The organism is Ramlibacter sp. AN1133, assembly GCF_037890035.1.
In the GTDB taxonomy this organism is placed as follows: Bacteria; Pseudomonadota; Gammaproteobacteria; order Burkholderiales; family Burkholderiaceae_C; genus Ramlibacter.
Genome location: NZ_JBBKTQ010000001.1, coordinates 281,912 through 337,713 on the forward strand (window position 1 = coordinate 281,912; position 55,802 = coordinate 337,713).

The following is a 55,802-nucleotide window of genomic DNA, read 5'->3' on the forward strand; positions in this document are numbered from 1 at the left end:
GCCTCGCGGCCCTCGACGTACTTGGGCCAGTGCGTCTTCACCCATTCCGGCAGCAGGAAGTTGGCGGAGATGGGCGTCCAGCCGCGCTTGGCCATCTCGGTCACGCCGGCCGAGTACGGCGCCACCGCGGTGCCGACGATGGGCGGATGCGGCTTCTGGTACGGCCGCAGGATCGCGCCCTGGCCGATCTCCAGGATCGAGGTCTGCTTCGTCGAGACCTTGAAGAACTCGCCCTGCAGGTCGTACGGCGGCTCGCTCTCCCAGATCTTCAGCACCATGTTGATGCTTTCGACGAACATCGCGTTGCGGTTCTTCTGGTAGTTGCCGAACACCTCCGCGTCCGACATCAGGCCGCCCGGGCTGATGCCCATGATGAAGCGGCCCTTTAGGATGTGGTCCAGCATCGCGACCTGCGCCGCCACGGCCGCCGGATGCGTGTTGGGCATGTTGATGGTGCCGCTGCCCAGCACGATGTCCTTCGTGTCGTGGGCCAGCGAGGCGAGGAACATCAGGCAGGAGGTGACGTTCTCGGCCAGGTCCGTCACGTGCTCGCCCACGAAGGCTTCGCGGTAGCCCAGGCGGTCGGCCAGCAGGATCGCCTCGCGGTCCTCCGCCAGCGTCTCGGTGGCGACGCGGCCCGGCGGGTGCAGGGGCATCATGAAGGTGCCGAGTTTCATCTGCGGGATCTCCTGTGGTTCTTCAGTGTTGTACGGGTTCGATCGCGCCGCTGGCGGCGGAACGGAAGATCGCCTCCAGCGCGCTCACGTTGGCGATCATCTGCTCGCGCGGCACCGGATACGGCGCCACGCCGGTGGCGGCGTCGGCGAAGGCTTCGAGGTTGCGCAGCACCGCAGGTGCCGGTGGCACGTCCACGGCCACCGGCCGCTCGCCGCGCAGGCAGGTGGTGAGCGTCCAGCCTTCGGGCGCTTCCGGGTGCGTCCTGTCGCGGACCTCGGCCCAGCCTTGGGAACCGTAGACCGCGAAGCGGCCCGCGAACGGCGTGGCAAGGATCGCGGTGAGCAGCGCGTGGCCGCCGCGGCGGAAGGTCACCAGCGCCGCCAGCGTGTCGCCGTTGGTGAGCTGGCTGCCGAGTTGCCGCACGCTGGCATGCACCGTCTCCGCCTCGCCGAACACGCCCACGGCGAGGTCCAGCAGGTGGATGCCGGTGGCCGTCATCGGCCCGGCGGGTGCCTCCTGCGGGGACAGCCGCCAGTTGTCGGCGGCCAGCGAGAGGAACTTGTCCTGGCTGAAGTTGGCTTCGACCTGCAGCGGCGTGCCCAGCACGCCAGCGCGCAGCAGGCGCATCACCTCCTGGATCGGCGGCTCGAAGCGCTTCTCGTGTCCTACGGCGAGCGCCACGCCGGCTTCCTCCACGGCGGCAATCGCGCGCAGCACGTCGGCGCGCGTCATCGACAGGGGCTTCTCGCAGAACACGTGCTTGCCCGCGCGCGCGGCAGCGACGATCTGCCCGGTGTGCTGGCTGTGCGGCGTGCAGAGCACCACGCCTTCGACCCGGGGATCGCGCAGCACGGCCTCGAACGCGTTGGAGAATGCCAGGCCGCGCCGGGCCGCGAACGCCTCGCCCTGCGGCGCCACGTCCGCGACGCGCACGACCCGCAGCTTGTCGCTGCCGGCCAGCAGGTCCACCACGATGCGGCCCCACCAGCCCAGGCCGATGACGGCGATGTTCAGCATGGAGGCCGATGCTGCGGGGCCGGCGCCGCCCCGGCAATCAGGGGGAACCTCAGGGTACCGGTGCGGCAAGGATGCTACGCGGCCAGGGCCGCGGCCTTGTCGCGCCAGTAGTCCGGCCCCGGGATGGTGCCGCCGCCGGCCAGCGCGTTCTGCGCCATGTGCTCCGGCGAGCCGCTGCCGGGGATGGCGCAGGTCACCGCCGGGTGGCTCAGCGCGAACTTCAGCAGCAGCTGCGACCAGCTGGTGCAGCCGATCTCCTGCGCCCAAGGTGGGAGTTCCTTCGCGCGCAGCCGCCGCAGCAGGCCGCCGCCGCCCAGCGGGCGGTTCACGAGGACGGCCACGCCGCGTTCGGCCGCGAGCGGCAGCAGGCGCTGCTCCGCCTCGCGCTCCTGGGCGGAGTAGTTGATCTGCAGGAAGTCCAGGGGCTCGCTGCGCAGCACCTGTTCGACGTCCGCATAGGCCGACGGCGTGTAATGCGTGATCCCGATGTAGCGCACCCGCCCCGCCTCCTTCCACTGGCGCAGCGTCGCCAGGTGGCTTGCGCAGTCGAGCAGGTTGTGCACCTGCATCAAGTCGATGCGGTCCGTGCGCAGCAGGCGCAGCGAGTTCTCCATCTGGCGGATGCCGGCGGCGCGCCCCGCGGTCCAGACCTTGGTGGCGAGGAAGGGCCGCCCCTGCATGCTCCCCTCGGCGAGCAGCTGCCCGACCGCGGCCTCCGCCTTGCCGTACATCGGCGAGCTGTCGACGACGCTGCCGCCCGCCTCGAACAGCGCCGACAGCACGCGGGGCAGCTGCGCGAATTCGGCGCTCCCGGGCGAACGGTCGAAGCCCATGTAGGTGCCGCAGCCGATCACGGGCAGCACCTCGCCGGTCGAGGGAATGACGCGCGATTGCATGCGCGCGACGATAGCGCAGGACGCGGCGAAGCGGTGGCGTAGGCGCGGTCCCACCCCCGCCTGCAGACTTGCGACAGCTCGCTTAGGATGCTCGGGTGAGCGACGAAGAGGACTTCTCGCCCGACCGCAGCGCGAGCAGCGCGACCGCGGGCGAGGCGCACCTTCTGTCCGAGGGCAGCCTGCCCTCATCCGCCACCGGCACCGAGCACGCGCATCCCGATGCGCGTGCGCCTGCCACGGAGGACCTCACACGCTCGTCGTTCGCGGCCCTGTTCAGCGCGGTCATGCTGCCGATGTTCATGGGCGCGGTGGACCAGACGCTGCTGGTGACCGCCACGCCGCGCATCGCCTCCGAACTCGGCGGCCTGGCGGAAACCTCCTGGATCGCCGCCGGCTACCTGCTGGCCTGCACCATCATGGCGCCGCTGTACGGGCGCCTGGGCGATCGCTTCGGCCGGCGCAACGTGATGCTGCTGGCGCTGGCGGTCTTCGCGCTCGGCTCGCTGGCCTGCGCGCTGGCGCCCACCATGCGCCTGCTGATCGCCTCGCGCGTGCTGCAGGGCCTGGGCGGCGGCGGGCTGATGGTGCTGTCGCAGGCGCTGATCGGCGAGCTGGTGCCGCCTTGGGACCGGCCGCGCTACCAGGGCTACTTCGCCGTCGTCTTCACCGTCTCCAGCGTCGGCGGGCCGCTGATCGGCGGGCTGGTGGTGCACGGCGGCGACTGGCGCTGGCTGTTCCTGGCGAACCTGCCGCTGGCGGCGCTGGCGATGTGGCGCATGGCGCTGCTGCCCACGCCCCACCCGTCGCCCAGGCGGCACGCGCCCTACGATCCGCTGGGCTTCATGCTGTTCGCGCTTTGCGCCGCCAGCGCGCTCGTGTGGTTCGGGCAGGTGGGGCACAGCTTCCGCCTGCTCTCTCCCGCCAGCGCGCTCGTGGCGCTCACCGCCGTCGTCGCGGGTCTGGTGCTCGCGCGCCAGCAGCGCCGGCATCCCAACGCCTTCCTGCCCCTGGACATCCTGAAGCTGCCGGGCGTGGCCTGGGTCTGCCTGTCCGTGGCGGGCTTCGCCGCCACGATGTTCGGCCTGCTGTTCCTGCTGCCGATCTACCTGCAGGTCGCGCGGCACGCCAACGCGCTCGATGCCGGCCTGCAGCTGCTGCCCCTCACCGGCGGCATCGTCGTGGGCTCCACGCTCAACAGCCGGTTCAGCGCACGCACCGGCACCAGCGGCAAGCTGCCGCCCTGGGGGCTGGGCGCCGCCGCAGTGGCGATCCTGGCGCTCGCGCTGCTGCCGCCGTTCCCGGGGCTGATCACCGCCGCCGCAGCGATCTGCGGCCTGGGGTTCGGCACCGTCATGCCCAGCGCGCAACTGGCCACGCAGATCCTCGCCGGGCGCGAACGGCTCGGTGCCGCGGCCGCGCTGCTGTCGCTGACGCGCTCCACCGGTGCCACGCTCGGTACCGCCGCCTTCGGCGGCATGGCCTTCGTGCTGCTCGGGTCCTCCGGCGCCGGCGAAGGGGCCGCGCTGCAGGTGGCCCACCTGGACCCGGCGCGCGTCACGCACGTCTTCCACATCGTTTTCGGGGTGCTCGCCGTGGCGGCCGCGAGCGCGGCCTTCGCCGCCTGGCGCGCACCCTGCATGGACCTGCGCCGGCATGCGGCGCAGGCCCGCCGCTAGAGGAGCATCGACCTTGCAACGTGCCTATTCCCCGCCCGCCTGGCGCTACTCCACTCCCGCCATCGTGCTGCACTGGCTGCTGGCCGCCCTGATCGTCTTCATGGCGTCCCTGGGCTGGTGGATGATGACCGTCGAAGACACGCCCGGCGGCGAGCGCTTCTTCGTACTGCACAAGTCCGTCGGCCTCATCCTGCTGGCGCTCGTCGCGCTGCGGGTGCTGTGGCGCCTCGCGCACCGGCCCGAATCCCTGCCGGCGGCCGTGCCGCGCTGGCAGGTGCTGCTGTCCGGCGCGACGCAGGCGGGGCTGTACCTGCTGATGATCGCCGTGCCGCTCACGGGCCTGCTCGGGGCGATGTACAGCCGCGCCGGGCTCGTCTTCTTCGGCACGGACCTGCCCCGCTGGGTCGCGGCCAGCCGGCCGACCGCCAAGCAGTTCTTCGAGCTGCACGAGACGCTGGTGTGGGTGCTGGTCGTCCTCGTGGTGCTGCACGTCGCGGGCGGGCTGAAGCACCTGCTCGTCGACCGCGACCAGGTGTTCGCCCGCATGTGGCCGGCGCGCCGCTGAGGGCGCGCGCCGGCGCTACATCGCCGCCGTGTTCGGCCGCGCCGCCGGCGCGCTGACCAGTTCCTGCTCCTGCGTGCCGGCGCCGAACATGCTGTTCGCGTCCCGCCGCAGCTGCGTCTTCACGAAGGGGCCGACGCGCGGGCTGATCCAGTAGATGTCGTCCGTGCCCGGGGTCTTGCAGTGGATGCGGAACGCGTCGAACGTGCCTGCGCGCACCGTTACCTTCTCGAAGGCCTCCACCTTGCACGCGAAGTCGAATTCGACCACCTTGCTGCTCGCGTGCAGCGTCATGCGCTCGTGCTGCGACCAGGTCTTGCCGACCTTCAGCGGGAATTGCCAGCCGATCGGCGGGTCGTAGCTGAGGACCGGCTTGCCTCCCGTATCCACGACGCTCACCCAGCGCCCGCCGACCGGCTCCGTCATGATCACGGTGCCCATCGAGCTCTTCAGCCCGATGGCGGGCGCGCCCTTCCAGCGCGTGTCCTCGCGGGTCCACGTGACCTGCGCGTCCTGGCCGTAGCTGCCGGTGTTGCGCTGCACCACTTGCCACGTCGTGCCGGGCGGAGCCGGCGTCCAGTGGCTCATGACCGGGCCGCCGCCCGCGCCGCCCCCGCTGCCCACGCAGGCCGCAAGCGCCGCCGCAGCGGCGCCCAGCGCCGCCGCCCTGAGGGTGGATGTGGATGTGCCCATGCTGTCTCCTCATTGGGCCGAGGGCGGGGCGATGATCGAGCGCCAGCCCCTGCCCCCGGAGGGCTGGCCACGCCGCCGCAGGCGCTGATCGCCCGGACTTGAAGTAAGAGACCGCCGAGGCGCCGCGTCCTTGCGCAGGGTCAAGGTTGCGGCGCGAGTCGTTCGAAGGATGTAGGAGAGTGGCGGCTACGCCTTCGGCACGCGGCCGCGCATTTCCGGCGCGGCGAGGAAGTCGAAGTCCACGCCCTTGTCCGCCTGCGTCACGGTGGTGAGGAACAGCTTGCGGTAGCCGCGCTCGGCGCGCGGCTCGGTCACGGGCTGCTCCTTCGCGCGCCGCGCCAGTTCCTCGTCGGTCACCAGCAGGGCGATCTCGCGCTGCTCCACCGACAGGCGGATGCGGTCGCCGTTGCGCACATGCGCCAGCGGCCCGCCGATCGCGGACTCCGGCGTGACGTGCAGCACGATGGTGCCGAACGCGGTGCCGCTCATGCGGCCGTCGGAGATGCGCACCATGTCCTTGACGCCCTGGCGCGCCAGCTTGCGCGGCAGCGGGATGTAGCCGGCCTCGGGCATGCCGGGCGCGCCCTTGGGGCCGATGTTCTTGAGCACCAGGATGTCCTCGGGCTTGACGTCGAGGTCCTCGCTGTCGATGCGCTCGGCGAGATCCTCCAGCCCCTCGAACACGACGGCGCGGCCCTCGTGCTCCATCAGCTTGGGGTCGGCCGCCGACTGCTTGATGATCGCGCCGCCCGGCGCGAGGTTGCCGCGCAGCACCGCAATGCCGCCTTGCGGATAGATGGGATCGGTGCGCGGGCGGATCACGTCCTGCTTGAACGGGGGCGCGGCGCGTTCCAGCTCCTCGCCCAGCGTGCGGCCGGTGACCGTCAACGCATCGAGGTGCAGCAGGGGTTTCAGCTCACGCAGCAGCGCGGGCATGCCGCCGGCCGCGTCGAAGTGCTCCATGTAGTGCGCACCCGAGGGCTTGAGGTCCACCAGCACCGGCGTCTCGCGGCCCATGCGGTCCAGCGCCTGCAGGTCGACCTCGAAGCCCAGCCGCCCGGCGATGGCCGTCAGGTGCACGATCGCGTTGGTGGAGCCGCCGATGGCGAGCAGCACGCGCATCGCGTTCTCCAGCGACTTTTCCGTCAGCACCTTGTCGATGGTGAGGCGGTTCTTCGCGATCTGCACGGCGACGGTGCCGGTCTGCTCCGCCACGCGCATGCGCGCCGAAGTCACCGCCGGCGGCGAGGCGCCACCGGGCACCGTCATGCCCAATGCCTCGGCGATGCAGGCCATGGTGCTGGCCGTGCCCATCACCGAGCAGGTGCCGACACTGGGGACCAGCTGGTTGTTGACGTCCGCGATCTCCTGCGCATCGATTTCCTCGGCGCGGAACTTGCCCCAGTAGCGGCGGCAATCGGTGCAGGCGCCCACGGTCTCGCCGCGGTGCGAGCCGGTGAGCATCGAGCCGGTGATCAGCTGGATCGCGGGCAGGCCGGCCGAGGCCGCGCCCATCAACTGCGCCGGCACCGTCTTGTCGCAGCCGCCGATCAGCACCACGGCGTCCATCGGTTGTGCCCTGAGCATCTCCTCGGTGTCCATGGACATGAGGTTGCGCAGGTACATGCTGGTGGGCGCCGCGAAGCTCTCGCCGATCGAGATGGTCGGGAACTTCACGGGCAGGCCGCCGGCCAGCATGATCCCGCGCTGCACCGCCTCCAGCAGCTGCGGCATGTTGCCGTGGCAGGGGTTGTAGCCGCTGCCGGTGTCGGTGATGCCGATCACGGGGCGCTCCAGCGCGTTGTCCGTGAGGCCCGACCCCTTGATGAACGCCTTGCGCAGGAACAGGGAGAAGCCCGCGTCGCCGTAGTTGACGAGGCCCTTGCGCATGCCGGCGGGATCTTCTGGCTTGGTCATTTGCTCACTTCACTCGTTGCGTGCGGGCAGGATCACTCGTCCGCCCTGACACCGGTCTCGTCGATCACCTTGGCCCACTTGGCCACTTCGGCCCTCAGGCGTTCGGCGGCCTGCGCGGGGGTCTGCGGCGGCAGCACGTACACGCCCTGCTGCAGGAACTGCTCCTTGGCGGCCGGGTCCTGCATGATCTTGCCGATCTCGGTGTTCAGCTTCGCCAGCACCTCCGGCGGCGTGCCGGCCGGCGCCATCACGCCGAAGGTGGACACCACCTCGAAGTCCTTCCAGCCGGACTCGGTGACCGTCGGCACGTCCGGCAGCATGGAGATGCGCTGCGGGGTGGTGACGGCCAGGGCGCGCAGCTTGCCCGCCTTGATCTGCTGCAGGGCCGCCGGGACGGTCTCCGCCGCCATCAGCACCTGGCCGCCGACCAGGTCCGTCATGGCCGGGCCGCTGCCCTTGTAGGGCACGTGGATCATGTCGGCGCCGCTCTGCACGCGGAACATCTCCACCGCCATGCGCTGCGGCGCGCCGGCGCCGGAGGACGCGTAGGTCAGCTTCTTCGGATTGGCCTTGGCGAAGCTCAGGAGCTGCTGGAAGTTGCCCGCCGGCACCGAGGGGTGCACCACGAACACCAGCGGCACGAAGCCCACCACCTGCACCGGCACCAGGTCCTTCACCAGGTCGTAGGCGAGCTTGCCGCGCTCCAGCCGCGCCATCGTCGAGTGCGAGGTCATGGCGGCCATCAGCAGCGTGTAGCCGTCCGGCTTCGCCTTGGCGGCGATGTCGGCGCCGATGTTGCCGCCGGCGCCGCCGCGGTTGTCGATCAGGACGTTCTGGCCGAGCGCGGTGGACAGGCGCTGCGCCACGATGCGGCCGATCACGTCGGTGGCGCCGCCGGGCGGATAGGGCACCACCAGCTTCACGGGGTGCTCCGGCCAGGCCGCGAGGGCGGCGGCGGGCAGCAGGGCGGCGGTGGCAAGGCCAGCGCAGAGGGCGCGGCGCAGCATCGTGGGCATCTTCTTTGTCTCCTGGTCCGGCATGGAATCAGCCGAGTTTCGCAGTGTGGCAGCGGCGCGCTCGGGGTAAACCCACTGCCCTTATCTTCAGAACACAAAATATCTTGCGGTCCGGCTCACGACAATGCCGCACCATGACCGCCGCTCCCACCCGCCTGCAGGGCGTCTTCTCGCCCGTCCTCACCCCCTTCAACGCCGACTACACGCCGGACGCGGACCGCTTCATCCGGCACTGCCGCTGGCTGCTGGACCAGGAGGTGGGCCTGGCCGTCTTCGGCACCAACTCGGAGGCGAACTCGATGTCCGTCGCCGAGAAGCGGCGGCTGCTCGAAGCCCTGCTGGAAGCGGGCATCCCGGCTTCGCGCCTGATGCCCGGCACGGGCTGCTGCGCCCTGCCCGACTCGATCGAGCTGACGAAGATGGCGGTGGGTGCCGGCGTCGGCGGCGTGCTGATGCTGCCGCCCTTCTACTACAAGGGCGTGAGCGACGAGGGCCTGTACCGCGCCTTCGCCAGCGTGATCGACGCCGTGGCCGACGAGCGCCTGCGCGTGTACCTGTACCACATCCCCCCGGTGTCGAACGTGGCCATCACGCGCGGGCTGGTCGAGCGCCTGCTGAAGAACTACCCCAAGGCGATCGCCGGCATGAAGGACAGCTCGGGCGACTGGAACAACACGAAGTCCTTCATCGAGGAATTCGGGCCGCAGGGCTTCGACGTGTTCGCCGGCAGCGAGACCTTTCTGCTGGCCGACCTGCGCGCGGGCGGCCCGGGCTGCATCACCGCGACGGCCAACGTCAACCCGACGAAGATCGTCCAGCTCTACAAGACCTGGCGCAACGGCGACGCCGACGCGCAGCAGAAGGCGCTGGACGGCACGCGCGCGGCCTTCGCGCAGTTCCCGATGATCCCCGCCATGAAGGCGGCGATCGCGTGGAAGACCGGCCGCCGGGACTGGCTGCACGTGCGCCCGCCGCTGGTGGACCTCAATGCGCAGCAGCAGCAGACGCTGCAGGCCGCGCTCGACCAGGTGGGCTTCACGATGCCCAACGCGGGCGCGCTGGCGTAGGAGCCCGGGCCGCCCGGCCCCCGCAGGGGTCGCTTACGCGAAATTGTTCTGGATCAAGTGCGGGCCCCGGGCGGGGCCCGCGGCTTTTTCGAAATGACTTGCGTCAAGCAAAGCGAGGGGGTCTTCACTTCTACTTGCATCCCATGCACACGCGGCCCTTGACCCTGCCACCCGTCCAGCGGGAGATCCTGCGGGAGTTCGAGCGCCTGCACGAGGAATGGCGCATGGCCTGCGAGGCCGCGGATGCGATCGAGTGCACCCGGCTCAGCGTGGAGCGGCAGGAGGAAGTGCAGCGGCTGCTGGAGTACCGGCTGACGGCGGATCGACTGCACCAGCAGGCGATGCAGTTGTTGCGGGATACGCCGATTTGAGGGATCGCTGGGCTTCGCGCGCTGTCGCGGCTCAGCACCAGCCTACGAAAACCGCCGGGTCGTCCGGCGGTTTTGTCGTGTGCCTCAGCTCACCACCCCGATATTCCACGGCACGAACTCGTGGTTGCCGAGATCGAGCAATTCGCTCTTGCTCCGCTCCCCCGAAGCGATCCTCAGCATCAACTCGAAGATCTCCTGCGCCGTCTCCGGCATCGTCTTCGTCCCGTCCAGGATCTCGCCGCAGTTGTAGTCCATGTCCTCGGTCAGGCGCGAGTACATCGGCGTGTTGGTCGCCAGCTTGATCGAGGGCACCGGCTTGGCGCCGAACATCGAACCGCGGCCCGTCGTGAACATGATCATGTTGGCGCCGCCCGCGATCTGGCCGGTGGCCGAACACGGGTCGAAGCCGGGCGTGTCCATGAACACGAAGCCGTGCTGCCTGACGGGCTCCGCGTAGCGGTACACCTCCATCAGCCCCGTGGTGCCGCCCTTCATCGAGGAGCCGAGCGACTTCTCGAAGATGTTGGCCAGGCCGCCGACGTTGTTGCCGGGGCTCACGGCGCCGTTGATCTGCACGTCGCGGCCGGGGGAGTACTCCTCCTTCCACCAGCGGATGCGATCGATCAGCTTCTTGCCGACCGCTTCGCTCACCGCGCGGCGCGTCAGCGTGTGTTCCACGCCGTAGATCTCCGGCGTCTCCGACAGGATGGCAGTGCCGCCGTGGCGCACCAGGATGTCCATCGCGGCGCCCAGCGCGGGGTTGGCCGTGATCGAGGAGAAGCCGTCCGAGCCGCCGCACTGCAGGCCGATCTTCAGGTGGCTGGCCGACACCGGCACGCGCACCACGTCGTTGGCGCGCGGCAGCATCTTCTGCACCGCTTCCACCGCGGCTTCCACGGTCTTCCGGGTGCCGCCGGTCTCCTGCATGATGAAGGTCTGCAGGCGCGGATTGGCCTCCAGCCCCTCCTGCGCCAGCAGGCCGGAGAGCTGGTTGCGCTCGCAGCCCAGGCCGATGATCAGCACCGCCGCGAAGTTCGCGTGCTTCGCGTAGCCGCCGATGGTCCGCCGCAGCAGGTCCATCGGCTCGCCGCTCATCTCCATGCCGCAGCCCAGGCCGTGCGACAGGCCCACCACGCCGTCGATGTTGGGGAACGCCGCAAGGCGCTCCTCCGTGAACCAGTCGGCCACCTTGTGCACCACCGTCGCGGAGCAGTTCACCGTCGACAGGATGCCGATGTAGTTGCGCGTGCCGACCTCGCCGCCGGGGCGCACGTAGCCCATGAACGTGGCCTGCTGCGCCTGCGGCAGCACGGGCGTGGGCTCGTACTCCTTGCCGTACGCGTAGTCGCGGTCGAACTCCCGGAAGCTGACGTTGTGCGAGTGCACGTAGCTGCCGGCCGCGATGTCCTGCGCCGCGAAGCCGATGCACACGTTGTACTTCAGGATCTCCTCGCCCGCCTTGATCGCCCGGGCGGCGAGCTTGTGGCCCGCGGGCACCTGGCTGCGGCTGGTGAAGCCCTCGCTGGGCACGGGCGTGCCGATGCCCACGTCCACGCGCGCCACCACGACGTTGTCGTTGGGGTGCAGGCGGATGATGGGGCCGGCGACCTTCTTGGCGGAGAGTTCGATCATGGTTCGCTGGGGGTCAGTCGGCGCGGATGTTGGCCGCTCGGATCAGCTTGTCCATGCGCGGCACCTGCGCCTTCATCAGGTCGGTGAATTGCTGGCTCGTGCTGCCCACGATGGTGAAGCCCTGGCCGCTGACCTTGGCGCTCAGATCCCTGGACTTGAGCGCGGCGATCGCCTCGTCCTGCAGCTTCTTCACCACGGGCGCGGGCGTGCCGGCGGGCGCGAACAGGCCGTACCAGGTCAGCACCTCGAAGCCGGGCAGCTTGGCGGCCTCGGCGATGGTGGGCACGTCGGGGAAGGCGGGATGGCGCTGCAGGCTGGTCACGGCGATGGCGCGCAGCTTGCCGGCCTGGATGTAGGGCGTGATCGCGGGCACGTTGGAGAACAGCACCGGGACCTGGCCGCCGACGGCGTCGCTCAGGGCCGGCGCCTCGCCCTTGTACGGGATGTGCGTCATGTCGACGCCCACGCCGGCCTTGAACAGTTCGCCGGCCACGTGCTGCGGGCCGCCGGAACCGGCGGAGGCATAGGACAGCTTGCCCTGCCTGGCCAGCGCGATCAGCTCCTGCATGTTCTTCACCGGCACGCTGGGGTGCACGGCCAGGATCATGGGCATGGACACCAGCATGCTGATGGGCGTGAAGTCCTTCAGCGGATCGAACTGCAGCTTCGGATAGATCGCGGGGGCGACCAGCATCGTGGACTGCGAGCCCAGGAAGATGGTGTAGCCGTCGGCCGGCGACTTGGCGACGAAGGTGGCGGCGATGGTGCCGGTGGCGCCCGGCTTGTTGTCGACGATGAAGGACTGGCCGATCTGCACGCCCATCTGGGTGCCCACCTCGCGCGCGATGATGTCGGCGCCGCCGCCGGCGGCGAAACCGACGGCGATCTTGACCGGCTTGTCGGGGAAGCCGGCGGCGAGGGCGGGAAGGGTGGCGGCCGCCAGGACGGCGGCGGAGGCGGCGCACAGGGCGCGGCGCGTGAACTGCATGGTGTCTCCGTTGTTGCTCGGGACCCGCCCCACGGGGGCAGGCCAGCGCGGATCATGGCGCGATCCGGCGGGGCGAGGAATCCTGCGTTTCCACATTCAAACGATAATGAAGTTTTGTTCCGGATGGACACGCAGTTCCTGCAAAGCTTCCTGATGGTGGTCGACTGCGGCTCCATGGCCGAAGCCGCGCGCCGCCTGGACCTGACGCCCGCCGCGGTGGCCGCGCGCGTCAAGTCGCTCGAAGAGGCGATGGGGGCCGTGCTCGTGCGGCGCGCCGGCCGCACCGTCAAGCCCACCGAATCCGGGCTGCGGATCCTGAACCACGCGCGCGGCGTGCTGCGCGACGTGCGCAACCTGCACGCCCTCGCCAACGACGACGCCCCCTTCGGCGAATGGCGGCTGGGCGTCTCCTCCTCCGCGCTCACCGGCCTGCTGCCGCCGCTGCTGCGCGGGCTGTACGACAAGCACCCGAAGCTCGCCGTCTACATGGAACCGGGCAACTCGGGCACGCTGTACCAGCGCGTCACCGCGGGCATCCTCGATGCGGCCATCATCGTGGAGCCGCAGTTCACGCTGCCCAAGTCCTGCGGCTGGCAGGCGCTGGTGGAAGAGCCGCTGTGCGTGCTCGCGCCGGCGGCGATGGCCGGGCGCGACGCGCTCGACCTGCTGGCGAGCGAGCCCTTCATCCGCTACGACCGCAGCATGTGGGGCGGCCGCATGGCCGATGCGTGGCTGCGCGAACATCACATCCAGCCGCAGGAGCGCATCGAGATCGACCACCTCAATGCGATCGCATCCTTCGTGCACCAGGGCCTCGGCGTCGCGCTGGTGCCGGACTGGACGCCGCCCTGGCCGGAAGGCCTGGACGTGCTGCGCATCCCCTTGCCGGCACCGGCGCCCGTGCGGCGCATGGGGCTCGTGTGGGCCGAAGGGCCGAAGGCCGCGCTGGCGCGCGCACTGCTGGCCGAGCACGGCAAGACTTCGGGTAAGCCCTAGTCGGATATTTGCGCGGCCGTCGTCACGCCCGGGCCACTCGCGTCATCTAAGCCCCTGTCACCGCCGCTGTGGCGGTTGTAGGGAGCTCCCTGATGCACGCAAACCTGTTGTCCAGACTTCCCCGTCCCTCGCTGCTGGCGCTCGCCGGCACGGCCGCGCTCTCGCTCGCCAGTTGCGGTGGCGGCGGCGGCGATAACGGTTCGGCCCCCGACCCGACCCTGGTCGCGCAGGGGCAGGCGGTGTTCCGCTCGGAAACCTTCGGCGACGAGTCCTTCTTCACCGACGTCCTGCGGCTGAACGAGCCCGTCGAGCAGGCGGTCGATCCGACGACCGCGCTGGCCGTCGGGCTCAAGGTCGACGCCACTGCGCTGCCGGCCGCGGTGGTGCAAGGCATCCAGAACAAGACCATCTCCCTGACCGACCCGAAGACGACCGTGGCGCTGCTGAAGCTCAACGCCGTGATCGGCCTCAAGGGCGACGTGCAGACCATCAACGGCCAGGACCGCCTCGTGCGCCTGGGCGTCACCTGCGCCATCTGCCACTCCACGGTGGACGACAGCTTCGCCAAGGGCATCGGCAAGCGCCTCGACGGCTGGCCCAACCGCGACCTCAACGTCGGCGCGATCATCGCGCTATCGCCCTTGCTGCAGGCACCGGAGCTGGCGGCGGTGAAGGCCGCCTACCAGTCCTGGGGCCCGGGCATGTACGACGCGCGCTTCAACATCGTCGATGGCGGCACGCCGCTGCACGGCGACGGCATCAGCAAGCCGAGCGTGATCCCGCCGGCCTACGGCCTGCAAGGCCTGAACAAGACCACCTTCACCGGCGACGGCAACGACATCGCCTACTGGAACCGCTACGTGGCGGTCACCCAGTTCGGCGGCCACGGCAACTTCACCGAGCCGCGCCTGAACCTGAACATCACCAACGGCACCGACGACCTGGTGAGCGCCAAGCTGCCCGCGCTGCAGGCCTACCAGCTCTCGCTGCTGCCGCCGGCGCCGCCCGCCAATTCCTTCGACGGCCTCGCGGCGGTGCGCGGTTTCGCGCTGTTCAACGGCAAGGCGCGCTGCTCCACCTGCCACAGCGGTCCCAGCTTCACCGACGCCAACGAGCGGCTGCACCCGCAGTCCGACTCCATGGCCCTGGAAACGGCTCCCACGCATGCGGACCGCTCCGCGACCAAGCAGTACCGCACGACCCCGCTGCGCGGCGTGTGGCAGCACGCGCCGTACTTCCACGACGGCTCGGCGAAGACGCTGGCCGACGTGGTCACGCGCTACAACGACCGGATGACGCTGAGCCTGAGCGCATCGGAACAGGCCGACCTGGTCCAGTACCTGAAGTCGCTCTGAGCTAGAAGGCAGGGAAGGCGGACAGCCGGACGCAGAGGACGCGAAGGGTACGCAGAGGACGCAAAAGGACATCCAGCAGAAGAATGTCTTTTTCGCGTCCTCTGCGTCCCCTTTGCGTTCTCTGCGTCCGGTAGTTCCTTCACTGCGGCGCACACCAACGCCCTGCCCCCCACGCGACACCCTGCGGGAAAACACCATTCGATACGGCGGGTTTGCGTGAAAGCATGCAGGCCTCTTCCGCCCGGCCGAGGTCCCGCCCTTGCAGGTTCGCCAGGAAACGCACACAGTCCAGTCCCCGGCAGCCACGGCCGGTCCGCTGCTCGCGGTGCGCGACCTGTGCGTGCGCTTTCGCGGCATCACTGCGCTCGACCACGTTTCCTTCGACGTCGCGCGCGGGCAGGTCACGGGCCTGATCGGTCCCAACGGCGCCGGCAAGACCACCCTCTTCAACTGCCTGTCGCGCCTGTACGAATACCGCGAAGGCTCCATCACCTTCGACGGCCGGCCGCTGGAGACGATGGCGCGGCACCGCGTGGCGGCGCTGGGCATCGGCCGCACGTTCCAGAACCTGGCCCTGTTCGCCAGCATGACGGTGCTCGACAACATCAAGGTCGGCCTGCACGCGCGCACGAAGAAGGGTTTCCTCGCGCATGCGCTGCGACTGCCGGGCGTGGCGGCGGAGGAGGATGCATGCACCCGCCGGGCCACCGAGCTGGTGCGCTTCCTCGGCCTGGAGGCCGTGGCGCAGCAGCGCGTGGCGGAACTCCCCTTCGGCACGCGCAAGCGCGTGGAGCTCGGGCGCGCGCTGGCGAGCCAGCCCACCCTGCTGCTGCTGGACGAGCCGGCCGCCGGCCTGAACCACGAGGAGGTGGGCGCGCTCGGCAGCCTGATCCGTGCCATCCGCGACCAGTTCCAGCTCACCGTGCTGCTGGTGGAGCACCACATGGGCCTGGTGATGAGCGTGTCCGACCACGTGGTGGCGCTGAGCTTCGGCCGCAAGATAGCCGAGGGAACGCCCGCGCAGGTGCAGCGCAACGCCGACCTGATCCAGGCCTACCTGGGAGCGGAGGCCTGATGGCCGCCCCGCTGCTGCAGGTGCGCGGACTGCACGCGGGCTACGGCCCCACGCAGGTGCTGCACGGGCTGGACTTCGAGATCGAGGAGGGCAGCATCACCGCCCTGCTGGGCGCCAACGGCGCGGGCAAGACGACCACGCTGCGCGCCATCTGCGGCATGGTCCGCACCAGCGGGGAGGTGCGCTTCGCCGGCGAGCGCATCGACGGCCGCGCCACCGAGGACATCGTGCGCCTAGGCGTCGCCCACGTGCCCGACGGCCGCGGCACCTTCACCGACCTCAGCACCGAGGAGAACCTGCGCCTGGGCGCCTATGCCCGGCGCGAGCGCGGCGGCCTCGAGCAGGACTTCGAGCGCATGTACCAGCTGTTCCCCATCCTGGCCGAGCGGCGCCACCAGCAGGCCGGCACGCTCTCGGGCGGGCAGCAGCAGATGCTGGCGGTGGCGCGCGCGCTGATGCTGCGCCCGCGCCTGCTGCTGCTGGACGAGCCTTCGTTCGGCCTCGCGCCGCTGGTGGTCAAGGAGATCTTCGCGGTGATGAAGGAGATCAACGCAGCGCAGAAGGTGACGATCCTGCTGGTGGAGCAGAACGCCGCGATGGCGCTGCGCCTGGCGGACCACGCCCACCTGCTGGAGACCGGCCGCCTGGTGCGCTCCGGCAGCGGCACCGACCTGATGAACGACGACGCGGTGCGCCGCGCGTATCTGGGCTACTGAAGCATGGACGCCTTCCTGCACCAGGTCTTCGCGGGGCTCGCCACCGGCGGCATCTATGCCAGCCTGGCGCTGGCGCTCGTGATGATCCACAACGCCACGCGCCTCGTGAACTTCGCGCAGGGCGAGATGGCGATGTTCTCCACCTACCTGTGCTGGACGATGCTGCAGGCGGGCTGGCCGTACTGGGTCGCCTTCGTCGCGACCGTGGTGCTCGCCTTCGTGCTGGGCGTGGCGATCGAGCGCATCCTGATCCGCCCGGTGGAGCGCGCGCCGGTGCTGACGGTCGTCGTCGTGTTCATCGCGCTGCTGCTGATCCTCAACAGCCTCGCAGGCTGGATCTTCACGTACACCATCAAGTCCTTCCCCAGCCCGTTCCCGAGCACGGCGCCCTTCGGCCTGACCATCGTCTCGGCCCACGAGCTGGGCGCGATCGGGGTCACGCTGGTCGTGCTGCTGCTGGTGTACCTGTTCTTCCGCTTCACGCCGCTGGGCCTGGCGATGCGCGCGGCGGCGCAGAACCCCGAGTCGAGCCGGCTGGTGGGCATCCGCGTCGGCTGGATGCTGGCGCTCGGCTGGGGGCTGGCCGCGGCGATCGGCGCGACGGCCGGCATGATGGTGGCCCCCATCGTGTTCCTGGATCCGAACATGATGACGGGCGTGATCCTCTATGCCTTCGCCGCCGCGCTGATGGGGGGCATCGACAGCCCCGGCGGCGCGGTGGTGGGCGGCTTCATCGTCGGCGTGCTGGAGAACCTGGTGGGCGCCTACCTGATCGGGACCGAGCTGAAGCTCACGGTGGCGCTGGTGCTGATCGTGGGCGTGCTGGTGGTCAAGCCCGCGGGCCTGTTCGGCCGCGTGATCGTGCAGCGGGTCTGAACGCATGGACGCGGTCACCACTCCGGAACTCGCTCCCCTCGCGCCGGCGCAGGCGTCGGGGGGCGTGCGCGGCTGGTCCCTGCGCTGGACGGTCATGGCCGTCGTGCTGGTGCTGCTGGCCGCAGCCCTGCCCTTCGTGGTGAGCAACTACCGCGTGTTCCAGCTCACGATGGTGCTGATCTACGCGATCGCGCTGCTCGGGCTGAACATCCTCACAGGCTACAACGGCCAGATCTCGCTGGGGCACGGCGCCTTCTACGCGATCGGCGCCTACGTGACCGCCATCCTGATGGACCAGTACAACGTGCCCTACTGGCTGTGCATCCCCGCCGCGGGCGCGGTGTGCCTGCTGGCGGGCTTCCTGTTCGGGCTGCCGGCGCTGCGGCTCGAAGGCGTGTACCTCGCGCTGGCCACCTTCGCGCTGGGCGTGGCGCTGCCGCAGTTGCTGAAGTACAAGCACCTGGAGGCCTGGACGGGCGGCGTGCAGGGCATCTCGCTGATCAAGCCCGATCCGCCGTTCGCTTCCCTCCTGGGCCTGAAGCTCAATGCCGACCGCTGGCTGTACCTGTTCACCCTCGCGGTGACGGTGATCATGTTCGTGCTCGCGTGGAACCTGCTGCGCGGACGCGTCGGCCGGGCGCTGATCGCGATCCGCGACCACCCCATCGCGGCCTCGACGATGGGCATCGACAGCGCCCTGTACAAGTCGCTCGCCTTCGGCGTCAGCGCGATGTTCACCGGCGTCGCCGGTGCCCTGGGTGCCATCGCGGTGGCCTTCGTCGCGCCCGACAGCTTCACCATCTTCCTGTCGATCTCCTTCGTGGTCGGCATGGTGGTGGGCGGGCTGGCCTCGATCACCGGCGCGATCTGGGGTGCCCTGTTCATCCAGTTCGTCCCGAACGTCGCCGACCAGATCTCCAAGGCAGCGCCGTGGGCGATCTACGGCGCGCTGATGATCGCGTTCATGTACGTGATGCCCACCGGCATCGCGGGCGCAATGCGCCTGGCCTCGCAGCGCTTGCAGCGCCGCGCGGTGCGGGCCTCCACGGCGGCCTCGCAGCCGCGTTCTCCCTGAAAGGACCTGTCATGGGCATCCAAAGACGCACCGTTCTGGCCGGGGGCCTCGCGCTCGCGGCACTTCCCGCCGCCGGCCAGCAAAAGCAGTACGGTCCCGGCGCCAGCGACACCGAGATCAAGATCGGCAACACCATTCCGTACAGCGGCCCGGCCTCGGCCTACGGCACCATCGGCAAGGTGGAAGCGGCCTTCTACAAGGTGCTCAACGAACAGGGCGGCATCGGCGGGCGCAAGATCAACTTCATCAGCCTCGACGACGGCTACAGCCCGCCGAAGGCGGTGGAGATGATCCGCCGGCTGGTGGAGCAGGACGAGGTGCTGTTCACGGTGAGCACGCTGGGCACGCCCTCGAACTCGGCGATCCACAAGTACATGAACCAGAAGAAGGTGCCGCATCTCTTCCTGGCCACCGGTGCGTCGAAGTGGAACGACCCGAAGAACTTCCCGTGGACCCTGGGCTTCAACCCGAACTACGAGAGCGAGGGGCGCCTCTACGCGCAGGACATCCTGCGCACGAAGCCCAACGCGAAGGTCGCGATCCTCTACCAGAACGACGACTACGGCAAGGACTACCTCAAGGGCTTCATGGAAGGCCTGGGCGAGAAGGGCAAGGGGCTGGTCGTCAAGACCGTGACCTACGAGGTGACGGATCCCACGGTGGACTCGCAGATCGTGACGCTGCAGTCCTCGGGCGCCGACACCTTCTTCAACATCACGACGCCCAAGTTCGCCGCGCAGGCGATCCGCAAGGTGGCCGACATCGGCTGGAAGCCGGTGCACTACCTGAACCAGGTGTCGTCCAGCGTCGGCTCGGTGCTCAAGCCCGCCGGCCTCGACAAGTCCGTCGGGCTGGTTTCCATGCAGTACATCAAGGACCCGACCGACCCGAAGTGGGCCAGCGACAAGGCCATGCAGGAGTACTTCGCCTTCATGAAGAAGAACCTGCCGGAGCTGGACCCCATGGACGGCAACTGCACCTACGCCATGGCCGTCGCGCAGCTCACCGTGCAGCTGTTGAAGCAGTGCGGCAACAACCTCACGCGCGAGAACGTCATGAAGCAGGCCGCCAGCATCAAGGGCTTCCAGATCCCGATGGCGCTGCCGGGCGTGCTGGCCGACACGGCGCCGAACGACTTCGCGCTGTTCCAGACCATGCAGCTGGTGAAGTTCGACGGCAAGACCTGGCAGGGCTTCGGGGAGCCGGTGGCGGTGCGGTGAGAGAGGACTGAAAGCGGACTGAAAGCGGACAGCCGGACGCAGAGGACGCGAAGGGTACGCAGAGGACGCAAAAAAGACAAAGAAAACTTTAGAAGGTTTTCTTTTGCGTCCTCTGCGTACCCTTTGCGCCCTCTGCGTCCGGCTGTCCGTATCCCTGCCCTTAACGCGACATCGCCCGCCGCGCGGCATAGCTCGCGATGTCGACGATCGCCACCAGCACGATCATCGCGGCGAGCACCGAGCCGGTCTCCGCCATCTGGAACAGGCCCAGGTGGAAGGCCAGCATCTGCCCGAGGCCGCCGGCGCCGACCACGCCCAGGATGGCGGCGGCACGGATGTTGTTCTCCCAGCGGTACAGCGTATAGCTCAGGAGCTGCGGCAGCACCTGCGGCAGCGTCGCATAGAGCAGCACGCGCCCCTCCGGCACGCCGCGCACGCGCAGCGCGAAAGCCGGCCCGGGCGCGGCGTTCTCGATGCTCTCGGCGAACAGGCGCCCCAGCACGCCGGTGGTGTGGACGGCCAATGCCAGCGTGCCGGCGAAGGGGCCGAGGCCGGCGGCGATCAGCAGCAGCACCGCCCACATCAGCTCGGGCACGCTGCGCAGCACGTTGAGCAGCAGCCGCGCCGGGGCGCGCCAGCGCGCGCGATCGTCCGCATGCAGCTTGCTGGCGGGCAGCGCGAGCAGCAGGCCGGCGACGGCGGCGAGCAGCGTGCCGAGCATGGACATGGCCAGCGTCTCCGCCGCCGCCGGCAGCAGCTTCGCCAGGAAGGCCGATCGCACATTGGGCGACAGCAGTTCGGCCCCGAAGCGGCCCATGCGCGCCAGGGCATCGGCCGACAGGAAGCGCGCCCACTGCAGGTCCAGCGACCAGAAGCTCGCGACGACCAGCGCCAGCGCCGCGGCCACGAACCAGCAGGCGCGGCAGCGCGCGTCGAACAGCTTCGGCGGCAGCCGGTACACCTCGTTGGCGGCGGGCTGCGGCGGGATGCGGGCCATCGGCTTGCTCATGCCAGCACGCGGCGCAGCCAGGCGCTCAGGCGGTCCGCGCCGGCCACCAGCAGCACGAACACCACCAGCATGGTGGCGACCTCGCCGCCGTTGAACATCTTCATCGAGGAATCCATCTGCTGCCCGAGGCCGCCGGCGCCGACGAAGCCCAGCACCGCGGACGAGCGGATCGCGCATTCCCACCGGTACACCGTGTAGCTGGTCAGCTCCGCCGCGTTCTCCGGCAGCAGGCCGTAGAAGAAGGCCTGCAGGCGGCCGGCGCCGTTGCGCAGCAGCGAAGTGGTGGCATGCGCATCGCCGCTTTCCAGGATCTCGCCGTAGACCTTGCCCAGCATGCCGCCGTAGGTGAGGCCGATGGCCAGCACGCCCGCCGTGGGCCCGAGGCCGACCACGCGCACGAACACCAGCGCCCAGATCAGCTCCGGCACGCTGCGCAGCACCACCATCAGGCCGCGCAGGGCGAAGCGCACGCCGGCCGGCAGCGGCGCCATGCGGCCCGCCAGCCCCGAGACCGACAGCGCGCGCACGGACAGCAGCGTGAGCGGCAGGGCCAGCAGCAGCGCCAGCGTGAGGCCCGCCGTCGCGATCGCCACCGTGCGCCAGGTCTCGCGCGCGACCAGCAGCAGGAATTCGGCGTCGAGCCGCGGCGGCACGAAGCCGGCCAGGAAGTGCAGCGTGGGCCGGAGGCTGTCCGGATCCAGCAGCTGCCAGGGCTTGAACTCGGTCCACACCACGAGCGGCCACAGCAGCACCAGGCCGGCGAGCGCCCACGCCAGGCGGGCGATCCAGGCCGGATCGCGCTCCTGCGGCGGGCGCGCAAGGACGGCAGCCATCGCGTCAGCGGCAGTTCATGGGCACGGCGCGCGGCTGCGGCTCGTCCAGCGGCAGCGCGGGCGCGGGCCCGGGCTGCGCCTCCTGCGCGTAGAGGTCCTGCAGCAGGTCCGGCGTGATGCGCCAGGCCGGCAGGTCGAACACCAGCTGCCCCTCGCGCAGGCCCACGATGCGCGGGAAATGCTGCACGGCCATCGGCACGTCGTGCAGCGTGGCGACGACCGTGGCGCCGCTCTCGCGTCCCGCGGCGGTGAGGGTGGCGACGGCCTGCGCGGCGCGCGCGGGGTCGAGCGCGGACAGCGGCTCGTCGACCAGCAACAGGCGCGAGCGCGACAGCAAGGCGCGCGCGAGGCCGACGCGCTGGCGCTCGCCGCCCGAGAGGCGGTCGACGCGCGCGAACAGCTTGTCCGAGAGATCGAAGCGCGCCAGCGCGGCATCGGCCTGCGCGATGCCGGTCGGGTACACCAGGCTGCGCAGGCTCGACCACAGGCCTTGCTGCGGCAGGCGGCCGGCCAGCACCGAGGTCACCACGCGCTGCCGCGGCGGCAGCGGCGGCACCTGCGGCGCCAGGAACAGCGTGCCGCGCAACTGCTGCAGGCGGCGCGTGGGCAACTGCCACGGGTTCTGGCCATCGAGCAGCAGGGTGCCGGCGTCGGGCTTGAGCGCGCACGCCAGCAGCTGCAGCAGCGTGGTCTTGCCCGCGCCGGAAGGGCCGATCACGGCAAGCTGCTCCCCCGCCTCGACTTCGAGGCTCAGGCGCTTGAGCGCGGGGCAGGCCCCCGGGCTCGCGGCCGGGTGCCGCCCGGAGAGGGCGTGCAGGCTGAGCTTCATCTACTTCAGGAGGCCCGCGTTGCGCGCCGCGCCCTCGATGCCCTTGTAGTTGTCGGCCTTGGTGGGCAGGAAGCGCGTGGCGCGCTGCAGGCCGAGGATTTCCTTGCCCTCCGGCGTCCCGGGCGACAGTTCGAGGAAGGCGCGCGCCAGCTTCTCGCGCGTGGCGGCGGGCATGTCGGCGTGCACGCTCCAGTTGTAGTCGAAGTAGGTCGGCGTGGTGTAGAACACGCGCACCTTGGCGGGATCGACCTTCTTGTCGGCGACCAGCTTCTCCCACACGGAGATGTTGAGCGCACCGGCGTCCACCTTGCCCGAGGCGACCGCCGCCACGGTGGCGTCGTGGGCGCCGGAATACGCGACCCGCTTGAGGTCGCGGTCGGGGTCGATGCCCGCGGACAGCAGGAAGCTGCGGGGCATCAGGTGGCCGGAGGTGCTCGATTGCGAGCCGAAGCTGAAGTTGTGCCCCTTGAGGTCCGCCAGCGAGCGGATCGCCGGGTTGGTGGTGATGAAGACGGAGCGGAACTTCTCGTCCTCCTCGCGCTGCACCAGCGGCACGATCTTGCCGCCCGAGCGCTGGCTGGCCTGCACGAAGGTGAAGCCGCCGAACCACGCCAGGTCCACCTGCTTGTTCACCAGCGCCTCGACGGCGGCCGCGTAGTCGGTGACCGGTGTGAATTCAACCTTGGTGCCGAGCTTCTTTTCCAGGTACTTCGCCAGCGGCTCGGCCTTGCGCGCCAGCTCGGTCGGCGATTCGTCGGGGATCGCGGTGATGCGGAACACCTGCTGCGCCTGCGCCGCGAAGGCGGCGGCAAGCAGCAGCGCGGCGGCGACGAAGCGGCTGAAGGTCTTGTTCTTCATGGTGGGGTCCTGGTGGAGGAACCGGCGATTAGACCGCAGATCGCAAGGGCGAGTCCTGCGTGCGGGCACTGCGGAATCCCGCGAAGATGTCGCGCCGGTGCGGCTCGTAGAAGTTGCGGTAGCGCGCGTGGACCAAGGCGGCCGCCGTGGCGCTGGAGGCGCCCCGCAGCACCCGCCGGGTGCCGAACCACGGCTGCGAATAGTCCCGGTAGGGATGCGGGGTGAACCCCGGATAGGGCTCGAAGGGGCTGGCCGTCCACTCCCACGCCTGGCCCCAGCGAAAGCGCGGCTGGGTGAGCGCCGCGCACTCCCACTCGGCTTCCGTGGGCAGGCGGCGGCCGGCCCAGCGGCACCAGGCATCGGCTTCGTGGGCACTCACGTGCAGCGCCACCTCCTGCGGGAGCACCGGGTGCCACCCCCCGTGGCGCATCTGCTCCCAGCCGCCGGCACCGCGGCGCAGGCCGGCGGGACGGCGCTGGCGCAGCGTGGCGAGCCAGGCCCAGCCCTGAGGCGTCCACCATTGCCCGTTGTCGTAGCCGCCCGCCTCCAGGAAGGGCAGGAAGGCGCCCCAGGTCACCGGGGCCGCATCGATCGCGTAGCGCGCGAGCTCCACCTCGTGGGCCGGCAGTTCGTTGTCGAAGGCGAAGCCCGCGCAGCTCGTGCCCAGGCCGAAACGCAAGGGGCCGACGGTCAGCTGCGCCCCTTCCTGCACCTGCGCCGGCTCCACGCTCTCGCGCAGCGGTATGCCCAGGCCCTCGGCCATGTACACCGCGGCCTCGGCGTGCATCTGTTCGTGCGCCGCGGCCAGGCGGAAGAAGTACAGGGCCTGGTCGTCGGGCGAGTCCAGCGCATCGAGCAGGTGCAGCGTGCGCTCCAGCGTCTGCGCCAGGTAGGCCCGCGTGCCCCCGGCATCGGGGAGCGGCAGTTCCCAGCGGCTGCGGTGCGCCACCCGGCTGGAGTCGTACCGGTCGTCCGCATCGGGCAGGATCGACGGCGGCCGGGCCACGCCCGGATCGGCGCGGACGCCCAGGTGGCGCTGGGGGTTGCGCGCCAGCCACCACTCCTGGAACCAGCCGACGTGCCCCAGTTCCCACAGCGGCGGATTCAGTTCGGCGGCATAGGGCACATGCGGCGCGGGCCCGAGGGCTTCGAGGTAGTCCTGCGCCAGCCCCAGGGTGCGCTCGCGCGCGGCGAGGAGCGCGGAACGCACGGCCGCCGGGGGGCCTTGCCGCAAGGCCAGCGCCTCGGTGGCCGCGGCCACGCTATAACCCTCGGATGTCCCGGTCCTCATCGGTCGTCATCGTAAGCCCCGCCCTCGCCGACGCCAACAACGGCAACTGGCGCACGGCGCGGCGCTGGCAGGAACTGCTGGCCGGCACGCATCCGGTGCGCATCACCAAGGCCTGGCCGGACGCGGAGGCCGCGTCGGACGATCTCATGCTGGCCCTGCACGCCCGCCGCTCCGCTGGCCCCATCGCGGCCTGGGCGCAAGCCCACCCCGGCCAGGGGCTCGCGGTGATCCTGACCGGCACCGACCTCTACCAGGACATCCTGGCCGACGCCGCGGCCCGGCATTCGCTCGAGCTCGCGCAGCGCCTGGTCGTGCTGCAGGAATGCGGGCCCGAGGCCTTGCCGGCCTGGCTGCGCGGCAAGACGCGCGTGATCTACCAGTCCAGCCCCGCCCTGCCCCCGCTGCCCAAGGACGGCGGCGAGCTCACCGCCGTCGCGGTGGGCCACCTGCGCCAGGTGAAATCGCCGCAGACGCTGTTCGCCGTTGCGCGGCTGCTGTGCCGGCGCGGCGACATCCGCATCCGCCACATCGGCGATGCCACGGCAGAACCTGTCCTCGGCGACGAGGCACGGGCCGCCCAACGCGACTGCCCGAACTACGAATGGCTGGGCGGGCTGCCGCATGCGCAGGCCCTGGAGGAGATCCGCCGCGCGCACGTGCTGGTGCATCCGAGCGCGCTGGAGGGCGGCGCGCACGTGATCCTGGAAGCGGTGCGCTGCGGCACCCCGGTGCTGGCCAGCCGCGTGCCGGGCAACGTCGGCATGCTGGGGCGCGACTACGAGGGCTACTTCCCGCACGGGGATGCCGGCATGCTGGCGCAACTGCTGCAGGCCTGCCGGGCCGGGCAGCAGGCCGAAAACCCCGCGGCGCACCTGCTCGGACGGCTGGCCGCACAATGCGCCCTGCGCGCGCCGCTGTTCGATGCGGCCGCGGAGCGCAGCGCGCTCCTGAACCTCCTGGAAGAACTGGAATCCGTCCCATGAACGCACCCCTGCCGACCGTCGAACCGCGCCTGACCTCCCTGTCGCACGGGGGCGGCTGCGGCTGCAAGATCGCGCCCGGCGTGCTTTCCGAGATCCTCAAGGGCACGGCGCGCCTGCCGGTGCCGCCCGAGCTGCTGGTGGGCATCGAAACCGCCGACGACGCGGCCGTCTACAAGCTCAACGAGGAACAGGCGCTGATCGCGACGACGGACTTCTTCATGCCGATCGTCGACGACCCGTACGACTTCGGCCGCATCGCGGCCACCAACGCCATCTCCGACGTGTACGCCATGGGCGGCAAGCCGATCATGGCGCTGGCGCTGGTGGGCATGCCGATCAGCGTGCTGTCCACCGCCACCATCGCCCGCATCCTCGAAGGCGGCGAATCGGTCTGCAAGGCGGCCGGCATCCCGATCGCGGGCGGCCACACGATCGATTCGGTCGAGCCGATCTACGGGCTGGTCGCGCTGGGGCTGGTGCATCCGAAGCGCGTGAAGCGCAATGCCGACGCGCGCGCTGGCGACGTCCTCGTGCTGGGCAAGCCGCTGGGCGTGGGCGTGCTGTCGGCCGCGCTGAAGAAGGAGCAGCTCGATGCCGCCGGCTACGAGCGGATGATCGCCACGACCACGCGCCTGAACACCCCCGGCCCCGAGCTGGCGGCCATCGACGGCGTGCATGCGCTGACCGACGTCACCGGCTTCGGCCTGGCGGGCCATGGCCTCGAGCTGGCGCGCGGCGCCAAGCTCTCGATCGAGATCGAGTGGAACAAGGTGCCGCTGCTGCAGGGCGTGCGCGAGCTGGCGCAGGCCGGCTTCGTCACCGGGGCCTCCGGGCGGAACTGGGCGGGCTATGGCGCCGACGTCGCGCTGCCGGCCGGCTTCGCCGAGGCGGACCACGCGCTGCTGACCGATCCGCAGACGAGCGGCGGGCTGCTGGTGTCGTGCACGCCGCAGAGCGTGGAGCAGGTGCTGGCGGTCTTCCGCCAGCATGGGTTCGGGCAGGCGGCGGTGATCGGGCAGGCCAGGGCGGCTAGCGCGGGGGCGCGGCTGGTCGTGCGCTGATGTGAGACTCCGTCGTCCCCGCGCAGGCGGGGACCCAGGGAAGCGCCGCATTGCGGCGCTTTTCCATTGTTCTTCGCCGCTTTGCGGGAAGACCAAAGGAAAGGCGGCCAACGGCCACCATTGCCAAGTCGAGGTCGTCGAGATGGTTGATCGGCCCCGGCGGACCGCTCCGGGGCCGTGTTCGGTGGACGTTCGCGCCGCTCGGGCCGGACCAGTCCGTGGCTGTCCGTCTCAGGCGGACGGTCACGTCCTGGTCCGGGTCGGAGGCATCCGATGGGGCGGGACCGACGCAGGGGCCGGCGCGCTGCTCAACGAAACACCGGCACCCTTGCCTCCACCTGCGCCTGCACCGCCTCCCTCTGGTTCGCGCTGCCGATCAGCCGCTGCTGTTCGAACGCTTCTGAAACCAGCACCCGCGCCGCGTCGACTGGCGTCGCGGTGTTCAACAAGCGCTTGGCCGCCCGGATCGCATCGGGATTGCTGTTGGCGATCTGCCGCGCCATCGCGCGAGCATCCGCCAGCGGATCGTCGCTCACGCGCGTGGCGAGGCCGAGCGTCACGGCCTCGGTGCCGGACACCACGCGCCCCGTGAACGTCAAATCGCGCGCCACGTCGGCGCGGCACAGCTGCGTGAGCAGCACGCAGCCGGCCATGTCCGGCACCAGGCCCCACTTCACCTCCATCACGGAGAGCTGCGCGTGCGCATGCACGAGGCGGACATCGGCACCGAGGGCGATCTGCAGGCCGCCGCCGAAGGCCACGCCGTGCACCGCCGCGATCACCGGCACGGGCAGCTCGCGCCAGCCCCAGGCGACCTGCTGCCAGAAGTTGGCCAGGCCGTGCGTGCGCGGCACCAGGTCGCCGATGCCCGCCGCGGCCGTCGCGATGCCTTGCAGGCTCGCCTTGTCCAGCCCGGCGCAGAACGCGCGGCCCTCGCCGTGCAGCACCACCGCGCGAACTTTCGGCTCCGTGCGCAGGCGCGCGATGGCGTCGATCAGGGCCTGGAACATGGCCGTGTCCAGCGCATTCATCTTGTCGACGCGCACCAGCGCCACGTCGGCCACGCCCTCGCCGTCGATCTCCACCCGCACGCGTTCGTCGCCCATGGGACTCTCCTGTCTGTTGCGCCAGATTGTCGCCTGCCGCGTCGTCGAGTCAGCGTCCTGCAAGGCTCACGGCCGCGCACGCGGAACTACCTAGGGTTGGACCCTCTTCCCGCGGTGCAGCACGATGAGCACCATACGCGCGGCCACGTTCACGTCCTGGAGGAGATTGCTTGTCCGCTGAAACGATCCTGGAAACCCAGGGCCTCACCAAGGAGTTCAAGGGCTTCGTCGCCGTGAACAACGTGGACCTGACCGTCAGGCGCGGCGACATCCATGCCCTGATCGGCCCGAACGGCGCGGGCAAGACGACCTTCTTCAACCTGCTGACCAAGTTCCTCGCGCCCACGCGCGGCACCATCCGCTACCTGGGCACCGACATCACGCACGAGCGGCCGGCGCAGACGGCGCGCCGCGGCATCGTGCGCTCGTTCCAGATCTCCGCCGTGTTCCCGCACCTCACGGCCATGGAGAACGTGCGCGCCGCGCTGCAGCGCAACCTGGGCACGTCCTTCCACTTCTGGAAGCCGGAACGCTCGCTCCACGGCCTGCATGGCCGCGCGCTGGAACTGCTGGCGACGGTGGACCTGCAGGACTTCGCCGACGAGCTGACGGTGAACCTGCCCTATGGCCGCAAGCGCGCGCTCGAGCTCGCGACGACCATGGCGCTCGAGCCCGAGCTGATGCTGCTGGACGAACCCACGCAGGGCATGGGCCACGAGGACGTGTCGCGCGTGACGGACCTGATCAAGAAGGTGTCGGCCGGCCGCACGATCCTGATGGTCGAACACAACATGAACGTGGTGTCGAAGATCGCCGACCGCATCACGGTGCTGCAGCGCGGCGCCGTGATCGCCGACGGTCCCTACGCCGAGGTGTCGCGCAACCCGCAGGTGATCGAGGCCTACATGGGCTCGACCGAAGCCGAACTGCAGGGAGCCCATTGACATGGCAGGCAACGAGCTGGTCCGCATCGACGACCTGCACGCCTGGTACGGCGAATCGCACGTGCTGCACGGCGTGAGCATGAGCGTCAACGAGGGCGAGGTGGTCTCGCTGCTGGGGCGCAACGGCGCCGGCCGCACCACCACGCTGCGCGCGATCATGGGACTCACCGGCACGCGCAAGGGCTCCATCCGCATCCGCGGCACCGAGACGATCAAGCTGCCGCCGCACCGCATCGCGCGGCTGGGCGTGGGCTACTGCCCCGAGGAGCGCGGCATCTTCTCCAGCCTGTCGGCCGAGGAGAACCTGCTGCTGCCGCCGGACATCGCGCAGGGCGGCATGACGGTCGCCGAGATCTACGACATGTTCCCGAACCTGAAGGAGCGCGCGACGAGCCCCGGCACGCGCCTGTCGGGCGGCGAGCAGCAGATGCTGGCCGTGGCGCGCATCCTGCGCACCGGCGCGCGCCTGCTGCTGCTCGACGAGATCTCCGAAGGCCTCGCGCCGGTGATCGTGCAGAAGCTCGCCGAGACCATCCGCACGCTCAAGGCCAAGGGCTACACCATCGTGCTGGTGGAACAGAATTTCCGCTTCGCCGCGCCGCTGGCGGACCGGTTCTACGTGATGGAGCATGGGCGCATGGTGCGCGAGTTCCGTCAGGACGAGCTCGCGGCCAATACCGCGATGCTCAACGAATACCTCGGTGTCTGACGACGCCAGGCGCTTTTGACCAAAGGAGAAGTCATGAGAGTGAAGAAGACGTTTGGGGCCGTGGCGTTGGGCGCGGCCGCCCTGTTCGGCGCGGCGGCCCCCGCGCAGGCCCAGATCTCCGGCGACGTGATCCGCATCGGCGTGATCACCGACATGTCCAGCGTGTACGCGGACATCGGCGGCCAGGGCACGGTGGAAGCGGTCCGCATGGCCATCGCCGACATGGGAGGCGCCATCGGCGGCAAGAAGATCGAGGTGATCTCCGCCGACCACCAGAACAAGCCCGACGTCGCCGCGACGAAGGCCCGCGAGTGGTTCGACACCCAGGGCGTCGACATGCTGATCGGCGGCACCAACTCCGGCACCAACCTGGCCATGGCCAAGGTGGCGCAGGAGAAGAAGAAGCCCTTCATCTCCGTGGGCGCCGCGACCTCCGCGCTGACCAACGAGCAGTGCTCGCCCTACACGCTGCACTGGGCCTACGACACCACCGCGCTCGCCAAGGGCACGGGCGGTGCGGTGGTCAAGCAGGGCGGCAAGACCTGGTACTTCCTGACCGCCGACTACGCCTTCGGCCACCAGCTGCAGGCCGACACCACCCGGGTGGTCGAAGCCAACGGCGGCAAGGTGGTGGGCTCCGTGAGGGCGCCGCTGAACGCCAGCGACTTCTCCTCCTTCCTGCTGCAGGCGCAGGGCAGCAAGGCCCAGATCCTGGGCCTGGCCAACGCGGGCGGCGACACGATCAACTCGATCAAGGCCGCCAACGAGTTCGGCATCACCAAGACGATGAAGCTGGCGGGCCTGCTGGTGTTCATCAACGACATCCACTCGCTGGGCCTGGCCACCACGCAGGGCATGTACCTGACGGACTCCTGGTACTGGAACCAGAGCCAGGAAACCCGCGCCTGGGCGCGCAAGTTCTTCGACAAGATGAAGCGCATGCCGTCGTCCGTGCAGGCCGGCGACTACTCGGCCGCCCTGGAATACCTGAACGCGGTGAAGGCCGTGAACAGCGACGACACCGAGAAGGTGCTGGGCCACATGAAGAAGGCGAAGTTCAACAACGTCTTCATGAAGAACGGCTGGGTGCGTGGCGACGGCCGCGTGATCCACGACATGTACCTGATGCAGGTGAAGACCCCCAAGGAATCCACCGAGCCGTGGGACTACTACAAGGTCGTGCAGGTGTTCAAGGGCGAGGAAGCCTGGACCACCAAGGCCGAGAGCAAGTGCGCGATGTGGAAGTGACCCCTGAACTGATGTGACCCGCCGGCCCCGCGAGGGGCCGGCCTCTCTCCTGCCCCCATGACCGAAATCTTTGGCATCCCGCTGCAGGCCTTCCTGGGCCAGCTGATGCTCGGCCTCGTGAACGGCGCGTTCTACGCCATGCTGAGCCTCGGGCTCGCCGTCATCTTCGGCCTGCTCGACATCGTCAATTTCGCCCACGGCGCCCTGTACATGCTGGGCGCGTTCGCCGCGTGGATCATGCTGGACAAATGGGGCGTGAACTACTGGGCCGCGCTCGCGCTCGCGCCCCTGCTGGTCGGTGCGCTCGGCGTGCTGATCGAACGCTTCTTCCTCAAGAGGCTGTACGGGCTCGACCCGCTCTACGGCCTCCTGCTCACCTTCGGGCTGTCGCTGATCCTGGAAGGGATCTTCCGCGACCAGTACGGCGTCTCGGGCCAGTCGTATCCGGTGCCGGAACTGCTGGCCGGCTCCACCAACCTCGGCTTCATGGTGCTGCCCAACTACCGCGCCTGGGTGGTGTTCGCCTCCATCACGGTGTGCCTCGGCACCTGGTACCTGATCGAGCGCACGCGGCTGGGGGCCTACCTGCGCGCCGGCACCGAGAACGCCAAGCTGGTGCAGGCCTTCGGCGTCAACGTGCCGCTGATGGTCACGCTCACCTACGGCGCCGGCGTCGCGCTGGCGGCGCTGGCCGGGGTGCTCGCCGCGCCGGTGGTGCAGGTGCGGCCCGTGATGGGATCGAGCCTGATCATCGTGGTGTTCGCGGTGGTGGTGATCGGCGGCATGGGCTCCATCCTGGGCTCCGTCATCACCGGCCTGCTGCTCGGCATCGTCGAGGGCTTCACCCGCGTGTTCTATCCCGAAGCCTCCAACGTCGTCGTGTTCGTCATCATGGTGATCGTCCTCATGGTGCGCCCCGCCGGCCTGTTCGGAAAGGAAGCCTGACATGAACACGACTTCCGCCGTCGTCGCCGAGGTCCCGGCGCAGCCGGTCGATCCGGCGACCGCCGTGCACGCGCGCATGAACCCCGCGGTGCGCGTCACGTACCTGGTGCTGCTCGCGCTGCTGATCGCGGCGCCGCTGATCGGCCTGTACCCGGTGTTCGTGATGAAGGCGCTGTGCTTCGCCCTGTTCGCCTGCGCGTTCAACCTGCTGCTCGGATTCACCGGTCTGCTGTCCTTCGGGCACGCGGCCTTCTTCGGCTTCAGCGCCTACGTCACGGGCTGGATCGTGAAGACGCAGGCGTGGACGCCACTGCTCGGCATCCTGGGGGGCACCGCCGTCGCCGCCCTGCTCGGGCTCGTGTTCGGACTCGTCGCGATCCGCCGTCAGGGCATCTACTTCGCCATGATCACGCTGGCGCTGGCGCAGATGGTGTTCTTCGTCTGCCTGCAGGCGCCGTTCACCGGCGGCGAGGACGGCCTGCAGGCGGTGCCGCGCGGCGCGCTCTTCGGCGTGCTGCCGCTGGCCAACGACACGGTCATGTACTACGTGGTGCTGACGATCTTCGTCGCCTGCTTCCTCGCCATCCTGCGCATCGTCACCTCGCCCTTCGGGCAGGTGCTCAAGATGATCCGCGAGAACGAGCCGCGGGCGATCTCGCTGGGCTACGAGGTGGACCGTTACAAGCTGCTGGCGTTCGTGCTCTCGGCCGCGCTGTCGGGCCTGGCCGGCTCGCTCAAGTGCCTGGTGATGGGCCTGGCCTCGCTGACCGACGTGGACTGGACGATGTCCGGCGAGGTGATCCTCATGAGCCTGCTGGGCGGCGTGGGGACCTTCCTGGGGCCCGTGATCGGCGCCGGCCTGGTGATCTCGCTGCAGGACACGCTGGCCGACAAGGTGGGCGCCTGGGTGACGGTGATCATCGGCGCCATCTTCGTGGTCTGCGTGCTGGCGTTCCGCCGGGGCATCGTGGGCGAGGTGCTGGCCTTGCGCGAGCGGCGCAAGGCGAAGCAAGGCTGAAAACCGGACAGCCGGACGCAGAGGGCGCAAAGGGTACGCAGAGGACGCAAAAGGGACAAAGAAAACTTTGAAGGTTTCTTTTGCGTCCTCTGCGTACCCTTCGCGTCCTCTGCGTCCGGCTGTCCGCCTTCAGCTTCGCCCGATCGCCGTGCGCAGTTCCGTATAGGGCACGACCCGGCCGTGCAGCGGCAGGATGCGCTCCGGGTTCCAGCCCTGGCGCTCCACGTTGTCCGCCAGGTTCACGTTGTTCGCGTTCGGCGGCGAGGGCGGCGGCGTGTTGGGCGCGCCCGGGGTGAAGGCGTCGGCTTCGACCAGCAGGCGTTCGCGCGGCAGCCACGCCATCATGAAGCCCTGTGCGTGCACGCTGCCTTCGATGAAGCGGACTTCCACCGTGCGCGTGCCGTCGCTGAAGGTGCGCGAGCCGTTCACGCCCGTGAGCGTCGGGCGGCGGCCGGACTGCTGCAGCACGTCCGGGCGGATCGCGTTGGGCGTGGCGAACGCCCGCTCGTACCACGGACGCGCCTGCTCGCTCACGACCAGCGTCGCGCCGTTGCCGGCCGCCGTGCGCAGGCCGCCCGCGTGGTCGAAGTGGTGGTGCGAGTTGACGACATAGCGGATCGGCTTGTTGGGCACCAGCCGGCGCGCCTCGGCCAGCACCGCCTGCGCGCGGCCGTCGTACAGCGGGCTTTCGATCAGCATCAGGTGGTCGGCGAACTCCACCAGCACGCTGTGGTGCGATCCGCCGGCGAGGTACCACACGCCCGGGGCGACCTGCTGCGAATCCACCTTCTCGCTGAACGCGCTCACCAGCGGCGGCACCGGCATGTCGAGCGCCGGATTGGCCTGCACCTCGGTCACCGTCAGGTCGTACACCGGATGGCCGCCCTGGGTCTGCTGGATGCGCGCCGGAAACTTCACGCCGCCCCAGTCGCGCCAGCCCGAATACACCGTGCTGACCGGCGTGTCGCCCGTCACCGGGTGCGGCATCACCGAGTCGACGCGCTGCACCAGGCCGTCCGCGCCCACATAGGCCGTGGCGCGGTAGCGGCCCGGCTCGGTGAACGAGACGACGTTCAGGCCGCCCTCGGAACGCACCGTCGCGTTGTTGCGCAGCGCCGCCTTGATCACGCCGTGCGGCGTGGTCCACAGGTCGTGGATGCGGCCATCGAGCGCCACCGGCGCTGGCTGCGGCGCCGGGCCCACCATGTTCCAGGCCTGGGTGCCGCGCACCCAGGCGGACACGCGCTGCTCGCCGGTGCCCATCAGCGGCAGCGCGCCGCCGCCCGTGGGCTCGGCGCGCGTGCGCACCGAGTCCTCGCGCATCGCGGCGTTGTCGTAGTCGATCCAGCGCGCGAAGGTGGGAACGTTGATGCGCGGCCACGGCTGGCCGGGCAGGAAGGCCTGGCCGAAGGTGCCACCGGTGCCGTTGGCGGCGAAGCGCAGCGTCTTGAGTTGCGTGCCGCCCATGGCCGCATCGGCCTGGCGCAGCACGGCCTGGGGGTCGGCCACGGGCGTCGCGCAGCCCGCGACGCCGAGAGCCGCGAGGGCGGCGAGGGAAACCAGGGCACGTCGTTGCATGTGTTCTCCTTGCCAGCGTCCGTCGATGCGCGCGCGACGGTGCGACGCGCTGGGGGTGGGGTTGTCATTCAGGTGATTGGAGGCCTGCGCGCGCCTGCATTAGGCTGCGGCACCACGAAAGGAGTTCCCGGATGAAAGACCTGTTTTCCCTGCAAGGCCGCGTGGCGCTCGTCACCGGCGGCTCGCGCGGCATCGGCCGCATGATCGCCACCGGCTTCCTGCACCAGGGCGTGAAGGTCTACATCAGCGCGCGCAAGGCCGCGGCCTGCGATGCCACGGCCGAGGAGCTGTCGAAGATAGGGACCTGCCTTTCCCTTCCCGCGGACGTCTCCACCGTCGAAGGCGCGCGTGCCCTCGCCGCGCAGGTGATGGACCGCGAACCGGCGCTGGACATCCTCGTCAACAATGCCGGCGCGGCCTGGGGGGAGTCCTTCGACACCTTCCCGGAAAGCGGGTGGGACAAGGTGGTCGACCTGAACATGAAGGCGCCCTTCTTCCTCACGCAGGCGCTGCACGGCCACCTGCGCAAGGCGGCCAGCGCGCAGCGGCCGGCGAAGGTGATCAACATCGCTTCCATCGACGGCATCTCGGTGAACATGTGGGAGACCTACTCGTACAGCGCCAGCAAGGCCGGGCTGATCCACCTGACCAAGCGCATGGCGCTGCGCCTGGCGCAGGACCACATCGTGGTCAGCGGCATCGCGCCGGGGCCCTTCGCCTCCGACATGAACAAGCAGGCACGCGACCACGCCGACGAAGTGGCGCACCGGGTGCCCGTGGGCCGCATCGGCGAACCCGAAGACATGGCCGGCGCCGCGATCTTCCTGGCCTCGCGGGCGGGAGATTTCGTCTGCGGCGAAACGATCGTGGTGGACGGAGGGGTGACGTTCGCGCGGGGGTCTTGAAGGGGAAAAACCGAAATACCGGACGCAGAGGACGCGAAGGGTACGCAGAGGACGCAAAAAGAAAAAGGAAAACCTTGAAGGTTTTCTTTTGCGTCCTCTGCGTACCCTTTGCGCCCTCTGCGTCCGGCTGTCCGCTTTTCGAAGTCCTCAGACCATCAGCGCTTCAGCCCATCGAGCGTGTAGTTCTGCGGCCCCCGGCTCGCGATCTTGATCGCGCCGATCTTGTTGCCCAGTTGGGCGCAGCGCGTGAGCGTCCAGCCCTGCTCCAGGCCGTACAGCAGCGCGCCGCGCCAGGCATCGCCGCAGCCCGTCGGGTCGACGATGGCGGCCGGCTGCTCCGGCGCCACCAGCGTGACCTCGCCGTTGACCCACACCTCGCAGCCGTCCCCGCCCAGCGTGACCACCAGGCCGCGCACGCGGCGCGAGATCTCGGCGCTGCTCCAGCCCGTGCGCTCCGACAGCATCTTGCCCTCGTAGTCGTTGACGGTGACCCAGGTCGCCTGCTCGATGAAGTTCGCCAGCTCCCAGCCGTCGAACATCGGCAGGCCCTGCCCCGGATCGAACACGAAGGGGATGCCGGCCTGCTGGAACTGCTCGGCGTGCTGCAGCATCGCGTCGCGCCCGTCGGGCGAGATCATGCCCAGCCGGATGTCCTGCCGCGCCCGCAGCTTCATGCCGTGCGCCTGCATCATCGCGCCGGGATGGAAGGCGGTGATCTGGTTGTTGTCCTGGTCGGTCATGATCATCGCCTGCGCGGTGTACGTGTCGTCCACGCGCAGCACGAACTCGGTGCTGATCCCCAGCTTGTCGAAGCGCTGCAGGTAGTCGCCGCCGTCGCTGCCGATCGCCCCCAGCGGCAGCGGCTCGCCGCCCAGCAGCTTGAGCGCATACGCGATGTTGCCCGCGCAGCCGCCGAAGTCGCGCCGCAGCGAGGGCACGAGGAAGGACACGTTGAGGATGTGCAGCTGGTCCGGCAGGATCTGCTCGGCGAAGCGGCCCTCGAAATTCATGATGTTGTCGAAGGCGAGGGATCCGCAGATGACGGCGGCCATGGTGGTCTTTCGGTGGTGAGTCAGGGATAGAAGGCGAGCAGGCGGTAGCCGGCGACGCGCGCGGAACTGGAGCCGCCGACCACGACGCCCACGGCGCCCGACCACTCCGAGGCCGGCGCGATCGCGTCGCCCGGCGCGCCGAGCTCGGAGGGCAGGAGCACGCGCCGCGCGATCGGCTGGTCCTGTGCGTCGGTGATGGTCAGCTCCATCGCCGGTACCGCGACCTGCACCCGCGCCGTGTTGCGCACGCTGAAGGCGAGCCGGTAGGTGTCGTTGCGCACGCGCGTGAAGCCCGAACTCTCGATGACGATGGACTCGATCTGGCGCGGCGCGCCCAGGGAGCAGTGCAGCAGCTCGCACATGCGCACGAGCACGGGCCGCAGCTCCGGCTGGGTGAGGGCCAGCCGGTCGCGGTCCTGCCAGCCGACCTGCAGCGCCAGCAGCGCCGCCAGCGCCAGGCCGAAGAGGAGCAGCAGCGTACGCACCAGCGGGCGGCGCCAGAATGCGCGGCGCCGCGCCTGCCGCACGAAGGAGACGTTGTGCAGTTCCTCGGCCGCCGCGTCGTCGTGCGACTCGGGCCATTGCGTATCGGCCGGCGCCGGCGGCAGCACCGAGGAATCCTCGCGCTCCAGCAGGTCCGAGCGGCGGAAGACGAAGGGGCCGTCCAGCGGCGAAGGCTCGAGCTCGCTGTCGGGGCCGAAGGCGCTCTCGTCCTTCGACAGCGGCGCGGCCGCGGGCTCGCTGCCCGGAAGCGGCCCGTAGAGGGACGCCGGGCGCGTCGTCAGTTCGACCGGCATCGTGGCCGGTGCAGACGTCGGGAACTCCGCCGCCTCCGGAGCGGCTTCTTCGGGGCGCACGGCCAGGAAGGGCGGAACCTCCTGCTCGCGGGGGCGGGGGGCGGCCTCCGCCGTGCGCAGCTGCTCCAGCACCGATTCGTCCACCATGTGGGCGGCGGCGTCGAAGACCTCGCTGCAGTGGCCGCAGCGCACCCACCCTTCGGAGATCTTCAGCTGGTCCGGCACGACGCGGAACATCGTCCCGCAGGCGGGGCAGCTGGTGATCAGGCTCATGAGCCCGCGATTGTAGAGACTAGAGTCGCGCGGTCATGAGGATCCAGCCATCCTCTTCGTCGCTCACCTCGAGCCGGCAGTAGGTCGCGTACGCCTCCTTCAGCTCCTGCGCCTGGCGCGAGAGGATGCCGGCCAGCACCAGCGCGCCGCCGGGCGCCACGTGCGCCGTGAGCAGCGGCGCCAGCACCTTCAGCGGCGTGGCGAGGATGTTGGCGAGCACCGTGTCGTAGCGCCCATGGGCCTGGTCCGGCAGTCCGGCCGCCAGTTGCACGCCGTTGGCCTGCGCATTGGCTTGCGTGGAACGCACGGCCGCCTCGTCGATGTCGACCGCGTCCACGCTGGCCGCGCCATGCCTGGCGGCCCCGATGGCCAGGATGCCGGAGCCGCAGCCGTAATCGAGCACGCGCTGGCCTTGCGGCGGGTGCTGCGCAATCCAGCGCAGGCACATGCGGGTGGTGGGATGCGTGCCGGTGCCGAAGGCCAGCCCCGGATCGAGCCGGATCACCTTGCGCGCGCCGGCCGGCGGCTCGTGCCAGCTCGGCACGATCCAGAAGGTGGGCGTGATCTCCACCGGTTCGAACTGCGATTGCGTCAGGCGCACCCAGTCCTGTTCCGGCACCGCCTGGATGCCGACCAGCCTGCAGCCGGCGAAGAAGTCCTGCGGCGCGAGCAGCTGCGCGGCCTCGCGCGCCTGCGTCTCGCCGGGGAACAGCGCGATCACCAGCGAGCGCTGCCAGCCCTCCTTGGGCGGCGGCATGCCGGGCTCGCCGAACAGTGCCTGCTCCGCGGGCGTCTGCGCATCGGCATCCTCCACTGACACGCTCAGGGCGTCGAGCGCCTCGAGCGCGTCGCTCACGGGCTCGACGCGCTCTTCGGGGACGAGCAGGCGCAGTTCGAACATCGGCGACCCTATCTCTTGTGGTGAGACAGCCACTCTTCGAGGTAGTGGATGTTCGTTCCGCCCGCCATGAACTTCGCATCCACCAGCAGCTCGCGGTGCAGCGGGATGTTGGTCTTGATGCCTTCCACCACCGTCTCGCCCAGCGCGCTGCGCATGCGCGCCAGCGCCATGTCGCGGGTGTCGGCGTGCACGATGATCTTGCCGATCATCGAGTCGTAGTTGGACGGCACGAAGTAGTTGTTGTAAACGTGCGAGTCCACGCGCACGCCCGGGCCGCCGGGCGGATGCCACAGCGTGATGCGCCCCGGCGAGGGCATGAAGTTGTACGGGTCCTCGGCGTTCACGCGGCACTCGATGGCGTGGCCGCGCAGCACGATGTCGCGCTGCGTGAAGGGCAGCTTCTCGCCGGCCGCCACCAGGATCTGCGTCTTGACGATGTCGATGCCGGTGATCAGCTCCGTCACCGGGTGCTCCACCTGCACCCGCGTGTTCATCTCGATGAAATAGAACTCGCCGTCCTCGTACAGGAACTCGAAGGTGCCGGCGCCGCGGTAGCCGATCTTCTTGCAGGCCGCGGCGCAGCGCTCGCCGATCTTCTCGATCAGCTTGCGCGGGATGCCCGGGGCCGGCGCTTCCTCCATCACCTTCTGGTGGCGCCGCTGCATGGAGCAGTCGCGCTCGCCCAGGTAGACGGCGTTCTTGTACTTGTCGGCCAGCACCTGGATCTCGACGTGGCGCGGGTTCTGGAGGAACTTCTCCATGTAGACGGCGCCGTTGCCGAAGGCGGCCAGCGCCTCGGCCTTCGTCATCTGCACCGCGTTCACCAGCGCCGCCTCGGTGTGCACGACGCGCATGCCGCGCCCGCCGCCGCCGCCCGCGGCCTTGATGATCACGGGGTAGCCCACCGCCTTGGCCATGCGGCGCACCTCCGCCGGGTTGTCCGGCAGCTCGCCCTCGGAGCCGGGCACGCAGGGCACGCCGGCCTTGAGCATGGCCTGCTTGGCCGACACCTTGTCGCCCATCAGGCGGATCGATTCCGGCGTCGGGCCGATGAACTGGAAGCCGCTCTTTTCCACCCGCTCGGCGAAGTCCGCGTTCTCGGACAGGAAGCCGTAGCCGGGGTGGATCGCCTCGGCATCCGTCACTTCGGCCGCCGAGATGATGGCCGGCATGTTCAGGTAGCTCTGGTTCGAAGGGGGCGGGCCGATGCAGACGGCCTCTTCGGCGAGCTTGACGTACTTGGCTTCGCGGTCGGCCTCGGAATAGACCATGACGGCCTTCACCCCGAGTTCGCGGCAGGCCCGCTGGATGCGAAGCGCGATTTCACCGCGGTTCGCAACAAGGATCTTTTTAAACATTTTTTATTCGATGACGAACAGCGGCTGGCCGTATTCGACCGCCTGCCCGTTCTCGCACAGGATCTCGATGATGGTCCCGGACTTGTCGGCCTCGATCTCGTTGAGGATCTTCATGGCCTCGATGATGCAGATCGTGTCGCCCTCCTTGACCTGGCTGCCCACCTCCACGAAGGACTTCGCCCCGGGGGCCGAAGCACGGTAGAAGGTGCCCACCATCGGCGACTTCACGATGTGGCCCTTGGGCACTTCGGGTACGGCGGCCGGCGCGGCCGCGGCGGGGGCGAGCGCCGGTGTCGGTGCAGCGACATTCGACTGCATCGGCATCTGCATCTGCATCGGCATGTGGGTGCCCTGCACCATCGCGGGCCCTCCCTTGACGATGCGCACCTTGCCCTCGGCTTCGGTGATCTCCAGTTCGGACACGTTCGATTCCGACACCAGGTCGATCAGCGTCTTGAGTTTGCGCAAGTCCATGGGGAGGTCTCCTGCCTCGTTGTGAGAGGACGCGAATTTACAGCAAAACTCGCCTACTTCCCTCTTTTGGCGCCAACTGGCCGCTATTTCTTTTGATGCAGCAAGTGGCGGAGACGTCCCCGGCGCGCCCCGGAGGGCGGCTGGGCGCTCAGGCCAGGCCGGACCAGGCCTGCAGGTCGGCTTCGGTGAGGCGGCCCATTCTACGCTGGCGCACCTTGCCGTCCTTGTCGAACAGCACCGAGAAGGGCAGGCCCCCCGCCATGTTGCCCAGCGCCTTGGTCAGCTCGGTGCCGCCGAAACCGGCCAGGCCGATCGGATAGCTGACCGCCGTCTTCTCGAGGAACTTGCGCACCGAGGATGGCTGGTCGATCGCCAAACCGACCATTTGCCAGCCTTTTGCCGCGTGTTGCCGGTAGAAGGCATCGAGCATCGGCATCTCCTCGACACAGGGGGCGCACCACGTGGCCCAGAAGTTCAGCAGCAGCGGCTTGCCCTTGAAGGAGGCCATCGCGATCTTCGGGCCCTGCGGCGTCTCGAATTCCTGCGCCCAGAATTCCTGCGCGCCAGCCTGGTCGACCTCGCCGCCGGCACTCGCGGCGCCGCCGGCTCCTGCGCCCGGCCCCGTCGCCGTCGCAGGCGCGGACGGCCTGCTGCGCATCCAGGCGTAGCCGGCCCCGGCCAGGACGGCTGCCACCCCGACGCCCGCCATCAGCGCCCCGCGGCGCGAGGCCGCGCCCGTCTTGCTCGAATCATCCATGTTCCGATTCCTCCACCAATGCGCGCACCGCCGCCAGGTCCCCGCGCGGCGTGCGTCCCTTCGAATCCGGCTTCAGCGCCCCGCGCAGGTCGTCGTGGTCGTAGACCAGGAGGTGGACCCCTACGGCCTCGCCGAGTTCGCGGCTCATGCTGCTGATGCTGAGCGCCTCCACCGATTCTCCATGGAAGCCGGTCACCGTGCGCGGCGTGTAGTCCACCTGGTGCTCGATCAGCGCGATTTCAGCGGATTTCGGATCGTCGCAGAACAGCTGCACGTAGATGTCCGACAGGCGGGTGGCGGTGCCGTGCCAGACCGCGCCGCCCAGGTAGGGACGGAACTGGGCCAGCCGCTCCATCCAGGTGAGGGCCAGGCGGCGCAGGGCCGCGAGTTCGGCCGGCTGCGTGTCGGCGCAGAAGATCGCGATGTACTCGCGCACGGCGTCTTCCAGGGTGTCGTTGTCCGGCAGTCCGGCGCGGGCGTTCAGCCCCAGCAGCTTGACGGCGCGGCGCTTGGCCGGCCCGTATTCCAGGCCCTCCTCCACCACCAGCCGGGCGGCGGCGGCGGCGATTTCCGACTGCAGCGTGTCCATCGGGTCCATTCTGCATGGACGCCGCCAGCCCCGCACCGTACATTGGCCTGGCCCTTCCGGGGCCGCCAAGGAGACCAGGCATGCAGAGCACGATGATGGCGACGCCGCTGTCGCTCAACCACCTGCTGGAACGCGCGGGCCACCTGTTCCACCGCAACGAGATCGTCTCGCGCCTGCCGGACAAGTCCCTGGCGCGCCACAGCTACGGCGAGTTCTTCCGGCGCACGCGCTCGCTGGCCGCCGCGCTGCAGCAGCTCGGGCTGAAGAAGGGCGACCGCGTCGCCACGCTGTGCTGGAACCACCATGCGCACCTGGAGTGCTACTTCGGCATCCCCGCCGCCGGCGGCGTGATGCACACGCTGAACCTGCGCCTCGCGCCCGACGAGATCGGCTGGATCGCGGGCGACGCGCAGGACCGCTTCCTGGTCGTCGACGACGTGCTGCTGCCCCTATACCGGCAGATCGCCGGGCTGCACAGGTTCGAGAAGGTGATCGTGTTCCCCTTCTCCGGCGCCGACGTCGCGCCGGAATTCGAGAACTACGAGCAGCTGCTGGCCGGCGCCGACCCGGAGCACTTCACCTACGCGGAGCACGGCGAGGACGACCCGGTGGCCATGTGCTACACCTCGGGCACCACGGGCCGCCCCAAGGGCGTGGCCTACTCGCACCGCTCCACCATCCTGCACACGCTGGTCGCGAGCCTGGGCGACTTCTGGGGCCTGCGCGGCACGGACGTCGTGCTGCCCGTCACCCCCATGTTCCACGCCAACAGCTGGGGCATGCCGTACGGCGCGGTGATGATGGGCGTGAAGCTGGTGTTCCCCGGCCCGCACCTGCACCCGGACGACCTCCTGGACCTGATGCAGGTCGAGCCGCCGACGCTGTCGCTGGGCGTGCCGACCATCTGGCTGTCGCTGATCCAGGCCTTCGACGCCGCGGAGAAGCCGGACTCGCCCCATCACGGCCGCTGGAAGCTGCCGCGCGGCATGCGCTCGCTGGTGGGCGGCGCCGCGGTGCCCGAAGCCCTGATCCGCGCCTTCGACCGGCACGGCATCTGGATCGAGCAGGGCTGGGGCATGACCGAGACCTCGCCGGTGTGCACGATCTCCTATCCGCGGGCGGAACTGCAGGGCGCGAGCGAGGACGAGAAGTACCGGCGGGCCGCGATGGCGGGCGTGCCGGTACCGCTGGTGGACCTGCGGGTGATCGGCGACGCCGGCGAGCAGCCCTGGGACGGCAAGAGCGTGGGCGAGATCCAGGTGCGCGGCCCCTTCATCACCGGCAGCTACCACCAGGTGGCGCAGGACCCGGGCAAGTTCACCGCCGACGGCTGGCTGCGCACCGGCGACGTGGCGAGCGTGGACGAACTCGGTTTCGTGCGCATCACCGACCGCACGAAGGACCTGATCAAGTCCGGCGGCGAGTGGATCAGTTCGGTGGACCTGGAGAACGCCCTCATGGCCCACCCCGCCGTGGCCGAAGCCGCGGTGATCGCGATCCCGCACGAGAAATGGGGCGAGCGCCCGCTGGCCTGCGTGGTGCTGAAGAAGGGCGCCGACGCGCATCCCGGCGAGCTGAACGAGCACCTGCAGCAGCGCAGCTTCGCCAGGTGGCAACTGCCCGAACGCTACGAATTCATCGAAGCCGTCCCGCGCACGTCGACCGGCAAGTTCTGGAAGCTCAAGCTGCGGCAGGTGTTTCCCAAATAGGCCGGGAGAAAGCGGACTTCCGGACGCAGAGGACGCGAAGGGTACGCAGAGGACGCAAAAGGAATCCATCCAGAATGGACCCGGTATTTTTTGCGCCCTCTGCGTATCTTTTGCGTCCTCTGCGTCCGGCTGTTCGGTTTTCGGCGGCGCCGTTACGGCCGCCTTACGCCCCGCCCCGATAATCGCCGGCCATGCATATTCACATCCTCGGCATCTGCGGCACCTTCATGGGCGGGCTCGCGGCCCTGGCCCGCGAGGCCGGACACAAGGTGACCGGGTGCGACGCGGGCGTGTATCCGCCCATGAGCGACCAGCTGCGCGCCCTCGGCATAGACCTCATCGAAGGCTTCGGCACCGAGCAGCTCGCCCTCAAGCCCGACGTCTGGGTCGTCGGCAACGTGGTCTCGCGCGCCCGCACCCCCGACGGCACGCCGCGCTTCCCCCTGATGGAAGCCATCCTGGACCAGGGCCTGCGCTACACCAGCGGCCCGCAGTGGCTCGCCGAGCACGTGCTCCAGGGCCGCCACGTGCTGGCCGTCGCCGGCACCCACGGCAAGACCACCACCACCACCATGCTCGCCTGGATCCTGGAGCACGCGGGCCTGCAGCCCGGCTTCCTGGTCGGCGGGGTGCCCCTGAATTTCGGCGTGTCGGCGCGCCTGGGCAACATGGCCCGGCCCAACACCGCCTTCGTGATCGAGGCCGACGAATACGACACGGCCTTCTTCGACAAGCGCAGCAAGTTCGTCCACTACCGCCCGCGCACCGCGATCCTGAACAACCTCGAGTACGACCACGCGGACATCTTCGACGACCTCGCGGCCATCGAGCGCCAGTTCCACCACCTCGTGCGCACGATCCCCTCGACCGGGCGCATCGTGGTCAACGGGCTGGAGGAAAGCCTGCAGCGCGTGCTGCACCAGGGCTGCTGGAGCGAGGTGCGCACCTTCGGCGCCGCGGTGAGCGACTTCCGCGCCGAGGGCGAGCCGACCCGCTTCGACGTGCTGGAACAGGGCCACCGGGTCGCGCAGGTGCACTGGGACGTGGCCGGCGTGCACAACCAGCTCAATGCGCTGGCCGCCATCGCCGCCGCGCAGCACGTGGGCGTCACGCCCGCCGTCGCGGCCACGGCGCTGCGCGAATTCCGCAACGTCAAGCGGCGCATGGAAGTGAGCGGGATCGCCAACGGCGTGACCGTCTACGACGACTTCGCCCACCACCCGACGGCGATCCGCACGACGATCGACGGCCTGCGCCGCCAGGTCGGCGCGCAGCGCATCCTGGCCGTGTTCGAGCCGCGCAGCAACACGATGAAGCTGGGGATGATGAAGGCGCAGCTGCCCTGGAGCCTGGAGCAGGCGGACCTGTCCTTCTGCCATGCCGGCGGCCTGGGCTGGGATCCGGTGGAGGTGCTCCGGCCCATGGGCGACAAGGCGCGGGTCGCGCAGACGATCCCCGAGCTGGTCGACCAGGTGACGACGGCGGCGCGCCCGGGCGACCACATCCTGTGCATGAGCAACGGCGGCTTCGGCGGCATCCACGCCAGGCTGCTCGAAGCGCTGCAGCGCGCGGCCTGAGGGCGCGCCTTTCGACTAGTCGCGCGTGAGCGGCAGCGGCGCGGTGAGGTCCTGCCGCGGCCGCGCCGGCGGCTCGGAATGCCGCGGGCCCGTGTCCATCACCGATTCGAAGATGCTCTGCTGCGACGCCGTCGCATCCCGCCCGTGCACGGCGAGGGTGGCCGCGGCGCTCGCCCGGCGCGAGTTCGAGGTGATCGAGCCGACCACGTACAGGGCCGAGAGATAGCGCGCCAGCGCCACGTCCGCGAGGCCGGTGGACTGCTGCAGGGCCTCGAAGGTCATCCCCGGCTGGGCGACCAGTTCGCGCATCAGCAGCAGGTGCGCGTCGCGCATCTGGCGTTGCGCCAGGCGCGGCGGCCGGCGGAAGAACAGCGGCTTGGTGCGGTAGTGCGGAGGCAGCAGGTCGCGCTGCGTGCGCTGCGCGTACTGCCACATCAGCTGGGAGACGCTCGCCCGCGGCCAGTTCAGCGGGATCATCACGGCGCCGTATTCGCGCACGCACCAGGTGGCGCCCTCGAAGTGCGACGGCAGGGCGGACGGATCGACCGCCGCCCCGAGCTTGAGGTCCACCACGGCGAGCAGGTCGCCCTCGCGCAGCACCTCCCAGGAGCCCGCGCCCAGCGTGGGCTGGTTGTCGGCGATGCTGGCGGCGAGGCAGAACTGCGCGAGCGTCGCGTGCATGAAGCCCGCGAACTGGTGCAGCGCCTGCACCGCGGAGTGGGCCTCCTCCAGGGTGAAAGTCATCGCCGGCTTGAAGTCCGGCGCCGCCAGCGGCAGCGAGAAGGCCACGGGCCGGTCCACGTCCGCCAGCGCGATCTGCACCGACCGGCCCGAGGGCACCGCCGGCTGCACGCGCAGGTGCTTGTTGGGCATGAGCATGGTGCGCCGGCCCTCCAGCCACCATGCGTCGGCCTCCGCGAAGGGCGCGAGTTCCCAGGTCGAGCGCGGCGTGGCCGCCGCCTTCGCCGCGTCCGCCGCCACCTTCTGCTGCGCTTCGCTGAAACCCGCCAGCCCCAGCCGTAGGGCCGGCACCTCGATCGTCATGTGTTCCTCCTCGCCCTCTCAGGGCCGAGTCGAAACAAATATACACAGCAGGTTACAGGATGTAAACCAGCATCAGCCCCGATTCCGTCGCTGGTGCACGGATTTGGCAAGAACATCGAGCACTTCGGTGGATTCCCCCCAGCCGATGCAGGCATCAGTAATACTTTTACCGTACTCCAAGGCCTTGGGATCGTCCTTGCCGGGGGTGAACTTCTGCGCCCCGCCGGTCAGGTGGCTTTCCACCATCAGGCCGAAGATGTTGCGCGAGCCGGCCGCGATTTGTCCAGCGATGTCCTTGGCCACGACGATCTGGCGTTCGTGCTGCTTGCTGCTGTTGGCATGGCTGCAGTCCACCATCAGCACCGGCGGCAGCTTGGCCGCTTCCAGTTCCCGGCAGGCGGCGGTGACGCTGGCGGCGTCGTAATTGGGCGCCTTGCCGCCGCGCAGGATCACGTGGCAGTCGCGGTTGCCGTTGGTCTGCACGATCGCGACCTGGCCGTTCTTGTGCACCGACAGGAAGTGGTGCCCGCGCGCCGCGGCCTGGATCGCGTCGGTGGCGATCTTGATGTTGCCGTCGGTGCCGTTCTTGAAGCCGATCGGCGCCGACAGGCCGGAGGCCAGCTCGCGGTGCACCTGGCTCTCGGTGGTGCGCGCGCCGATGGCCCCCCACGAAATGAGGTCGCCGATGTACTGCGGCGAGATCACGTCGAGGAATTCGCTGCCGGCGGGCAGTCCCAGCCGGTTGATCTCGATCAGGAGCTGGCGGGCGATGCGCAGGCCCTCGTCGATGCGGAAGCTCTCGTCCAGGTAGGGGTCGTTGATCAGGCCCTTCCAGCCCACCGTGGTGCGCGGCTTCTCGAAGTACACGCGCATCACGATCTCCAGCGAGTCGCGGTACTTGTCGCGCGCCTCCTTGAGCTTGCGTGCGTAGTCGAGCGCCGCGCCGGGGTCGTGGATCGAGCACGGGCCGATCACCACCAGCAGCCGGTCGTCCTGCCCCGCCATGATGTTGTGGATGGCGCGCCGCGTGCCGCTCACCAGGCTCTCCACGGCCGTGCCGCGGATCGGGAAGAAGCGGATCAGGTGTTCGGGAGGAGGCAGCACGGTGATGTCCTTGATGCGCTGGTCGTCGGTCTGGCTGGTTCGGTCGACGGGGTGCGCGTGCCAGGCATCGGCGGCGGTGGCTTTGGGCGGGTTCATGGCGGCTGTTCTCGCTGGTGGGGTGGTTCGCGGGCCCAAGAAAAAACCGCCGGGGTTGCCGGCGGTCTTTCGAGGTTCGTTGCGTGTGTCGCGGGTACGCTCAGATCTCTCTTCCGCCGGGGGCGCTGGAGAACCAGAAGTAGCCGAAAAAGAAGCCGCGAACGGGACGCATGGCGGCAATTTAACACACGCCCCGGGGCGCCTGTCCAGCACGGCCGTCGGCGCGTTGCGCGCCAGCGTCGCCGGCCGCCGCTAGCGCCGCAGCTTGTGCCACCACTGCAGCACGCGCGCGACCTGCGGCGCCGGCAGCTCGCCCAGCTCCGAGCGCTGCTCGTCGGGGTCCTCGCGCGTCAGCCACTGCTCGTACATGTCGACCAGCAGCATGCCCTCGCCCATGGTGCGCCAGGCGGCCAGCTCGAAGTCTTCCGCGGTGAGGCCCAGCTCGTCGTCCCAGGGCGCCGAATGCAGCAGCCACTGACCGATCAGCACGCGGAAGTTGTTCAGCGTCTGCAGGTAGGCGGCGTATTCGTAGAGGCCGCGCCAGTCCAGCCCGAGGTTCACCACGAAGGCGCGGTGTTCGCGCAGCACCGTGAGCATGTCCATCAGCAGCGGGCTCGCGTCGTCGCGATGGCGGCTCGCGCGCAGGCCCGCCACCACGGTCTCCGCCTGTTGCGCCAACTGCGCCATGCTCTCGGAGAAGAGCCGGCTGTCCTCGTCGGCGATCGCTCCGCGCAGGAAGTTGCTCAGCCCGTCGAACGTGTTGATGCTCGGCAGGTTGGTGAACGGGTCGATCGAGAGCCGCTGGGTGGTGGAATGGGGACGCGAAGGCATGGGCTGGCCGCCAGTATGGCCACGGCCGGGCTGGACGGGCGTTGGGGAAGTCCCTCAGGCCGTGCCGCCGACCGTGAGGCCGTCGATGCGCAGGGTGGGCTGGCCCACGCCCACGGGCACGCTCTGGCCTTCCTTGCCGCAGGTGCCCACGCCGGTATCCAGGCGCATGTCGTTGCCGATCATGCTCACGCGCGTGAGTGCGTCCGGGCCGTTGCCCACGATCGTCGCACCCTTCACGGGGTACTGGATCCTGCCGTTCTCCACCCAATACGCCTCGCTGGCGGAGAACACGAACTTGCCGGAGGTGATGTCCACCTGCCCGCCGCCGAAGTTGGTGGCGTACAGGCCCTTCTCGATGCTCGCCACGATTTCCTCGGGCGCCAGGTCGCCCCCGAGCATGTAGGTGTTGGTCATGCGCGGCATCGGGATGTGCGCGTAGCTCTCGCGCCGGCCGTTGCCGGTGGGCGCCACGCCCATCAGGCGCGCATTGAGCGAGTCCTGGATGTAGCCGCGCAGGATGCCGTCCTCGATCAGCACGTTGCGCTGGCTCGGGTTGCCCTCGTCGTCGACGTTCAGCGAGCCGCGGCGATCGGCGATGGTGCCGTCGTCCAGCACCGTGACGCCCTTGGCCGCCACGCGCTGCCCCACGCGGCCCGAGAAGGCGCTGGAGCCCTTGCGGTTGAAGTCGCCCTCCAGGCCGTGCCCCACGGCTTCGTGCAGCAGGATGCCGGGCCAGCCCGGGCCGAGCACCACGGTCATGTGGCCGGCCGGCGCGGGACGCGATTCCAGGTTCGTGAGGGCGGCGCGCACGGCATCGTTCACGTAGCCCTGCAGGCGCTCGTCGTCGAAGTAGGCCAGGCCGAAGCGGCCGCCGCCGCCGCCGGTGCCCATCTCGCGGCGGCCGTTCTGCTCCGCGATCACCGTGACGGACATGCGCACCAGCGGCCGCACGTCGGCTGCGATGGTGCCGTCGGCGCGCGCGACCAGCACCACGTCGTATTCGCTCGCCAGCCCCGCCATCACCTGGGCGATGCGCGGATCCTTGGCGCGGGCCATCTGCTCGGCGCGCTCCAGCAGCTTGACCTTGGACGCGCTGTCCAGCGTCGCGATCGGATCCAGCCCCCGGTACAGCGAGCGGCTGCCGGCCACCTGCTGCGAGGGAACCCGCACCACGCCGCCATCGCCCGCCGCGCCGATCGAGCGCACCACGCGCGCCGCATCGAGCAGGGAAGCCTCGGAGATGTCGTCGGAGTAGGCGAAGGCAGTCTTCTCGCCGCTGACGGCCCGCACGCCCACGCCCTGGTCGATGCTGAAGCTGCCGGTCTTGACGATGCTCTCCTCCAGGCTCCAGCCTTCGCTGCGCGTGTACTGGAAGTACAGGTCGGCGTCGTCCACCCGGTGCGCGCGGATCTCCGCCAGGGCGCGCGAGAGATGGCTTTCGTCGAGTCCGAAGGGTTCGAGCAGCAGCGCGCGGGCGATCGCCAGGCGCTCGATGGTGGGTTCGCGGGAGATCATCGGACCATTGTAGGGTCCGCACTTTGTCCGCGCGGGACCGCGGAATAGGTCAATGGCCGAGCCGGCGTCGGGCCGGCACCCGCCGCGCGTTCACGGCCTGCGGAACAGGCGCAGCAAGGCGGCGTCGTCCAGCTCCGCGTCCCCCGCCGCAACGGCACGGTTGAAGGCCTCGTGCGCCACCGGCCCGAGGCTCGCCTGGAAGCCCGCGGCGCGCGCGGCCTGCAAGGCCAGGCCCGTGTCCTTCTGCAGCAGCGTGACGTGCGCGCGCGGCGCATAGTCGCCCGCGATGGCGCGGCGCATGCGGTCGGAGCCTATCCAGCTCTGGCCGCTGGACTGCTCGATCACGTCCAGCGTGCGGGCCAGGTCCAGCCCGAGGCGCTCGGCCAGCGCCATGGCTTCCGCCGCACCCGCGAGGTTGATGGCGGCCAGCAGGTTGTTGACGAGCTTGGTGCGTGCGCCGTCGCCCACGCGCGTGCCGATGCGGAACACCTTGCCGCTGAGCGCCTCCAGCAGCGCGCGGTTCGCCGCGTACACAGCGTCGTCGCAGGCCACCATCAGGCTCATGCTGCCGTCGCGCGCCCGCGCCGGCCCACCCGACATGGGCGCATCGATGGCGGCCAGGCCGCGCTCGGCGAGGCCGGATGCGAGCGCTTCGACGTCCTGCGGCGCGATCGTGGGGCAAAGGAGCACGGCACGGCCGCGCTCCAGCGCCGCGGCGGCGCCCTCGGGGCCGAACAGCACCGCCCGGGACTGCGCGGCATCGACCACGCACACGATCAGGGCGTCGGCGCCCTGGGCCGCCTCTTGCGGGCTGGCCGCCGCGCGCGCACCCTGCCGCACCAGCGCCTGCACCTTCGCCTCGACCAGGTCGCAGGCCTGCACCCGCCAGCCGCATGCGAGCAGCCGGGCGGCCATGCCGCCGCCCATGTTGCCGACGCCGACGATGCCGACGGTTCCCGTCACGGGGCTAGCTCTGCACGAGCCGCTTGGACTTCGAGATCGACATCAGGATGCCCAGCCCCAGCCCCAGCGTCACCATGGCGGTGCCGCCGTAGCTGATGAAGGGCAGCGGCACGCCCACCACCGGCAGGATGCCGCTGACCATGCCCATGTTCACGAAGGCATAGGTGAAGAAGATCATGGTGATCGCACCGGCCAGCAGGCGCGCGAACAGCGTCGGCGCCTCCAGCGCGATGGCCAGCCCGCGCAGCACCAGGAACAGGAAGCTGGCGATCAGGAACAGGTTGCCGAGCAGCCCGAATTCCTCGGAGTAGGCGGCGAAGATGAAGTCCGTGGTGCGCTCGGGAATGAACTCCAGGTGGGTCTGCGTGCCCTGCATGAAGCCCTTGCCGAACAGGCCGCCGGAGCCGATGGCGATCATCCCCTGGATGATGTGGAAGCCCTTGCCCAGCGGGTCCTTGGTCGGGTCCAGCAGGGTGCAGATGCGCTGCTGCTGGTAGTCGTGCAGCACCGGCCAGCGGAAACCTTCGGCGCACAGCATCGGCTCGAACATCACGATCAGCACCACGGCCACGATGCCCAGCACCACGGGCGGCACGATGAGCTTCCAGGACAGCCCGGCGAAGAAGATCACCGCCAGGCCGGCGGCCAGCACCAGCACCGAGGTGCCCAGGTCCGGCTGCTTCATGATCAGGCCCACCGGGATCGCCAGCAGCACGGCGGCCACCACGTAGTCGAGCGTGCGCAGCTGGCCCTCGCGCTTCTGGAACCACCAGGCCAGCATCAGCGGCATCGCGATCTTGAGGATTTCGGAGGGCTGGATCGTCACGCCCACGTTGATCCAGCGCCTGGCGCCCTTCTTGGTGATGCCGAACACGGCAACGGCGATCAGCAGGCCCACGCCCACCACGTACAGCGGCACCGCGAAGCTCATCAGCCGCTGGGGAGGGACCTGCGCCACGATGAACATCAGCACGCCGGCCAGCACCATGTTGCGGGCGTGGTCGTAGAAGCGCGCCCCGTGGTCGTAGCCTGAGCTGTACATGGTCAGCAGGCCGGCGCACGCGAGCAGGAAGACGGCGAACGCCAGCGGCCCGTCGAACCCCTGGAGCATGGGGGCGACGCGCTGGCGCAGCGAGGGTTTGTCGAAGACGGCGGCCATGGGCGGATTATCCCGGAGCGGCGGGCGCGGCAGGCCCGTTCCCGGCAGCTTCCTCCAATCCTCCAAATGGCCTGTTCCCGCGCACGGCCCCGCTGCTACCATCGGCGCGAACCGGGAGGCGCCCACCATGAACATCCTTGTCGTCGACGACCATCCCCTGTACCGCAGCGGCGTGGTGCACACCCTGCAGAACACGGGGATGGAGGTGAACGTGGTCGAATGCGCCGCGCTCGACACGGCCTTCCAGCGCATGGAGGCCGGCCTGGCGGTCGACCTGATGATCCTGGACCTGCAGATGCCCGGCTACCAGGGGACGGATTCGGTCCGCGCCGTGCGCACGCGCCGGCCCGAGGTACCCGTGCTGGTGCTCTCCGGCAACGAGGACCCGGCGATCGTCCGGGCCTGCATCGACCTGGGCGCCTGCGGTTTCGTGCCCAAGTCCGCCCCCAGCGACGAATTCACCGCGGCGCTGTCGCTGGTGCTCTCCGGCGGCGTCTACCTGCCGCCCACGAGCCTGAGCGTGGGCACGCCGGCCACGCGCGCGCAGCAGGATGCGTGGGCGCGCCTGGGTGCGCACCTCACCGAGCGGCAGCGGCAGGTGCTCCTGGGCATCGTGCAGGGCAAGCCGAACAAGGTGATCGCGCGCGACCTCGGGCTGTCGGACACCACGGTGAAGTCGCACGTGGCGCACATCCTCGATGCGCTGGTGGTCTCCAACCGCACGGAGGCGGTCTACGCGCTCGCGCGCGCCGGCCTCACGATGCGCGACCTGGAAACGGCGCCCGCGCGGGCGCACTAGCGTTTGGTCGACTCAGGCCGGCTCAGGCCGGCTCCGGTCGGCTCAGGCCGGCTCAGGCCGGCGTGTCGGCTTCGGCCGCCGGCGCCCGTGCCAGCGCCGTCTGCATCGCTTCCAGCAGGCGTTCGGGCGCCACCGGCTTCTGCAGCACCGGCACCGGCAGCCCGCGCTCGCGGATGTCCGGCTCCCCCGAGACGATCACGGCCGGCAGCATCCCGTAGCGGCTGCGCAGCGCCTGCACCGCATCCATGCCCGTGCCTTCACCGAGGCGGTAGTCGGCCAGCAGGATGTCGGGCGCATCGCCGTCGCCCTCCAGCGCCTGCTGCAGCTCGGCGAGCGATCCGCCCACGGCCACCCGGGCGCCCGCGTCCTCCAGCCACGCGCACAGCGCTTCGCGGGCCATGCGTTCGTTCTCGACCACCGCCACCAGCAGGCCCTGCAGGGGGGCCTGGCGCTGCGGCGGCGCGGCACTGGCGGGCACCACCGCGGCTTCCTGCGCCAGCGGCAGGCGGATCGTCACGCGCGTGCCCTGCCCCGGCTGCGAGGCGATCTCCAGCGCGCAATGCATCAGGTCCGCCATGTGGCGCGAAATCGCCAGGCCCAGGCCGATGCCCTCGGCCTCCGCCTTGGCCGCCGAGCGGCCGCGGTAGAAGGCGTTGCAGGCCTGCGCGAGGTCGTCCGGGTCCATGCCCACGCCCTGGTCGGTGACGGTGACCACGGCCTCCTCGCCGGTGCAGTCGGCCCGCAGCACGATCTCGCCGGCCAGCGAATACTTGAACGCGTTGTCGAGGAAGTTGCGCAGCATGCGCTCCAGCAGCACGGGATCCGCGGAGACGTTGCAGGCGCCGACGACCTCGGTGCGGAAGCGCAGCCCGCGCGCCGCGCACTTCTCGGCGAAGCCGGAGCTGGCGGACACCAGCAGGCGTTCGAACTGCACCGGCTGCACCACCGCCTTCATCGTGCCGGCGTCGATCTGCGCGAAGTCGACCAGGTGGCGGAACATGCCGTCGATGGACTGGCCGGTGCGCACGATCTGCTGCGCCATCTGGTCGCGCCGCGCCGGGTCGCTGGACTTGCGGAAGATGTCGGAGAGGAACAGCAGCGCCTGCACCGGCTGCCGCAGGTCATGGCTGGCGGCGCCGAGGAAGCGCGAGCGCGCGCGCTGCGTCTCCTGCTGGTTCTTGAGCGACTGGCGCAGCTGCTCCACCACCTGCGCCTTTTCCTGCGCCGCCTCGACGATCTCGCGCAGCTGCTGGTTCAGCGTGCGCGCCAGCCGCACCATCATGGGCGCGCCCAGGCACATGGCCACGCCGATCACCACCATGTCCTGCCCGGAGGCATAGTGCGCAAAGCCGATGTACATGGTGACCATGCAGGCCACCAGGTAGCCGGTGTAGATGCGCGGCTGCACGGCCAGCATCGAGACGGCGAGGGACACCCAGGCCACCGTGATCATCGTGAGCACGCTGATGTCGGTGGTGCTGAGGAAGGGCGCGAACAGCGGGATGCTGGTGGTCACGAACCAGCCGCTGAGCGCCGCGGCCAGTGCGATGCGGCGCAAGGTCCACTCGGTCACGCCGTGGCGGGAAACCAGGTACCGGAAATACGGCTGGCGGCCCAGCATGCCGGCCGCGAACACGACGTACCACGCGAGGTAGCGCAGCCAGCCCGCACCGGGCACCAGGATGAACCCGAACAAGGCGCCCATCACCAGCGCAGTCCCGACGCCTGCACGCGCCTGCGCCACGATCACCGCGACGCTGCGCTCGGTCAACTCACGCGACGCCCCCCCCGGGGCCGCCGCCTTGGTGTGTGCCACCACTCTTCTCCTGAACGACAGCCAGTGTGGCAAAGATCGACTGCCAAGACAACTTACGGGAGCTGACGGATACCATCCGTCGGATGCACACCACGCACCTGCTCTACCTGCACGGCTTCCGTTCCTCGCCCCGCTCTTTCAAGGCGCAGCGCATGCACGCACTGGTGCGCGAAAGCCACCCCCGCGTGACATGGTGCTGTCCGCAATTGCCCCCATCACCCAAAGAGGCGATGGCGCTGCTGCACGAATCCGTTTCAGGGTGGCCGCGCGAGACCATGGCGGTGATCGGCTCGTCGCTCGGGGGCTTCTACGCCACCTGCGTCGCCGAGGATACGGGTTGCCGGGCGGTGCTGCTCAATCCGGCGGTGGATCCCGCGCGCGACCTGGCCCGCTACATCGGCGAGCAGACGTCGTTCCACGATCCGTCCGAGCACTTCTACTTCGCGCCGGAGTTCATCGACGAACTGCGTGCGCTGCAGCGCGGCCCCGTGGCCCACCCGGAGCGCTATCTCGCCGTGATCGCCAAGGGCGACGAACTGCTGGACTGGCGAGAGATGGTGGGCCGCTATCCGGGCATCCACGTCAAGCTGCTGGAAGGCAGCGACCACGGGCTGACGGATTTCGACGATCACCTGCCGGACGTGCTCGATTTCCTGCGGCTGGCGTGAGGGTCGAAAACCGGACAGCCGGACGCAGAGGACGCGAAGGGTACGCAGAAGACGCAAAAGAACATTCCATTCAAGGATTTGGTTTCTTTCGCGTCCTCTGCGTACCCTTCGCGTCCTCTGCGTCCGGAAGCTGGTATTCCGGCCCCCCACCACCCCCATGGGACAATCCACCCCATGTTCGTTCTGTTCGAAGACGCCGGGAAGTTCCTCGCCGGCCGGGTCCTGTCCGAGTCGGATGCCTCGGCGCAGGTCGAGCTCGAAAGCGGCAAGCGCGTCAAGGTCAAATCCGCCAACGTGCTGCTGAGGTTCGAGAAGCCGCAACCGGCGGAGCTCCTGCGCGAGGCCCAGGAGGTCGCCGCCGGCATCGAGCTGGAGCTGGCCTGGGAATTCGCGCCCGAGGAGGAATTCGGCTTCGCCGAGCTGGCCCGCGAATACTTCAGCGCCCAGGCCACCCTGGTGCAGCAGGCCGCCGCGCTGCTGCGGTTGTTCGAGGCGCCGCACTATTTCCGCCGCGCCGGCAAGGGGCGCTTCCGCAAGGCGCCGGCCGAGATCCTGCAGCAGGCGCTGCTGGCCATCGAGAAGAAGAAGCAGGTCCAGGCCCAGATCTCCGCCTGGGCCGCGGAGCTCGCCGCCGGCACGTGCCCGCCGGCGATCCGCGAGCAGTTGTACAAGATCCTGTTCAAGCCGGACAAGAACGCCCCCGAGTACAAGGCCGTCGTCGAAGCCTCGCGCAGCACGCAGACTGCGCCGCTCGCCCTGCTGCAGAAGTCGGGCGCGATCACCTCGCCCTACCAGTTCCACTGGAAGCGCTTCCTGCTGGAATGGTTCCCCAAGGGCACCGGCTTCCCGCCGCTGGCCGCGCCCGCGATCCGCGACGAATTGCCGCTCGCCACCGTGCAGGCCTTCTCGGTCGACGACTCCAGCACCACCGAGATCGACGACGCGCTCTCGGTGCAGGGCCTGGGCACCGGCACCGTCACCGTGGGCGTGCACATCGCGGCGCCCGGCCTGGCGATCCAGGCCGGCACGCCGCTGGACCAGCTTGCACGCCAGCGTCTGTCCACGGTCTACATGCCGGGGCACAAGATCACGATGCTGCCGGACGACGTGGTGCAGGCCTACACGCTGATGGAAGGCCGCGACTGCCCCGCCGTCTCCCTGTACGTGCAGTACGACG

The 55,802-nt window shown here is 69.8% G+C and carries 53 protein-coding genes (2 of these 53 running past the window's edge); 24 read left to right on the forward strand and 29 right to left on the reverse strand.

Annotated elements, in window-relative coordinates:
• The 3 genes from WG923_RS01295 to WG923_RS01305 all read right to left on the reverse strand — a co-directional run.
• Positions 1 to 677 carry the 5' portion of an LLM class flavin-dependent oxidoreductase gene (locus WG923_RS01295; RefSeq protein ID WP_340349101.1) on the reverse strand. It extends 421 nt beyond the left edge of the window, so 677 of the gene's 1,098 nt are visible here — the first part of the coding sequence; the start codon lies at positions 675 to 677; its stop codon lies off the left edge, out of view.
• 22 nt (positions 678 to 699) lie between these two features.
• Positions 700 to 1,695, reverse strand: coding sequence for a Gfo/Idh/MocA family protein (locus tag WG923_RS01300; protein WP_340349102.1), 996 nt, complete (start codon positions 1,693 to 1,695; stop codon positions 700 to 702).
• Positions 1,696 to 1,769: 74 nt separating this feature from the next.
• On the reverse strand, positions 1,770 to 2,591 hold the full coding sequence (locus WG923_RS01305; RefSeq protein WP_340349103.1) for an aldo/keto reductase: 822 nt from the start codon (positions 2,589 to 2,591) through the stop codon (positions 1,770 to 1,772).
• Positions 2,592 to 2,686: 95 nt separating this feature from the next.
• Here WG923_RS01305 and WG923_RS01310 point away from each other — a divergent pair, with 95 nt between their 5' ends.
• Both WG923_RS01310 and WG923_RS01315 read left to right on the forward strand, forming a co-directional pair.
• Positions 2,687 to 4,267 (forward strand): MFS transporter, encoded by a 1,581-nt coding sequence (locus WG923_RS01310; RefSeq protein ID WP_340349104.1) that lies wholly within the window; start codon positions 2,687 to 2,689, stop codon positions 4,265 to 4,267.
• 13 nt (positions 4,268 to 4,280) lie between these two features.
• Positions 4,281 to 4,832 carry a cytochrome b gene (locus WG923_RS01315; protein WP_340349105.1) on the forward strand — a complete coding sequence of 184 codons (552 nt, stop codon included), beginning with the start codon at positions 4,281 to 4,283 and terminating at the stop codon, positions 4,830 to 4,832.
• A gap of 15 nt (positions 4,833 to 4,847) precedes the next feature.
• On the opposite strand, the gene WG923_RS01320 is transcribed toward WG923_RS01315, so the two are convergent.
• From WG923_RS01320 to WG923_RS01330, 3 genes are all read right to left on the reverse strand, one after another.
• Positions 4,848 to 5,522 (reverse strand): hypothetical protein, encoded by a 675-nt coding sequence (locus WG923_RS01320; RefSeq protein WP_340349106.1) that lies wholly within the window; start codon positions 5,520 to 5,522, stop codon positions 4,848 to 4,850.
• Positions 5,523 to 5,708: 186 nt separating this feature from the next.
• Positions 5,709 to 7,439, reverse strand: coding sequence for an IlvD/Edd family dehydratase (locus WG923_RS01325; RefSeq protein ID WP_340349107.1), 1,731 nt, complete (start codon positions 7,437 to 7,439; stop codon positions 5,709 to 5,711).
• 32 nt (positions 7,440 to 7,471) lie between these two features.
• Complete coding sequence (locus WG923_RS01330; protein WP_340349108.1) at positions 7,472 to 8,455, reverse strand: tripartite tricarboxylate transporter substrate binding protein; 984 nt, start codon at positions 8,453 to 8,455, stop codon at positions 7,472 to 7,474.
• A 134-nt stretch (positions 8,456 to 8,589) separates the two neighbouring features.
• Here WG923_RS01330 and WG923_RS01335 point away from each other — a divergent pair, with 134 nt between their 5' ends.
• Positions 8,590 to 9,522 (forward strand): dihydrodipicolinate synthase family protein, encoded by a 933-nt coding sequence (locus WG923_RS01335; protein ID WP_340349109.1) that lies wholly within the window; start codon positions 8,590 to 8,592, stop codon positions 9,520 to 9,522.
• 158 nt (positions 9,523 to 9,680) lie between these two features.
• The gene (locus WG923_RS01340; RefSeq protein ID WP_340349110.1) at positions 9,681 to 9,893 is read left to right on the forward strand and encodes a hypothetical protein; all 213 of its coding nucleotides are present in this window, start codon (positions 9,681 to 9,683) and stop codon (positions 9,891 to 9,893) included.
• 84 nt (positions 9,894 to 9,977) lie between these two features.
• On the opposite strand, the gene WG923_RS01345 is transcribed toward WG923_RS01340, so the two are convergent.
• The gene (locus WG923_RS01345; RefSeq protein WP_340349111.1) at positions 9,978 to 11,525 is read right to left on the reverse strand and encodes a UxaA family hydrolase; all 1,548 of its coding nucleotides are present in this window, start codon (positions 11,523 to 11,525) and stop codon (positions 9,978 to 9,980) included.
• A gap of 13 nt (positions 11,526 to 11,538) precedes the next feature.
• On the reverse strand, positions 11,539 to 12,513 hold the full coding sequence (locus WG923_RS01350; RefSeq protein ID WP_340349112.1) for a tripartite tricarboxylate transporter substrate binding protein: 975 nt from the start codon (positions 12,511 to 12,513) through the stop codon (positions 11,539 to 11,541).
• A 123-nt stretch (positions 12,514 to 12,636) separates the two neighbouring features.
• On the opposite strand from WG923_RS01350, the gene WG923_RS01355 reads away from it, so the two are divergent.
• The 7 genes from WG923_RS01355 (at position 12,637) to WG923_RS01385 (ending at position 19,826) form a co-directional block, all read left to right on the forward strand.
• Positions 12,637 to 13,509 (forward strand): LysR family transcriptional regulator, encoded by an 873-nt coding sequence (locus WG923_RS01355; protein ID WP_340349113.1) that lies wholly within the window; start codon positions 12,637 to 12,639, stop codon positions 13,507 to 13,509.
• A gap of 107 nt (positions 13,510 to 13,616) precedes the next feature.
• Positions 13,617 to 14,864 carry a c-type cytochrome gene (locus tag WG923_RS01360; protein ID WP_340349114.1) on the forward strand — a complete coding sequence of 416 codons (1,248 nt, stop codon included), beginning with the start codon at positions 13,617 to 13,619 and terminating at the stop codon, positions 14,862 to 14,864.
• Positions 14,865 to 15,123: 259 nt separating this feature from the next.
• Positions 15,124 to 15,939 carry an ABC transporter ATP-binding protein gene (locus WG923_RS01365; protein WP_340349115.1) on the forward strand — a complete coding sequence of 272 codons (816 nt, stop codon included), beginning with the start codon at positions 15,124 to 15,126 and terminating at the stop codon, positions 15,937 to 15,939.
• Positions 15,939 to 16,655 (forward strand): ABC transporter ATP-binding protein, encoded by a 717-nt coding sequence (locus WG923_RS01370; protein WP_340349116.1) that lies wholly within the window; start codon positions 15,939 to 15,941, stop codon positions 16,653 to 16,655. Before WG923_RS01365 ends, WG923_RS01370 begins: the two co-directional genes overlap by 1 nt.
• Before the next feature lie 3 nt (positions 16,656 to 16,658).
• A complete protein-coding gene (locus tag WG923_RS01375) occupies positions 16,659 to 17,531 on the forward strand; it encodes a branched-chain amino acid ABC transporter permease (protein ID WP_340349117.1) in 873 nt (290 codons plus the stop codon).
• 4 nt (positions 17,532 to 17,535) lie between these two features.
• Positions 17,536 to 18,606 (forward strand): branched-chain amino acid ABC transporter permease, encoded by a 1,071-nt coding sequence (locus tag WG923_RS01380; RefSeq protein WP_445322881.1) that lies wholly within the window; start codon positions 17,536 to 17,538, stop codon positions 18,604 to 18,606.
• A gap of 11 nt (positions 18,607 to 18,617) precedes the next feature.
• Complete coding sequence (locus tag WG923_RS01385; RefSeq protein ID WP_340349118.1) at positions 18,618 to 19,826, forward strand: ABC transporter substrate-binding protein; 1,209 nt, start codon at positions 18,618 to 18,620, stop codon at positions 19,824 to 19,826.
• Between the two features lie 160 nt (positions 19,827 to 19,986).
• On the opposite strand, the gene phnE is transcribed toward WG923_RS01385, so the two are convergent.
• Genes phnE through senA form a run of 5 tightly spaced genes read right to left on the reverse strand, consistent with a single transcriptional unit; the run spans position 19,987 to position 24,646 of the window.
• Positions 19,987 to 20,823 (reverse strand): phosphonate ABC transporter, permease protein PhnE, encoded by an 837-nt coding sequence (phnE, locus tag WG923_RS01390; protein WP_340349329.1) that lies wholly within the window; start codon positions 20,821 to 20,823, stop codon positions 19,987 to 19,989.
• Positions 20,824 to 20,831: 8 nt separating this feature from the next.
• The gene (locus tag WG923_RS01395) at positions 20,832 to 21,668 is read right to left on the reverse strand and encodes a PhnE/PtxC family ABC transporter permease (RefSeq protein ID WP_340349119.1); all 837 of its coding nucleotides are present in this window, start codon (positions 21,666 to 21,668) and stop codon (positions 20,832 to 20,834) included.
• Between the two features lie 4 nt (positions 21,669 to 21,672).
• Positions 21,673 to 22,497: a phosphonate ABC transporter ATP-binding protein gene (locus WG923_RS01400; RefSeq protein WP_340349120.1), complete on the reverse strand. Its 825-nt coding sequence runs from the start codon at positions 22,495 to 22,497 to the stop codon at positions 21,673 to 21,675.
• On the reverse strand, positions 22,498 to 23,355 hold the full coding sequence (locus WG923_RS01405; RefSeq protein WP_340349121.1) for a putative selenate ABC transporter substrate-binding protein: 858 nt from the start codon (positions 23,353 to 23,355) through the stop codon (positions 22,498 to 22,500).
• 28 nt (positions 23,356 to 23,383) lie between these two features.
• Positions 23,384 to 24,646 (reverse strand): selenoneine synthase SenA, encoded by a 1,263-nt coding sequence (senA, locus tag WG923_RS01410; protein ID WP_340349122.1) that lies wholly within the window; start codon positions 24,644 to 24,646, stop codon positions 23,384 to 23,386.
• On the opposite strand from senA, the gene senB reads away from it, so the two are divergent.
• Positions 24,631 to 25,629, forward strand: coding sequence for a selenoneine biosynthesis selenosugar synthase SenB (gene senB, locus WG923_RS01415; RefSeq protein WP_340349123.1), 999 nt, complete (start codon positions 24,631 to 24,633; stop codon positions 25,627 to 25,629). The genes senA and senB overlap by 16 nt on opposite strands.
• Complete coding sequence (gene selD, locus WG923_RS01420) at positions 25,626 to 26,690, forward strand: selenide, water dikinase SelD (protein WP_340349124.1); 1,065 nt, start codon at positions 25,626 to 25,628, stop codon at positions 26,688 to 26,690. The genes senB and selD overlap by 4 nt, the downstream gene beginning before the upstream one ends.
• A 308-nt stretch (positions 26,691 to 26,998) precedes the next feature.
• Here selD and WG923_RS01425 read toward each other — a convergent pair whose 3' ends face one another.
• Positions 26,999 to 27,796, reverse strand: a complete 798-nt coding sequence (locus tag WG923_RS01425) for a crotonase/enoyl-CoA hydratase family protein (protein ID WP_340349125.1) — start codon at positions 27,794 to 27,796, stop codon at positions 26,999 to 27,001.
• 170 nt (positions 27,797 to 27,966) lie between these two features.
• On the opposite strand from WG923_RS01425, the gene WG923_RS01430 reads away from it, so the two are divergent.
• From WG923_RS01430 to WG923_RS01450, 5 genes are all read left to right on the forward strand, one after another.
• The gene (locus WG923_RS01430; protein ID WP_340349126.1) at positions 27,967 to 28,740 is read left to right on the forward strand and encodes an ABC transporter ATP-binding protein; all 774 of its coding nucleotides are present in this window, start codon (positions 27,967 to 27,969) and stop codon (positions 28,738 to 28,740) included.
• A 1-nt stretch (position 28,741) separates the two neighbouring features.
• Positions 28,742 to 29,449, forward strand: coding sequence for an ABC transporter ATP-binding protein (locus tag WG923_RS01435; protein WP_340349127.1), 708 nt, complete (start codon positions 28,742 to 28,744; stop codon positions 29,447 to 29,449).
• A 33-nt stretch (positions 29,450 to 29,482) separates the two neighbouring features.
• Positions 29,483 to 30,697 carry an ABC transporter substrate-binding protein gene (locus tag WG923_RS01440; RefSeq protein ID WP_340349128.1) on the forward strand — a complete coding sequence of 405 codons (1,215 nt, stop codon included), beginning with the start codon at positions 29,483 to 29,485 and terminating at the stop codon, positions 30,695 to 30,697.
• Between the two features lie 57 nt (positions 30,698 to 30,754).
• The gene (locus WG923_RS01445; RefSeq protein ID WP_340349129.1) at positions 30,755 to 31,642 is read left to right on the forward strand and encodes a branched-chain amino acid ABC transporter permease; all 888 of its coding nucleotides are present in this window, start codon (positions 30,755 to 30,757) and stop codon (positions 31,640 to 31,642) included.
• 76 nt (positions 31,643 to 31,718) lie between these two features.
• Entirely contained in the window at positions 31,719 to 32,660 is a 942-nt protein-coding gene (locus WG923_RS01450) for a branched-chain amino acid ABC transporter permease (protein ID WP_340349330.1), read from the forward strand.
• Between the two features lie 129 nt (positions 32,661 to 32,789).
• On the opposite strand, the gene WG923_RS01455 is transcribed toward WG923_RS01450, so the two are convergent.
• A complete protein-coding gene (locus tag WG923_RS01455; protein WP_340349130.1) occupies positions 32,790 to 34,238 on the reverse strand; it encodes an MBL fold metallo-hydrolase in 1,449 nt (482 codons plus the stop codon).
• Positions 34,239 to 34,369: 131 nt separating this feature from the next.
• Here WG923_RS01455 and WG923_RS01460 point away from each other — a divergent pair, with 131 nt between their 5' ends.
• On the forward strand, positions 34,370 to 35,143 hold the full coding sequence (locus WG923_RS01460; RefSeq protein ID WP_340349131.1) for an SDR family oxidoreductase: 774 nt from the start codon (positions 34,370 to 34,372) through the stop codon (positions 35,141 to 35,143).
• 155 nt (positions 35,144 to 35,298) lie between these two features.
• Here WG923_RS01460 and WG923_RS01465 read toward each other — a convergent pair whose 3' ends face one another.
• From WG923_RS01465 to WG923_RS01495, 7 genes are all read right to left on the reverse strand, one after another.
• A complete protein-coding gene (locus tag WG923_RS01465) occupies positions 35,299 to 36,195 on the reverse strand; it encodes a carbohydrate kinase family protein (protein ID WP_340349132.1) in 897 nt (298 codons plus the stop codon).
• Positions 36,196 to 36,215: 20 nt separating this feature from the next.
• The gene (locus WG923_RS01470; RefSeq protein WP_340349133.1) at positions 36,216 to 37,265 is read right to left on the reverse strand and encodes a DUF3426 domain-containing protein; all 1,050 of its coding nucleotides are present in this window, start codon (positions 37,263 to 37,265) and stop codon (positions 36,216 to 36,218) included.
• 19 nt (positions 37,266 to 37,284) lie between these two features.
• Positions 37,285 to 38,166: a 50S ribosomal protein L11 methyltransferase gene (prmA, locus tag WG923_RS01475; RefSeq protein ID WP_340349134.1), complete on the reverse strand. Its 882-nt coding sequence runs from the start codon at positions 38,164 to 38,166 to the stop codon at positions 37,285 to 37,287.
• Positions 38,167 to 38,174: 8 nt separating this feature from the next.
• Entirely contained in the window at positions 38,175 to 39,524 is a 1,350-nt protein-coding gene (accC, locus tag WG923_RS01480; protein ID WP_340349135.1) for an acetyl-CoA carboxylase biotin carboxylase subunit, read from the reverse strand.
• A 3-nt stretch (positions 39,525 to 39,527) separates the two neighbouring features.
• Entirely contained in the window at positions 39,528 to 39,998 is a 471-nt protein-coding gene (accB, locus tag WG923_RS01485; protein ID WP_340349136.1) for an acetyl-CoA carboxylase biotin carboxyl carrier protein, read from the reverse strand.
• Between the two features lie 148 nt (positions 39,999 to 40,146).
• Positions 40,147 to 40,755 carry a TlpA family protein disulfide reductase gene (locus WG923_RS01490; RefSeq protein ID WP_340349137.1) on the reverse strand — a complete coding sequence of 203 codons (609 nt, stop codon included), beginning with the start codon at positions 40,753 to 40,755 and terminating at the stop codon, positions 40,147 to 40,149.
• On the reverse strand, positions 40,748 to 41,344 hold the full coding sequence (locus WG923_RS01495; RefSeq protein ID WP_340349138.1) for a hypothetical protein: 597 nt from the start codon (positions 41,342 to 41,344) through the stop codon (positions 40,748 to 40,750). Before WG923_RS01495 ends, WG923_RS01490 begins: the two co-directional genes overlap by 8 nt.
• 80 nt (positions 41,345 to 41,424) lie before the next feature.
• Here WG923_RS01495 and WG923_RS01500 point away from each other — a divergent pair, with 80 nt between their 5' ends.
• On the forward strand, positions 41,425 to 43,053 hold the full coding sequence (locus WG923_RS01500; RefSeq protein ID WP_340349139.1) for a long-chain fatty acid--CoA ligase: 1,629 nt from the start codon (positions 41,425 to 41,427) through the stop codon (positions 43,051 to 43,053).
• A gap of 191 nt (positions 43,054 to 43,244) precedes the next feature.
• Positions 43,245 to 44,630 carry a UDP-N-acetylmuramate:L-alanyl-gamma-D-glutamyl-meso-diaminopimelate ligase gene (gene mpl / locus WG923_RS01505; RefSeq protein WP_340349140.1) on the forward strand — a complete coding sequence of 462 codons (1,386 nt, stop codon included), beginning with the start codon at positions 43,245 to 43,247 and terminating at the stop codon, positions 44,628 to 44,630.
• A 15-nt stretch (positions 44,631 to 44,645) separates the two neighbouring features.
• On the opposite strand, the gene WG923_RS01510 is transcribed toward mpl, so the two are convergent.
• From WG923_RS01510 to rodA, 6 genes are all read right to left on the reverse strand, one after another.
• Entirely contained in the window at positions 44,646 to 45,674 is a 1,029-nt protein-coding gene (locus WG923_RS01510; RefSeq protein WP_340349141.1) for a hypothetical protein, read from the reverse strand.
• Positions 45,675 to 45,746: 72 nt separating this feature from the next.
• Positions 45,747 to 46,874 carry a 3-deoxy-7-phosphoheptulonate synthase gene (locus WG923_RS01515; RefSeq protein WP_340349142.1) on the reverse strand — a complete coding sequence of 376 codons (1,128 nt, stop codon included), beginning with the start codon at positions 46,872 to 46,874 and terminating at the stop codon, positions 45,747 to 45,749.
• A 252-nt stretch (positions 46,875 to 47,126) separates the two neighbouring features.
• Positions 47,127 to 47,705 carry a hypothetical protein gene (locus tag WG923_RS01520; RefSeq protein ID WP_340349143.1) on the reverse strand — a complete coding sequence of 193 codons (579 nt, stop codon included), beginning with the start codon at positions 47,703 to 47,705 and terminating at the stop codon, positions 47,127 to 47,129.
• Between the two features lie 54 nt (positions 47,706 to 47,759).
• Positions 47,760 to 49,220, reverse strand: coding sequence for a metalloprotease TldD (tldD, locus tag WG923_RS01525; RefSeq protein WP_340349144.1), 1,461 nt, complete (start codon positions 49,218 to 49,220; stop codon positions 47,760 to 47,762).
• Between the two features lie 90 nt (positions 49,221 to 49,310).
• Positions 49,311 to 50,183 (reverse strand): NAD(P)-dependent oxidoreductase, encoded by an 873-nt coding sequence (locus tag WG923_RS01530; RefSeq protein WP_340349145.1) that lies wholly within the window; start codon positions 50,181 to 50,183, stop codon positions 49,311 to 49,313.
• Positions 50,184 to 50,187: 4 nt separating this feature from the next.
• On the reverse strand, positions 50,188 to 51,342 hold the full coding sequence (gene rodA, locus WG923_RS01535; RefSeq protein WP_340349146.1) for a rod shape-determining protein RodA: 1,155 nt from the start codon (positions 51,340 to 51,342) through the stop codon (positions 50,188 to 50,190).
• A gap of 127 nt (positions 51,343 to 51,469) precedes the next feature.
• Here rodA and WG923_RS01540 point away from each other — a divergent pair, with 127 nt between their 5' ends.
• On the forward strand, positions 51,470 to 52,141 hold the full coding sequence (locus tag WG923_RS01540) for a response regulator transcription factor (RefSeq protein ID WP_340349147.1): 672 nt from the start codon (positions 51,470 to 51,472) through the stop codon (positions 52,139 to 52,141).
• A gap of 52 nt (positions 52,142 to 52,193) precedes the next feature.
• Here WG923_RS01540 and WG923_RS01545 read toward each other — a convergent pair whose 3' ends face one another.
• Positions 52,194 to 53,957: an ATP-binding response regulator gene (locus WG923_RS01545; protein WP_340349148.1), complete on the reverse strand. Its 1,764-nt coding sequence runs from the start codon at positions 53,955 to 53,957 to the stop codon at positions 52,194 to 52,196.
• Positions 53,958 to 54,040: 83 nt separating this feature from the next.
• Here WG923_RS01545 and WG923_RS01550 point away from each other — a divergent pair, with 83 nt between their 5' ends.
• Both WG923_RS01550 and WG923_RS01555 read left to right on the forward strand, forming a co-directional pair.
• A complete protein-coding gene (locus WG923_RS01550) occupies positions 54,041 to 54,625 on the forward strand; it encodes a YqiA/YcfP family alpha/beta fold hydrolase (RefSeq protein WP_340349149.1) in 585 nt (194 codons plus the stop codon).
• Between the two features lie 174 nt (positions 54,626 to 54,799).
• Positions 54,800 to 55,802, forward strand: the start of a protein-coding gene (locus WG923_RS01555; protein ID WP_340349150.1) for a ribonuclease catalytic domain-containing protein. 1,064 nt of this gene lie beyond the right edge of the window; the window shows 1,003 of its 2,067 coding nt (coding positions 1-1,003); it begins with the start codon at positions 54,800 to 54,802; its stop codon lies off the right edge, out of view.

Bases quoted from the DNA above. Each gene is read 5' to 3' on its own strand.
- WG923_RS01440 (WP_340349128.1), top strand. From the start codon at position 29,483: ATGAGAGTGAAGAAGACGTTTGGGGCCGTGGCGTTGGGCGCGGCCGCC.
- WG923_RS01355 (WP_340349113.1), top strand. From the start codon at position 12,637: ATGGACACGCAGTTCCTGCAAAGCTTCCTGATGGTGGTCGACTGCGGC.
- WG923_RS01520 (WP_340349143.1), bottom strand. From the start codon at position 47,705: ATGCCTTCGCGTCCCCATTCCACCACCCAGCGGCTCTCGATCGACCCG.
- selD (WP_340349124.1), top strand. From the start codon at position 25,626: ATGAACGCACCCCTGCCGACCGTCGAACCGCGCCTGACCTCCCTGTCG.
- accC (WP_340349135.1), bottom strand. From the start codon at position 39,524: ATGTTTAAAAAGATCCTTGTTGCGAACCGCGGTGAAATCGCGCTTCGC.
- WG923_RS01395 (WP_340349119.1), bottom strand. From the start codon at position 21,668: ATGGCTGCCGTCCTTGCGCGCCCGCCGCAGGAGCGCGATCCGGCCTGG.
- WG923_RS01385 (WP_340349118.1), top strand. From the start codon at position 18,618: ATGGGCATCCAAAGACGCACCGTTCTGGCCGGGGGCCTCGCGCTCGCG.
- WG923_RS01335 (WP_340349109.1), top strand. From the start codon at position 8,590: ATGACCGCCGCTCCCACCCGCCTGCAGGGCGTCTTCTCGCCCGTCCTC.
- WG923_RS01405 (WP_340349121.1), bottom strand. From the start codon at position 23,355: ATGAAGAACAAGACCTTCAGCCGCTTCGTCGCCGCCGCGCTGCTGCTT.
- WG923_RS01330 (WP_340349108.1), bottom strand. From the start codon at position 8,455: ATGCCCACGATGCTGCGCCGCGCCCTCTGCGCTGGCCTTGCCACCGCC.
- WG923_RS01345 (WP_340349111.1), bottom strand. From the start codon at position 11,525: ATGATCGAACTCTCCGCCAAGAAGGTCGCCGGCCCCATCATCCGCCTG.
- tldD (WP_340349144.1), bottom strand. From the start codon at position 49,220: ATGATCTCCCGCGAACCCACCATCGAGCGCCTGGCGATCGCCCGCGCG.
- WG923_RS01325 (WP_340349107.1), bottom strand. From the start codon at position 7,439: ATGACCAAGCCAGAAGATCCCGCCGGCATGCGCAAGGGCCTCGTCAAC.
- WG923_RS01460 (WP_340349131.1), top strand. From the start codon at position 34,370: ATGAAAGACCTGTTTTCCCTGCAAGGCCGCGTGGCGCTCGTCACCGGC.
- WG923_RS01470 (WP_340349133.1), bottom strand. From the start codon at position 37,265: ATGAGCCTGATCACCAGCTGCCCCGCCTGCGGGACGATGTTCCGCGTC.
- senA (WP_340349122.1), bottom strand. From the start codon at position 24,646: ATGAGGACCGGGACATCCGAGGGTTATAGCGTGGCCGCGGCCACCGAG.
- WG923_RS01495 (WP_340349138.1), bottom strand. From the start codon at position 41,344: ATGGACACGCTGCAGTCGGAAATCGCCGCCGCCGCCGCCCGGCTGGTG.
- WG923_RS01450 (WP_340349330.1), top strand. From the start codon at position 31,719: ATGAACCCCGCGGTGCGCGTCACGTACCTGGTGCTGCTCGCGCTGCTG.
- WG923_RS01510 (WP_340349141.1), bottom strand. From the start codon at position 45,674: ATGACGATCGAGGTGCCGGCCCTACGGCTGGGGCTGGCGGGTTTCAGC.
- phnE (WP_340349329.1), bottom strand. From the start codon at position 20,823: ATGGCCCGCATCCCGCCGCAGCCCGCCGCCAACGAGGTGTACCGGCTG.
- prmA (WP_340349134.1), bottom strand. From the start codon at position 38,166: ATGTTCGAACTGCGCCTGCTCGTCCCCGAAGAGCGCGTCGAGCCCGTG.
- WG923_RS01445 (WP_340349129.1), top strand. From the start codon at position 30,755: ATGACCGAAATCTTTGGCATCCCGCTGCAGGCCTTCCTGGGCCAGCTG.
- WG923_RS01515 (WP_340349142.1), bottom strand. From the start codon at position 46,874: ATGAACCCGCCCAAAGCCACCGCCGCCGATGCCTGGCACGCGCACCCC.
- WG923_RS01380 (WP_445322881.1), top strand. From the start codon at position 17,536: ATGGACGCGGTCACCACTCCGGAACTCGCTCCCCTCGCGCCGGCGCAG.
- WG923_RS01550 (WP_340349149.1), top strand. From the start codon at position 54,041: ATGCACACCACGCACCTGCTCTACCTGCACGGCTTCCGTTCCTCGCCC.
- WG923_RS01350 (WP_340349112.1), bottom strand. From the start codon at position 12,513: ATGCAGTTCACGCGCCGCGCCCTGTGCGCCGCCTCCGCCGCCGTCCTG.
- WG923_RS01400 (WP_340349120.1), bottom strand. From the start codon at position 22,497: ATGAAGCTCAGCCTGCACGCCCTCTCCGGGCGGCACCCGGCCGCGAGC.
- WG923_RS01455 (WP_340349130.1), bottom strand. From the start codon at position 34,238: ATGCAACGACGTGCCCTGGTTTCCCTCGCCGCCCTCGCGGCTCTCGGC.
- WG923_RS01300 (WP_340349102.1), bottom strand. From the start codon at position 1,695: ATGCTGAACATCGCCGTCATCGGCCTGGGCTGGTGGGGCCGCATCGTG.
- WG923_RS01435 (WP_340349127.1), top strand. From the start codon at position 28,742: ATGGCAGGCAACGAGCTGGTCCGCATCGACGACCTGCACGCCTGGTAC.
- WG923_RS01370 (WP_340349116.1), top strand. From the start codon at position 15,939: ATGGCCGCCCCGCTGCTGCAGGTGCGCGGACTGCACGCGGGCTACGGC.
- mpl (WP_340349140.1), top strand. From the start codon at position 43,245: ATGCATATTCACATCCTCGGCATCTGCGGCACCTTCATGGGCGGGCTC.
- WG923_RS01500 (WP_340349139.1), top strand. From the start codon at position 41,425: ATGCAGAGCACGATGATGGCGACGCCGCTGTCGCTCAACCACCTGCTG.
- WG923_RS01375 (WP_340349117.1), top strand. From the start codon at position 16,659: ATGGACGCCTTCCTGCACCAGGTCTTCGCGGGGCTCGCCACCGGCGGC.
- rodA (WP_340349146.1), bottom strand. From the start codon at position 51,342: ATGGCCGCCGTCTTCGACAAACCCTCGCTGCGCCAGCGCGTCGCCCCC.
- senB (WP_340349123.1), top strand. From the start codon at position 24,631: ATGTCCCGGTCCTCATCGGTCGTCATCGTAAGCCCCGCCCTCGCCGAC.
- WG923_RS01465 (WP_340349132.1), bottom strand. From the start codon at position 36,195: ATGGCCGCCGTCATCTGCGGATCCCTCGCCTTCGACAACATCATGAAT.
- WG923_RS01540 (WP_340349147.1), top strand. From the start codon at position 51,470: ATGAACATCCTTGTCGTCGACGACCATCCCCTGTACCGCAGCGGCGTG.
- WG923_RS01425 (WP_340349125.1), bottom strand. From the start codon at position 27,796: ATGGGCGACGAACGCGTGCGGGTGGAGATCGACGGCGAGGGCGTGGCC.
- accB (WP_340349136.1), bottom strand. From the start codon at position 39,998: ATGGACTTGCGCAAACTCAAGACGCTGATCGACCTGGTGTCGGAATCG.
- WG923_RS01490 (WP_340349137.1), bottom strand. From the start codon at position 40,755: ATGGATGATTCGAGCAAGACGGGCGCGGCCTCGCGCCGCGGGGCGCTG.
- WG923_RS01320 (WP_340349106.1), bottom strand. From the start codon at position 5,522: ATGGGCACATCCACATCCACCCTCAGGGCGGCGGCGCTGGGCGCCGCT.
- WG923_RS01305 (WP_340349103.1), bottom strand. From the start codon at position 2,591: ATGCAATCGCGCGTCATTCCCTCGACCGGCGAGGTGCTGCCCGTGATC.